General features: G+C 61.3%; 55 protein-coding genes (1 of these 55 running past the window's edge). 27 read left to right on the top strand and 28 right to left on the bottom strand.

The genetic code is table 11. The features are described 5' to 3' along the window. Window positions 1-10 precede the first annotated feature (10 nt). Window positions 11-868 carry a LysR substrate-binding domain-containing protein gene (locus HX898_RS13185; protein ID WP_011653844.1) on the top strand — a complete coding sequence of 286 codons (858 nt, stop codon included), beginning with the start codon at window positions 11-13 and terminating at the stop codon, window positions 866-868. Between the two features lie 92 nt (window positions 869-960). On the opposite strand, the gene HX898_RS13180 is transcribed toward HX898_RS13185, so the two are convergent. The 4 genes from HX898_RS13180 to HX898_RS13165 all read right to left on the bottom strand — a co-directional run bounded on the left by HX898_RS13180 (window position 961) and on the right by HX898_RS13165 (window position 5,071). Next, on the bottom strand, window positions 961-2,259 hold the full coding sequence (locus tag HX898_RS13180; protein WP_180194841.1) for an aminotransferase class III-fold pyridoxal phosphate-dependent enzyme: 1,299 nt from the start codon (window positions 2,257-2,259) through the stop codon (window positions 961-963). Further along, complete coding sequence (locus HX898_RS13175; RefSeq protein ID WP_138331798.1) at window positions 2,232-3,518, bottom strand: TRAP transporter large permease; 1,287 nt, start codon at window positions 3,516-3,518, stop codon at window positions 2,232-2,234. The genes HX898_RS13180 and HX898_RS13175 overlap by 28 nt, the downstream gene beginning before the upstream one ends. Then, the gene (locus HX898_RS13170; protein WP_062941283.1) at window positions 3,515-3,979 is read right to left on the bottom strand and encodes a TRAP transporter small permease; all 465 of its coding nucleotides are present in this window, start codon (window positions 3,977-3,979) and stop codon (window positions 3,515-3,517) included. The genes HX898_RS13175 and HX898_RS13170 overlap by 4 nt, the downstream gene beginning before the upstream one ends. Before the next feature lie 93 nt (window positions 3,980-4,072). Further along, window positions 4,073-5,071, bottom strand: coding sequence for a TRAP transporter substrate-binding protein (locus HX898_RS13165; RefSeq protein ID WP_180194840.1), 999 nt, complete (start codon window positions 5,069-5,071; stop codon window positions 4,073-4,075). 221 nt (window positions 5,072-5,292) lie between these two features. Between HX898_RS13165 and HX898_RS13160 the strand changes: the two genes are divergently transcribed. Next, window positions 5,293-5,550, top strand: a complete 258-nt coding sequence (locus HX898_RS13160; protein ID WP_180194839.1) for a CrpP-related protein — start codon at window positions 5,293-5,295, stop codon at window positions 5,548-5,550. 88 nt (window positions 5,551-5,638) lie between these two features. Here HX898_RS13160 and HX898_RS13155 read toward each other — a convergent pair whose 3' ends face one another. The 19 genes from HX898_RS13155 to speB all read right to left on the bottom strand — a co-directional run bounded on the left by HX898_RS13155 (window position 5,639) and on the right by speB (window position 26,925). Further along, the gene (locus HX898_RS13155; RefSeq protein ID WP_180194838.1) at window positions 5,639-7,441 is read right to left on the bottom strand and encodes an adenine deaminase C-terminal domain-containing protein; all 1,803 of its coding nucleotides are present in this window, start codon (window positions 7,439-7,441) and stop codon (window positions 5,639-5,641) included. A gap of 108 nt (window positions 7,442-7,549) precedes the next feature. Further along, window positions 7,550-8,740: an amino acid aminotransferase gene (locus tag HX898_RS13150; RefSeq protein WP_180194837.1), complete on the bottom strand. Its 1,191-nt coding sequence runs from the start codon at window positions 8,738-8,740 to the stop codon at window positions 7,550-7,552. A gap of 83 nt (window positions 8,741-8,823) precedes the next feature. Further along, window positions 8,824-10,437, bottom strand: a complete 1,614-nt coding sequence (gene hutH, locus HX898_RS13145) for a histidine ammonia-lyase (RefSeq protein ID WP_180194836.1) — start codon at window positions 10,435-10,437, stop codon at window positions 8,824-8,826. Next, window positions 10,434-10,619: a hypothetical protein gene (locus tag HX898_RS13140; protein ID WP_180194835.1), complete on the bottom strand. Its 186-nt coding sequence runs from the start codon at window positions 10,617-10,619 to the stop codon at window positions 10,434-10,436. Before HX898_RS13140 ends, hutH begins: the two co-directional genes overlap by 4 nt. Window positions 10,620-10,634: 15 nt before the next feature. Beyond that, window positions 10,635-11,213 (bottom strand): TIGR02444 family protein, encoded by a 579-nt coding sequence (locus HX898_RS13135; protein WP_180194834.1) that lies wholly within the window; start codon window positions 11,211-11,213, stop codon window positions 10,635-10,637. Continuing rightward, window positions 11,213-12,280, bottom strand: a complete 1,068-nt coding sequence (locus HX898_RS13130) for an ABC transporter ATP-binding protein (protein WP_180194833.1) — start codon at window positions 12,278-12,280, stop codon at window positions 11,213-11,215. The genes HX898_RS13135 and HX898_RS13130 overlap by 1 nt, the downstream gene beginning before the upstream one ends. Next, window positions 12,277-13,308, bottom strand: a complete 1,032-nt coding sequence (locus HX898_RS13125; RefSeq protein WP_180194832.1) for an ABC transporter ATP-binding protein — start codon at window positions 13,306-13,308, stop codon at window positions 12,277-12,279. Before HX898_RS13125 ends, HX898_RS13130 begins: the two co-directional genes overlap by 4 nt. 1 nt (window position 13,309) lies before the next feature. Beyond that, complete coding sequence (locus HX898_RS13120) at window positions 13,310-14,233, bottom strand: ABC transporter permease (protein WP_171600188.1); 924 nt, start codon at window positions 14,231-14,233, stop codon at window positions 13,310-13,312. Beyond that, on the bottom strand, window positions 14,230-15,225 hold the full coding sequence (locus HX898_RS13115; protein ID WP_138331788.1) for an ABC transporter permease: 996 nt from the start codon (window positions 15,223-15,225) through the stop codon (window positions 14,230-14,232). Before HX898_RS13115 ends, HX898_RS13120 begins: the two co-directional genes overlap by 4 nt. Before the next feature lie 67 nt (window positions 15,226-15,292). Next, on the bottom strand, window positions 15,293-16,231 hold the full coding sequence (locus tag HX898_RS13110) for an isocitrate lyase/PEP mutase family protein (RefSeq protein ID WP_180194831.1): 939 nt from the start codon (window positions 16,229-16,231) through the stop codon (window positions 15,293-15,295). A 144-nt stretch (window positions 16,232-16,375) separates the two neighbouring features. Further along, window positions 16,376-17,989, bottom strand: a complete 1,614-nt coding sequence (locus HX898_RS13105; protein WP_180194830.1) for an ABC transporter substrate-binding protein — start codon at window positions 17,987-17,989, stop codon at window positions 16,376-16,378. A 107-nt stretch (window positions 17,990-18,096) separates the two neighbouring features. Next, window positions 18,097-18,672 carry a UbiX family flavin prenyltransferase gene (locus HX898_RS13100; RefSeq protein ID WP_180194829.1) on the bottom strand — a complete coding sequence of 192 codons (576 nt, stop codon included), beginning with the start codon at window positions 18,670-18,672 and terminating at the stop codon, window positions 18,097-18,099. Then, window positions 18,669-20,111 (bottom strand): UbiD family decarboxylase, encoded by a 1,443-nt coding sequence (locus HX898_RS13095; RefSeq protein WP_180194828.1) that lies wholly within the window; start codon window positions 20,109-20,111, stop codon window positions 18,669-18,671. Before HX898_RS13095 ends, HX898_RS13100 begins: the two co-directional genes overlap by 4 nt. A 156-nt stretch (window positions 20,112-20,267) precedes the next feature. Then, window positions 20,268-22,118, bottom strand: coding sequence for a LysR family transcriptional regulator (locus tag HX898_RS13090; RefSeq protein ID WP_180194827.1), 1,851 nt, complete (start codon window positions 22,116-22,118; stop codon window positions 20,268-20,270). A gap of 278 nt (window positions 22,119-22,396) precedes the next feature. Beyond that, on the bottom strand, window positions 22,397-23,368 hold the full coding sequence (locus HX898_RS13085; protein ID WP_180194826.1) for an ornithine cyclodeaminase family protein: 972 nt from the start codon (window positions 23,366-23,368) through the stop codon (window positions 22,397-22,399). 157 nt (window positions 23,369-23,525) lie between these two features. Continuing rightward, on the bottom strand, window positions 23,526-24,173 hold the full coding sequence (locus tag HX898_RS13080) for an amino acid ABC transporter permease (protein ID WP_180194825.1): 648 nt from the start codon (window positions 24,171-24,173) through the stop codon (window positions 23,526-23,528). Next, window positions 24,170-24,838, bottom strand: a complete 669-nt coding sequence (locus HX898_RS13075) for an amino acid ABC transporter permease (protein WP_018243904.1) — start codon at window positions 24,836-24,838, stop codon at window positions 24,170-24,172. Before HX898_RS13075 ends, HX898_RS13080 begins: the two co-directional genes overlap by 4 nt. A gap of 143 nt (window positions 24,839-24,981) precedes the next feature. Continuing rightward, window positions 24,982-25,779: a transporter substrate-binding domain-containing protein gene (locus HX898_RS13070; protein WP_171600182.1), complete on the bottom strand. Its 798-nt coding sequence runs from the start codon at window positions 25,777-25,779 to the stop codon at window positions 24,982-24,984. Window positions 25,780-25,863: 84 nt separating this feature from the next. Further along, window positions 25,864-26,925, bottom strand: coding sequence for an agmatinase (speB, locus tag HX898_RS13065; protein WP_180194824.1), 1,062 nt, complete (start codon window positions 26,923-26,925; stop codon window positions 25,864-25,866). A 261-nt stretch (window positions 26,926-27,186) separates the two neighbouring features. Here speB and HX898_RS13060 point away from each other — a divergent pair, with 261 nt between their 5' ends. The 6 genes from HX898_RS13060 to HX898_RS13035 all read left to right on the top strand — a co-directional run bounded on the left by HX898_RS13060 (window position 27,187) and on the right by HX898_RS13035 (window position 32,636). Continuing rightward, window positions 27,187-28,263 (top strand): extracellular solute-binding protein, encoded by a 1,077-nt coding sequence (locus HX898_RS13060; RefSeq protein ID WP_180194823.1) that lies wholly within the window; start codon window positions 27,187-27,189, stop codon window positions 28,261-28,263. Window positions 28,264-28,356: 93 nt separating this feature from the next. Further along, complete coding sequence (locus HX898_RS13055; protein WP_180194822.1) at window positions 28,357-29,241, top strand: ABC transporter permease; 885 nt, start codon at window positions 28,357-28,359, stop codon at window positions 29,239-29,241. After that, window positions 29,238-30,077: an ABC transporter permease gene (locus HX898_RS13050; RefSeq protein WP_180194821.1), complete on the top strand. Its 840-nt coding sequence runs from the start codon at window positions 29,238-29,240 to the stop codon at window positions 30,075-30,077. The genes HX898_RS13055 and HX898_RS13050 overlap by 4 nt, the downstream gene beginning before the upstream one ends. A 10-nt stretch (window positions 30,078-30,087) precedes the next feature. Further along, window positions 30,088-31,152 (top strand): ABC transporter ATP-binding protein, encoded by a 1,065-nt coding sequence (locus tag HX898_RS13045; RefSeq protein ID WP_180194820.1) that lies wholly within the window; start codon window positions 30,088-30,090, stop codon window positions 31,150-31,152. 133 nt (window positions 31,153-31,285) lie between these two features. Further along, window positions 31,286-32,155, top strand: coding sequence for a LysR substrate-binding domain-containing protein (locus tag HX898_RS13040; RefSeq protein WP_027666886.1), 870 nt, complete (start codon window positions 31,286-31,288; stop codon window positions 32,153-32,155). A 127-nt stretch (window positions 32,156-32,282) separates the two neighbouring features. After that, entirely contained in the window at window positions 32,283-32,636 is a 354-nt protein-coding gene (locus HX898_RS13035) for a RidA family protein (protein WP_012759284.1), read from the top strand. Window positions 32,637-32,764: 128 nt separating this feature from the next. Here the strand turns inward: HX898_RS13035 and HX898_RS13030 are convergent, their stop codons facing one another. Next, on the bottom strand, window positions 32,765-33,256 hold the full coding sequence (locus HX898_RS13030) for a hypothetical protein (protein ID WP_180194819.1): 492 nt from the start codon (window positions 33,254-33,256) through the stop codon (window positions 32,765-32,767). 315 nt (window positions 33,257-33,571) lie between these two features. Between HX898_RS13030 and sdhC the strand changes: the two genes are divergently transcribed. The 17 genes from sdhC (at window position 33,572) to lpdA (ending at window position 51,336) form a co-directional block, all read left to right on the top strand. After that, window positions 33,572-33,967, top strand: a complete 396-nt coding sequence (gene sdhC, locus HX898_RS13025; RefSeq protein WP_138331774.1) for a succinate dehydrogenase, cytochrome b556 subunit — start codon at window positions 33,572-33,574, stop codon at window positions 33,965-33,967. A gap of 10 nt (window positions 33,968-33,977) precedes the next feature. Next, window positions 33,978-34,358 (top strand): succinate dehydrogenase, hydrophobic membrane anchor protein, encoded by a 381-nt coding sequence (gene sdhD, locus HX898_RS13020; protein ID WP_018448193.1) that lies wholly within the window; start codon window positions 33,978-33,980, stop codon window positions 34,356-34,358. Window positions 34,359-34,364: 6 nt separating this feature from the next. Then, entirely contained in the window at window positions 34,365-36,206 is a 1,842-nt protein-coding gene (sdhA, locus tag HX898_RS13015) for a succinate dehydrogenase flavoprotein subunit (RefSeq protein ID WP_028743656.1), read from the top strand. 18 nt (window positions 36,207-36,224) lie between these two features. After that, entirely contained in the window at window positions 36,225-37,004 is a 780-nt protein-coding gene (locus HX898_RS13010; protein ID WP_003567268.1) for a succinate dehydrogenase iron-sulfur subunit, read from the top strand. A gap of 382 nt (window positions 37,005-37,386) precedes the next feature. After that, complete coding sequence (locus tag HX898_RS13005; RefSeq protein ID WP_011653815.1) at window positions 37,387-37,902, top strand: protease inhibitor Inh/omp19 family protein; 516 nt, start codon at window positions 37,387-37,389, stop codon at window positions 37,900-37,902. 47 nt (window positions 37,903-37,949) lie between these two features. Further along, window positions 37,950-39,113 carry a cell division protein ZapE gene (zapE, locus tag HX898_RS13000; protein WP_138389499.1) on the top strand — a complete coding sequence of 388 codons (1,164 nt, stop codon included), beginning with the start codon at window positions 37,950-37,952 and terminating at the stop codon, window positions 39,111-39,113. Between the two features lie 177 nt (window positions 39,114-39,290). Beyond that, the gene (gene mdh / locus HX898_RS12995; RefSeq protein WP_003543522.1) at window positions 39,291-40,253 is read left to right on the top strand and encodes a malate dehydrogenase; all 963 of its coding nucleotides are present in this window, start codon (window positions 39,291-39,293) and stop codon (window positions 40,251-40,253) included. A 36-nt stretch (window positions 40,254-40,289) separates the two neighbouring features. Then, window positions 40,290-41,483: an ADP-forming succinate--CoA ligase subunit beta gene (gene sucC, locus HX898_RS12990; protein WP_138389500.1), complete on the top strand. Its 1,194-nt coding sequence runs from the start codon at window positions 40,290-40,292 to the stop codon at window positions 41,481-41,483. Window positions 41,484-41,502: 19 nt separating this feature from the next. After that, window positions 41,503-42,405: a succinate--CoA ligase subunit alpha gene (sucD, locus tag HX898_RS12985; RefSeq protein ID WP_020051980.1), complete on the top strand. Its 903-nt coding sequence runs from the start codon at window positions 41,503-41,505 to the stop codon at window positions 42,403-42,405. Window positions 42,406-42,578: 173 nt separating this feature from the next. Further along, window positions 42,579-45,563: a 2-oxoglutarate dehydrogenase E1 component gene (locus HX898_RS12980; RefSeq protein WP_138389501.1), complete on the top strand. Its 2,985-nt coding sequence runs from the start codon at window positions 42,579-42,581 to the stop codon at window positions 45,561-45,563. A gap of 15 nt (window positions 45,564-45,578) precedes the next feature. Next, on the top strand, window positions 45,579-45,887 hold the full coding sequence (locus tag HX898_RS12975; RefSeq protein ID WP_033181816.1) for a YciI family protein: 309 nt from the start codon (window positions 45,579-45,581) through the stop codon (window positions 45,885-45,887). 39 nt (window positions 45,888-45,926) lie between these two features. Further along, a complete protein-coding gene (gene odhB / locus HX898_RS12970) occupies window positions 45,927-47,204 on the top strand; it encodes a 2-oxoglutarate dehydrogenase complex dihydrolipoyllysine-residue succinyltransferase (RefSeq protein WP_138389502.1) in 1,278 nt (425 codons plus the stop codon). Window positions 47,205-47,217: 13 nt separating this feature from the next. Continuing rightward, window positions 47,218-47,967 carry a DUF4241 domain-containing protein gene (locus HX898_RS12965; RefSeq protein WP_171600177.1) on the top strand — a complete coding sequence of 250 codons (750 nt, stop codon included), beginning with the start codon at window positions 47,218-47,220 and terminating at the stop codon, window positions 47,965-47,967. Then, the gene (locus HX898_RS12960; protein WP_180194818.1) at window positions 47,964-48,494 is read left to right on the top strand and encodes a hypothetical protein; all 531 of its coding nucleotides are present in this window, start codon (window positions 47,964-47,966) and stop codon (window positions 48,492-48,494) included. Before HX898_RS12965 ends, HX898_RS12960 begins: the two co-directional genes overlap by 4 nt. Next, window positions 48,491-49,243 carry an SDR family oxidoreductase gene (locus tag HX898_RS12955; RefSeq protein ID WP_138389505.1) on the top strand — a complete coding sequence of 251 codons (753 nt, stop codon included), beginning with the start codon at window positions 48,491-48,493 and terminating at the stop codon, window positions 49,241-49,243. The genes HX898_RS12960 and HX898_RS12955 overlap by 4 nt, the downstream gene beginning before the upstream one ends. Window positions 49,244-49,263: 20 nt before the next feature. Next, window positions 49,264-49,902: a LysE family transporter gene (locus HX898_RS12950; RefSeq protein ID WP_138331765.1), complete on the top strand. Its 639-nt coding sequence runs from the start codon at window positions 49,264-49,266 to the stop codon at window positions 49,900-49,902. A 27-nt stretch (window positions 49,903-49,929) separates the two neighbouring features. Continuing rightward, window positions 49,930-51,336 (top strand): dihydrolipoyl dehydrogenase, encoded by a 1,407-nt coding sequence (gene lpdA, locus HX898_RS12945; RefSeq protein ID WP_180194817.1) that lies wholly within the window; start codon window positions 49,930-49,932, stop codon window positions 51,334-51,336. Between the two features lie 128 nt (window positions 51,337-51,464). On the opposite strand, the gene HX898_RS12940 is transcribed toward lpdA, so the two are convergent. Both HX898_RS12940 and HX898_RS12935 read right to left on the bottom strand, forming a co-directional pair. Then, window positions 51,465-52,541, bottom strand: a complete 1,077-nt coding sequence (locus tag HX898_RS12940; protein WP_180194816.1) for a TraB/GumN family protein — start codon at window positions 52,539-52,541, stop codon at window positions 51,465-51,467. A 189-nt stretch (window positions 52,542-52,730) separates the two neighbouring features. Beyond that, the gene (locus HX898_RS12935; protein WP_138389508.1) at window positions 52,731-53,666 is read right to left on the bottom strand and encodes a tyrosine recombinase XerC; all 936 of its coding nucleotides are present in this window, start codon (window positions 53,664-53,666) and stop codon (window positions 52,731-52,733) included. Between the two features lie 139 nt (window positions 53,667-53,805). Here HX898_RS12935 and HX898_RS12930 point away from each other — a divergent pair, with 139 nt between their 5' ends. After that, complete coding sequence (locus HX898_RS12930) at window positions 53,806-54,756, top strand: GNAT family N-acetyltransferase (RefSeq protein ID WP_138389509.1); 951 nt, start codon at window positions 53,806-53,808, stop codon at window positions 54,754-54,756. A gap of 14 nt (window positions 54,757-54,770) precedes the next feature. Next, window positions 54,771-55,268 carry a GNAT family N-acetyltransferase gene (locus HX898_RS12925; RefSeq protein ID WP_138389510.1) on the top strand — a complete coding sequence of 166 codons (498 nt, stop codon included), beginning with the start codon at window positions 54,771-54,773 and terminating at the stop codon, window positions 55,266-55,268. On the opposite strand, the gene HX898_RS12920 is transcribed toward HX898_RS12925, so the two are convergent. Continuing rightward, on the bottom strand, window positions 55,249-56,181 hold the full coding sequence (locus HX898_RS12920) for a dihydrodipicolinate synthase family protein (RefSeq protein ID WP_138389511.1): 933 nt from the start codon (window positions 56,179-56,181) through the stop codon (window positions 55,249-55,251). The two genes, HX898_RS12925 and HX898_RS12920, sit on opposite strands and share 20 nt — an antisense overlap. A 14-nt stretch (window positions 56,182-56,195) precedes the next feature. After that, on the bottom strand, window positions 56,196-56,446 hold the end of the coding sequence (locus HX898_RS12915) for an amidohydrolase family protein (protein ID WP_180194815.1). Its footprint extends 622 nt past the window's final position; only the last 251 of its 873 coding nucleotides appear in the window; the start codon falls outside the window, past its right edge; its stop codon occupies window positions 56,196-56,198.

Raw genomic sequence — 56,446 nt, 5'->3', positions numbered from 1 at the left:
AAGGTTCAAAATGCAGCACTTCGACACAGATGCGCTCGCGACCTTCGTGGCAGTGGCCGACGCCGGTGGCTTTACTGCAGCAGGGACGAGGATCGGCAAGTCACAAGCGGCCGTCAGTCTCATCATTGCCCGTTTTGAAGAACAGATCGGGCGGAAGCTATTTGACCGGACAAGACGCGGCGTGCACCTGACTGAAACAGGCGAGATCCTGATTGGCTATGCCCGCCGTATCATTGCGATCGAGGACGAGGCGCTGGCAGCGCTCGATCCAGGTGCCATGCGCGGCTATGTCCGTCTTGGAATGCCGGACGACTATATCGAGCTGTTTGGCAAGCCTTTGATTGAAGAGTTTTCGCGCGCCAATCCCCGTATCCAAGTCGAGATCCAGTGCGATTTCTCTCGCTCCCTCGAGGCGATGGTCGAACACGGCACTATCAATCTCGCTATCATCACTCGCGCCCCGGATTCAATCGTCGGCGAGTTGCTGCGTCGCGAGCCGCTGGTCTGGTGCGGACCTCCGGATGGGCAGATTGAGCGACAGCGGCCTCTCCCTCTTGCCCTGTTTCCGGAGAAGGATTGTCGAGCACGGCCCCATATCGTCCACGCTCTCACCCAGGCCGGCATTGGATGGCGAGCGGCATGGACATCCTCACATCTGCCGTCGATTCAGGCGGCGCTGGATGCGGGTGCCGCGGTTACAGCTTTGCCGGCCTCGGTTGTCGCTTCGCGACACCGCCGTCTGACCGCGGAAGACGACGGCCTGCCGTCGCTGAAACCGCTTGAGATCGCCCTTCTCGTTCCACATGGCGCGCGCGCCGCTGTTCGCACGGTCGCCAGCTTCGTCCGCTCGCATTTTCAGCAGCTTTGACACTATCTACTGTCGCCGTGATCAGGGTCGCGATCCGGCGAACGGCCAGTTGCAAGGCATATGGGTTTCAAGGTCCCAAAACAGCAAATTGGCTAAGCCGCCATGTCTCTTGCCGCGTCTTCAAAAATACCGATCATGTCGTCGATAACGCCATCGGTGTGGGCATCGGAAAGATAGAGACGACCGAAGGCAAACGGCATGATCAACAGCCCGCGGCGGCGTAGCGCCTCATGAAGTTTGAGGGTCATGACGGCATTTGCCCTGCTCAGTGTCTCTGTGTAGTTCGAGGGCGGGCTATCGGCAAACCAGATTGTAAATACAGAGCCTTCCCCCGAGGTCGTAACCGCCCTACCATAACTGGCAAAAGCTGAATTTATGCCATGCCTTAACCGCTCGCCGCGCGCCAGCAAGGCGGCGTAATTGAGGTCTCTCAGAACCTGAAACGTTGCGGTGACGGCGGCTGTGGCCACAGGATTGCCGCTGTAAGTCCCGGCGCGGTTGACTGTACCCTCTTCTGCAAGCGCCATGAGGTCGGGTCGACCGACGACTGCGGCCACTGCGACGCCACTGCCGATGGCTTTGCCCACGGTGGCCAGATCTGCTTCCACCTCCATGCTATGCCCCGTCAGCCCGAATCGCGTGCGAAATCCCATCAGCACTTCGTCGAGAATGACAAGCGCGCCATGGCGCCGCGCCGTCGCTTCCACATGAGCAAGATAGCCGGGCGCTGCCGGGATGCATCCCGCATTGGCCAGCATCGGTTCCAGGATGACGGCAGCGATGCCACTGTTTTCCGCGAACAGTTGATCGACGTCATCGAAGTCGTTGAAGCGCAGCAGCGTGGTTCGCTCGTGCACCGGCCTTGCGTTTGTGAGCATTGCCGCATCGGCGGATCCCGCCTGGCCTAGCGTGACGTCGTCATACCAGCCATCATAGCCCGCAGCCATTTTTGCGATATAGGAGCGGCCCGTGGCAGCGCGAGCGAGTCGGCAAGCGAGATGAACAGCCTCACTGCCGGTATTGGTAAAGATCGCCCGCGACAAATGCTGCGTCGCCGCGGTCAGCACGCTGGCAGCTTCCTCCTCTCCATCATGGGCAAAGGCCGGCATCGGCCCATTGCGCAGGGCGGCAGTGACTGCCTTGACAACCAGCGGATTCGCATGGCCGATCACCGTCGCCCCAAATCCGAGCGCCGTATCGATATACTGGCGCTGTCTGTCGTCCCAGATATAGGCACCTTGGGACCGTCGGGCGACAAAGGGTTTGCCGTCCATGGGTGGCAAGGCCCGCCCGGCGCTGGAGATTCCCCCAACCAGATGTGTCGTCATCGTATTTGTCCATTCGTTGCGGCCACGGACGGTTGCTAGAACCCGAAGTAGCGCGGCAGCCATTCCGTCGTCTCCGGAATGAAGGCGACGAGCAGGAGGCAGATGTTGCTGGTAATGAAGAAGGGGATAAGCCTGCGCGTAACCGCGTTCACCCCGACCTTGGCGACGTTGCAGACGACGAAGATGTTGGTGCCCACCGGTGGGGTGAACAATCCGATACCCAGCGCCATGGTGAAGATCAGACCAAGCTGATAGGGCTGTAATCCGGCTTCGATGCCGATCGGATGTAATATCGGTGCGAGGATAATCAGCGAAGGCCCAAGGTCCGCCCAGGTCCCGACGAAGGTCAAAAGCGCCAGAATCAGTAGGATCGTGATGGTCGGGCCGGCTCCCCAGGCATGGAGGAGCCCGGCGGTCCATTGGGGAATCTGCTCGACGGTCAATATCCAGGAAAATGGAACCGAGACAGCCATGATGATCATGATGGCGCCGGTCATGCGCACCGTCTCCACTCCGATCTTCCAAAGACCGACCAAGGTGATTTCGCGGTAGAGAACGCCTCCAACCAGAAGAGCCCAGACCACTGCGACGAATGCAGCTTCCGTCGTTGTCGCAAGCCCACTCAGCATGGAACTGAGAACCGCAATAGGCATCATTAACGCAGGAAGTGCCCGCAAAAGGTGCTTGCTGAAGCTTGTTACGGTCGGACGGGTCTCCGACTTTGGAAAGTTCTCCTTCACCCCGACCCACCAGGCCGTGAGCATGAATGTGACCGCCAACATAAGACCCGGAATGATGCCTGCTGCAAATAGCCCACCGATTGATGTATCCGTTATGACCCCGTACATGATCATCACAACGCTCGGCGGCAGGATGATGCCGAGCGTCCCGGCTGCGGCCGTAACTGCTGCAGCGAAGTCTCTTGGATAGCCCCGTTCGGCCATCGCCGGGATCATGATGGCGCCGACAGCACCCGTGTCGGCCGTGGCCGATCCGGTAATTCCGCCATAGATCATGCAGGTCGCGACATTGACGACACCCAATCCTCCTCGCACCCATCCGACCATGTCATTGGCAAGGTCGATGATCCGGCGTGTCAGGCCACCCTCGTTCATGATGCCGCCGGCGACGAGAAACAGCGGGATGGACGCCAATGAAATGGAATCGGCTCCCATATAGACCTGTTGCGCAAACCAGGAGGGTGGGAGCGGAACCAGACCGAAATAAATGACGACAAGAGTGGAAAACGCGATCGACCATGCGACCGGCACACCAGTGTAGAGCGTGATGGCGAAGACGCCGAAGAGAACCAGAAGCGTCATTGGCCACGCTCCCGGAATGCTGAAACGATGCGCGCAATCGCAATGACAGCCAGAGTGGCGCCCATGAAGACGATGATGCTCTGAACGGTCCAACTCGGCGCGCGCATGACGGGAGTGGGAACAAATCCCGTGCGCGCAAGCATGGCCTTGCCGCTCCACAGAAAGGCGGCGGCAACGGTGAGCAGGATGAGATTGTGATAGATGCGAAACCAGCGGTTCCGACCACTGGTGGACGTGTTGCCGTCGATGGAAACATTTTCGCCGGCGACCTCCGACAGAACAGCACCGATCGCGGTCGTCCACAAAAACAGGATGCCGACCATTTCAAATGACCAAGTGATTCCGGAGAGACCGAGATAGCGGCCCACGGCGCCAAGCCCGGTAGAAAGGATTAGGGCGACGACAACGAGGACACCAACGATCGTCATCACGAAGACCGCTGAAGAAGCCAGGCGTTTCATGGGGCTTTCCATCAAAGGAGGAAGTGGTGCACGAGCAACGAATGCGGCAAGGACACGTCGGAGGACCGATCGCATCCTCGCCGTAGGCATTGCCTATTTTCCGGCTGCTGCCGAGCGCACGGACGACACCAGATCGTCCCCCCATTCCGCCCCGAATTTCGCGTAAACAGGATCAACCATCGCACGGAAGGGTGTCGTGTCCACCGTCGTTACGGTGACGCCCTTCGACTTGAGGTCCTCGATGACCTGGGCATAGACCTCGTCAAGTTTTCCGCGGTACCACATCGTCGTCTCTTCGACTGCCTTGGTCACCGCAGCCTGGTTTTCCGGGCTCAGAGCGTCGAAGCGCTCCTTGTTCATGAACCAGTAATTCGGCGTCCAGATATAGTTCGAGACCGATAGGAACTTCGCGCTCTCATACCATTTCTGATCCGCGAAATCGCGTATTTCCGGCTCCACGCCGTCGACCACATGCGATTGCAGCGAGGTATAGACCTCCCCGAATGGAATCGATTGCGGCAGGGCGCCCAGCTGTTCGATGGTTGCAAGAATGACGGGGTTGGGCGGTGTCCGCAGCTTCAGACCCTTGATATCCTCCGGTGTGGCGATTGATTTGCTGACGGTTGCAAATTGACGGAAACCGGAATCAAGCGCTCCCAGCATCTTGAAGCCGTTGTCGGCACCCGTGTCGAAGACCTTCTTCCCGACTGGTCCGTCGAGAAAGGTGTGCGCCGCGTTTGCATCGGAAAACAAGAACGGCAAGGTGACGACGTTGAGCTTCGGATCGATCGCATCGGCAACGCCGCCTAGGCCGATATCGATGGAGCCGGAGCCGACACCATCGGCGATCGGTCCCTCATCGCCCAACTGACCATCTGGAAAAATCTGGACGGTGAGGCCGCCCTTGGTTTCGCCGGCGAGCTTGTCGGCGAACATGACGACAGCCTCCTGAATGAGGCTCTTCGAGCTTGACGCGTGGGCGAGCCGAAGAGTTTCGGCATTCGCTTGGCCGGTGCAAAGCAACAGGATGCCGGCGATGGTGGACATGGAAAGCCGACCGGCGTGAGCCCGCATGATATTGAATTCTAACATGTTACCCTCTTTGTCATTGTTATGACTAAGAGTATGTGCGGCCTTTCTCAGGGGTACAATCGGTAAAGCAACGTCTTCGATCAGGAAACGTTATGTTGCTATATCAGATCGTTATGCTGCGCAGCTTGTCACGCAACTGTCCCAAATTAACCCATTAATTAGCATTCACTTGCATGCGCGGACCACGATGCTACCGTCGCCGACATCGTGGGGGCGCGCGTATGACAATTGAAGAGCTGATCGATCTGCAGGAAGCAGGCTCAAGGGCGCGGGTGCTCGGCCTGAAGGCCCACGAAAACCCATACCTCGCCGCCCATAGGATGCCTACTGGTGATACCGGCGCCCTCGGAGATTGGCTTGCGCGTCACGACGCGTGGAAGTTCGGTTGGGAAGCGGAGGACGCTAGCCGCGAAGGTAGGATTGTTATGCACTTCAAGGAGTTGATCTCGACTGCCAAACAACGTGCGCTCGATACGTAACTGATGGCGATTTGCTAGCAACGAGTTCGGTTTTCTGCCCCGTCGCAGCGAAGGATCCGCACCTCTTTCACCATCAGATTGCCAGCGTTCAGGCCTTTTCGAAGAGCGGCGAGATCACCATTTCCGGCACTAGCACCAGGCCCTTGTCGGTTATCCGGATTTCCGGGATGACCGACAGCGGGATAAGGTTGAAGCCCATATAGGCGATGGTGCAGCCTGCCTTTTCCCATTCGAGCTTCAGGGCCTTTACCTCGTCCGCGACCTGGTGCACGCGCTTGTCGGACAAAAGCCCGGCGACCGGCAGCGGCACCATGGCCGTCACCTTGCCGTCCATGACGACACAGACGCCACCCTGCTTTTCTTCGATCGCGTCGAGCGCCACCTGCATGTCCGCGGCATTCGTGCCGGCGACGATGATGTTGTGGCTGTCGTGGCCGACCGAGGATGCGACCGCGCCTTGTCTGAGCCCGAAGCCGTTGAGCAGGCCGTGGGCGACATTGCCGGCAGACTTGCCGTGACGTTCCACCACCGTCACGAAGCAGAGGTCGTGCTTGTCGAAATGGGCTTGCCAGTCATTGGCCGGTTCCAGCGTGACGGTGACATGGCCGAGGGTAATGCCAGGCAGCTCCGTCTTGATCGTATGAGCGACGACCGTCTCCGTCGGCAGGTCCGGTGTCAGCTTGAGATTTTTTGGCAGTTTGACCGTGTGGTAGGCGGCATCCGGATAGCGATACGGTTTCGACAAGGCTTCGTCGAGGATCGGCGTGATCTTCTTACTGTCGACGACGAGCTCGCCGCCATACCAGGTGCTAACAGGCGTAAGGTCGTCGCTGAGAAGCACTAGGTCGGCGCGGCGCCCGCCGCCCAGACCGCCGATTTCGCCTTCCATGCCGAACCGCGTCGCGCCGTGCAGCGAACCCATCGCCCAGGCCTGTTCCGGTCTCATGCCGTATTTCACGGCTTCGCGCGTTACCCAATCCAGGCCGAAGGCGAGCAGATCTTCGGCATCACGGTCGTCGGTGCAGACGGCGACGCGCTTGTGGGAGGCGCCGAGCTCGGTGATCGTCTTGATCGCCTGCGGCAGCGAATGCCAGGGAGTCGTCGGCGGACCGCCGCGCAGGAAGAGCCACACGCCGGCTTCCAGCAAGTCGTCGGCAATGTCGCGGTCGATGGCTTCATGCGTGTCGGTAACGCCGGATGCGGCATAGGCGGCAACGAACTCTCGTCCGTAGACATGGCCCGACACCGGCCTGCCGCGCCCGAGTGCTGCAGCCAGGATCGCATGGCTGCGCTCGTCACCCATCGCAACGGGGACGAAATCCATCTTCTCGCCGAGAGCCACGGCTTCCGGCCACTTGTCGAACAGGGCGGCGATCTTATCCGGCGTCAGGTCGCCGCCGGCTGTTTCCAGATCCGGCGTCGTCGCCGGCACGGTGCTCGGCACGGTCAGGAAGATCGACAGCGGCGCCTGCCGTGCGTCCTCAAGCATGGCCTCGACGCCGGCGACGTCCATGACATTGCCTATCTCGTGGCTGTCGCAGAAGATCGTCGTCGTGCCGTTGAGGAGCGCCGCTTCGGCATAGGCGCAGGCCGTCACCATCGAGGATTCGATATGGATATGCGGATCGACCAGGCCCGGGGCGATGATGCCGCCCCTGGCGTCGTAGAGCTTGGCGCTCCCGCCTCTGTAGCTGCCGGCCGGCTTAACGGCTGCGATGCGGCCCCCCGAAATCCAGACTTCGCGTCCGTCGAGAAAGCGCTCCGAATAGGTGGACAAGACGCGTGCGCCCTGGATGACCAGGTCGGGTTCGCGACGAGCGGAGGCGACATCGGCAAGACGGCGGGTCATGGTCGAGAGCGGCTGAACGGAGAAGCGGGTAAGCGTGCTCATGAAAACCTCATTTCCAGGGCTCGGGGGAGGACTGGCGAGATTGTAAGGAACGCCGTCGGCGGAAGGAAGCACGAATAGTTCTTGTCTCTGGCCTCAAACAGATGCCAATCAGCGTTTCCCACGAACTGCCAGAACGGCTTCCGCAAAGGTGTCGATCTGGCTGGCCTGCAGCCCGGCGACATTGATGCGTCCGTCCTCGACGATGTAGATGGCGTGGCGCTCGCGCAGCATCACGGCTTCTCCGGGTGTCAGACCGATCAGCGAAAACATGCCTTTGTTCCTGGCGAGGAAATCGTAGTCGCTGCCATTGGTGAAACGCCGGAACGAGGCAGCAAGCCCCTGGCGCAGCGACAGAATGTTGGAGCGCATATCGTCCAGTTCGGCGCGCCAGTCGGCCGCGAGTGCAGGGTCTTCCAGGACGGCGCGAACGATAGCCGAGCCATGATCCGGCGGCATCGAATAGACGACACGGGCTCGCACCGTGAGCTGCGCCTTGGTTGCATCCGCCCGATCCGCGTTGGCGGCGAGAATGAATGCAGCACCTGTACGCTCGCGATAGATTCCGAAATTCTTCGAGCATGACGAGGAGACGAGCATTTCCGGAACCATGCCGGCGAGCAGCCGCACGACGAAGGCGTCGTCCTCGAGACCGTCGCCAAACCCCTGATAAGCGATATCGACCAGCGGAACGAGCCCGCGTACGGCGATGATCTCCGCCAGCGCCTGCCATTGCGAACGGCTCGGGTCGGCGCCCGTCGGATTGTGGCAGCAGCCGTGCAGCAACACGATGTCGCCCCGCTCCGACCGTGAGAAATGATCGAGCAGGGCGTCGAAATCCACCTCGCCTGTTCGGCTATCGAGGTACGGGTAAGTGACGACCCGAAGCCCGTTGTCTTCAAGGATCGACACATGGTTCACCCAGGTCGGGTCGGGCACATGCACCGCAGCACCCGGGCGCGCCAGGCAGATCAGGCCGGCGAGCACAGTCAAGGCGCCTGCCCCGCCCGGCGTCTGGATGCCGCGAATTCGCTCCCATGGTGCGGCCTCGCCGAAGACAAGCCTGCCGATGAGATCGCAGAAAACAGGATCCCCGGCCGGGCCGACATAGGTTTTGGTCGTCTGCGCGGTATGGATTCGTTTTTCTGCCTCTCTCACCGCCCGCGGGATCGGCGTCGTACCGGAGGCGTCCCGGTAGACTCCGACGCCGAGATCGATCTTGTTCGAACGACTGTCCTGCCGGAAAATCGGCATCAACGACAGGATCTTGTCGGCTGGCGGCATTATCAGATCATCGAACATGGTTGTCTCCGGTCAGGGAATTGCAGGCGGCGATGAAATGCCGGCGCCTCATGATGCGGCCGCAGCCGAAATCAGCCGACCGCCTATTTCAGCGCGCCGATCTTGTTCTCGATGGCCTCGAGAAATGCGCCGGACCGCACGATCTCGAGAGCCGGTGTGGTCTGCTTGGGCATGTAGCTGTCCTCCTGCTGGAACGGGATCGCGTCGCGAAGCGCGTCATAGAGCGCCTGGCTGCCGGCTCCGAGCTTGTAGCCGCCGAGCGCCTCTTCGGTCAGGAAGATGGCGCGGGCCGCAAGCAGGCATTCGACACCAAGGATCTTCGGCATGTTGTCGACCACCTGGCGTGTCTTGCGGCATGCCCATGTCGCCATCGAAACATGGTCTTCCTGGCTGCTCTTGGTTGGGATGGTATCGGCAACCGCGGGGAAAGCCAGCGTCTTGTTTTCCGATGCGACGGACGCCGCAGCCGTCGAGATGATGCCATAGCCGTAATTGAGGCCGATCGGCTTGCCGGCAAGGTTCGGCGGCAGACCGTAGTTCAATGTCGTGTCGCAAAGCGAGAACAGGCGGCGCTCGGAAATATTGCCGATTTCCACCAAAGCGATCGTCAACAAGTCCATGGCAAACGCGATGGGTTCGCAATGAAAGTTGCCGCCGGACAGGAATTCCAGCGCGCCGAGTTCGTTCCAGAAGACGAGCGGATTATCGGTCGCGGCGTTGAGCTCGCGCGTGATCAGCTCCTTGGCGTGCTCCAACTGGTCGCGGCAGCTTCCATGCACCTGCGGCAGGCAACGGAAGGAATACTGATCCTGGATCCGGGCGGTGTGTTTCGGATGCAGAATATCGTCCTCGAGGCACACTGCACGTGCTGCCTCGGTCGTGCGACGGCTACCCTCGATAATGCGACGGATATTTTCCGCAGTCGCGATCTGCCCGGGCTGCTTGCGCACGAGATGAATGCGGGGATCGAATGCTGCCTGCTCGCCGCGGATCGCCTCCAGACTGAGCGCACCGGCCGCATCGGCCGTCTTCATCAGCATCTCGGCGTCGTGGAGGTTGAGAACCGCCATGGCCGCGCAGAGGCTGTTGCCATTGATGAGGGCAAGGCAGTCCTTCGCCTTGAGATCGAAAGCAATTGGGAAGATGCCGGCTTTTTCCAACGCCTGCGGCGCTGGCATGCGTTCGCCCTGGTAATAGGCTTCCGCCTCCTCATAGCCGATCAGCACCGAAACCATGTGGGCGAGCGGCGCCAGATCGCCAGACGCGCCAACCGATCCCTGGATCGGCACCACAGGGTGAACGCCGCGGTTCAGCATCTCAACGAGACGATCGACCACCTCGATCCGCAGGCCGGAAACCCCGAGGCAGAAGGCGTTGATGCGGACGGCCATCATGGCGCGGACGATTTCTTCCGACGCCGGCTCTCCGATGCCGGAGCAATGAGAGAGCACGATATTGCGTTGGAAGCGGTCATTATCGGCCTGGTTGATGGCATAATCCTTGAGCTTGCCGACGCCGGTATTGAAGCCGTAGGTTGGCGGCGCGTTTTCGGTCAGCCAGTTTTCCTCGATATAGTTTCTCACCTTGATGATTTCGGCGCGCGCGGCATCGGCGAGCGCTACCTTGGCGCCCCGGCGCGCGATGCGAACGGTATCTTTGATCGTCAGGCTGTCACCGTCTAAAATTATGGCGTTCATCTCGATGTCCTTGAAGCTCGATAGGTGTGAGAAAGTAAGTGCCGAAATCGAACACGTCGCGCGCCGGGAGCGCAGCCTGTCTCGATCGCAGCGGCAATGCCATCAGTGACGGCGACGGAGTTTTCCGCGACACCTTCTTCGGTGACGATGGTTCCGGTCCTGACGGCGTCGAAATCGCTCATGATGTCTTCAGATCCTCAATGCGCATGATGGGGAAAGCCGTGGCACACGGCTTTGGTGGCGTCTCGAAGCCGCCCGATCAACGCCCCTGCCTTGGATTCCGGCATGGCAATCGTTTCGAGATAACGGGCCGCCAGCCCGCCCGGCCCTTCGAGCGGGAGAAAGTCGTCGGCCAGACGCCGGACTTGCAACCGTTCCGCCTCCAGCTCCGCTGCCTTGATCTGCTCGTAAAATTCAATCTCTGCCACCTTCCTGCGGCCTTGACGCAGGGTTAGCCGAAGATGCCGCAACGGCAGGACGAAAAGCGAGCGCCATTCGCCGGCACGTTCCAGAAGCCGCTGCATCTCGCCGTCATCCGCGCCGTGTCCGTCACTATCTGCAAGAGCGAAGAACAGCAGGGACGGCACGTCCACCGCGTGACTGTTCTGGGCTTCGAGGCACCAGGACGCGATGCCGGGCTCGCCGTAGAGCCGGACCATGACATCGAACACATTGGCACAGAAAGCAGCGCGCCTCGCAGCTCCGGTATCCTGTTCCGAGCGCGCGTTGCCGCTTGCCAGCCTCTTTTCTTCGAATGCATCAGGGGCTTTTTCCATCACGCTTGTTCCGCCGTCTTCATTCCGGGCGCCGGCTCGTCGTGAGGGAAATGACAGGCCGCGAATTGGCCGTAGGGCATCGCCGCAAGCTTCGGTTCCTGCGCTGCACAGACCGCCTGAGCGCGTGGGCAACGCAGGCGGAACCGGCATCCGGACGGCGGCGCGCTCCGCGACAAGGCCTGCGTCGGGGTTGCGCTCGGCACGATCTTCCGGCTGGCATCGGGAACCGGGACTGCTTCCAGCAGCATGCGGGTATAGGGATGCGCCGGACGCTGATAGATGGCATCGCCGGTTCCGATCTCGACGATCCTGCCCATGTAGAGGACGGCGACCCTGTCGCTGACATTGCGCACGACGGCGAGATCGTGGGAAATGAAGATCAGCGCCAGGTTACGCTTCTGGCGGATATCCTGCAGAAGATTGATCACATGCGCCTGCACCGACACATCAAGAGATGCAACCGGCTCGTCGCAGACGATCAGCTCCGGCCCAACGGCGAGCGCCCGCGCGATCGCAATGCGTTGGCACTGGCCGCCGGAAAACTGATGCGGCCTGCGGCCCTCCACCATCGTCCGGCTCATGCCGACATCGTTGAGCGCACGATCGACCCTTTCCAGTCTTTCCGCTTTGCGGATGCCCTGGATCTCGAGGCCTTCTCCGACGATATCCTGCACCTTGCGGCGGGGATTGAAAGAAGAAATCGGGTCCTGGAAGATCATCTGCAGTTTGCTGCGGATGGCGCGAAGATCGGAAGCAGACAGGTCGGCAAGATTTAGGCCGTCATATTCGACGTGGCCGTCGATACGCGTGTCCGCCTTCGGCAGAAGCTTCAGGAGGGCACGGCCGATGGTCGTCTTGCCGCTGCCCGACTCTCCGACGAGACCGAGCGTTTCCCCAGGAGCCACGTCGAAGGAGACGCCGTCGACCGCAACAAAGATCTTGCCGCCGCGCCGGTATCTGACCGAGAGATCGCGTACCTTCAAAAGCGCGTCGTCGCGCAGGAAAGCAGCGAAGGCATGCGTTGCGGCACTTGTATCGACGGCCTGGCCGGAAGCCTCGTCATTCATGACAATGCCCTCCTTTCGACCGCAGTGTCGGCTGCATCGCCGGTTTGAACAGGCACATAGCAGGCGAAGCGGTGCTTGCCGTCCGCACTGGTCGTCATCGGCGGCATCGAGACATGGCAGCGGGCCTCGGCGGCGGGACAGCGCGGTGCGAACGGGCATCCCGGCGCGGGGTTGGCAAGATCGGGCGGACGGCCCGGGATCGTGCGCAGTTTCGTATGAGCCGGCTGGTCCATGCGCGGCATCGCCGAAAGCAGAGCCTCGGTATAGCGATGGCGCGGATGGGAAAAGACGGTGTCCGTCGGACCGTATTCCACGACATGCCCGCCATAGAGCACGAGGATGTCGTCGGTGCGGCCTGCGACGACGCCCAGATTGTGCGTCACCAGGATCATCGACATCTGCCGCTGCTGCTGGATAACCTGCAGCAGATCGAGAATTTCCTTCTGAACCGTCACATCCAGCGCGGTCGTCGCCTCGTCGGCGATCAGCAGATCCGGCTGGCAGGCAAGTGCCGTGGCGATCATGATCCTCTGCTTCATGCCGCCCGAAAACTGATGCGGATAATGCCCGTAACATTCCGCGGCATCGGGAATGCCGACGCTTGCCAGCAGTTCGATCGCGAGCGCCTTCGCCTGCGCCTTTCCAAGCCGCAGATGGAAGCGGCTCGCCTCTTCGATCTGCCGCCCCACCCGCACGAACGGATTGAGGGATGTCATCGGGTTCTGGAAAACCATCCCGAACTTGCGGCCGAGAAAGGCGCGGCGTTTCGTCTCGTTAAGCGTCGACAGATCGGTCTCGTCGGCGAGGATGCGACCGCTGGTTTTCATGCCCTCCGGCGCAATGCCCATGATCGTCTTGACCAGCATGGATTTGCCCGCGCCGGATTCTCCGACGATGCCGAGCGTCGTGCGCGGCGGGATGCTGAAGCTCACGTCGTGCAGTACGCGGATCGGCCCGAACGGCGACCTGAAATGACAGGAGAGCTCGTGACAATCGAGGACCGGGGTGGTGTTCGCTGCCTCATTCATATCAGAGTTCCCTGCCGCGATGGTTCATGCGACGGGCCAGACAATCCCCGACCGTATTGAGCGAATAGACCGTCAGCACGATGGCGACGATCGGTCCGAAGATCAGCAGTGGAAAGCGGCTGAGCAGGTCGGTCGAGCTGGCGATCATCCCGCCCCAGCTCGGCGCCGGCGCCGGAATGCCGTAACCGAGAAAGCTCAGCGATCCCTCGGTGATGATCAGCCCCGCCATCAGCGGCGGAACGATGGCCGTCAGCGCCGGAACGAGATTGGGCAGGATCTCGCGCAGCAGAAGCCGCATGTCCGACGCGCCCATGGCGCGTGCTGCCAACACGTAATCACGGTCGTTCTGGGCAATCACGCCGCCTTTGGCGATGCGTGCATAGGTTCCGATGTCGAGCAGGCCAAGCGCCAGCATCATCGTGAAAACCGAATTTCCGGTCACCGATATTAGCGCCAGGATGACGAGGATCGGCGGAAGCGACGCCATGGAGTTGGCATAGAGATCGACGATCCGCTCGACCGGGCCGCGATAGAAGCCGGCCAGCATTCCGAGGATCATGCCGATCACCAGCGAGATCAGCGTCGCGACCGAGACGATGGCGAGCGTCGTTCGCGCACCGTAAAGCACGCGGGACAGGATGCTGCGCCCGAGCGCATCGGTTCCGAACAGGCCGTTCAGGCTCCATTCCGGGCCTTGCGAGAAATCGCCATAGGGGAAGCTTGCCCGAACGAGACCCGGAATGAACTCCACGAAAACCGAGGAGACGATCAGGGCCGCCAGGAACACGAAGGCGAACCATTCCATCGGATGGCCGCTCGGCATGCGGAAACGCGCGGTCTTCGGCATCGCGGCATTCAACGTCTCTGCCAATGCGACCGTTTCGCCGGGCACGAGGTCCGTTTGTGTTGGCTGGAGGCGGCTCATGACACGTCCACCCGCGGATCGATAAGCGCGTAACCGAGATCGACCAGGATGAAGATCACGACGAAGATCACCACTGTCAGCGACAGAATGGCTTGCATGACGGGCAGGTCGTGGCTGCTGACCGCATTGAGAACGGTCCAGCCGATGCCGGGCACCGCGAAATAGCTCTCGACGATGAAGGAACCGCCGAGCAGATAGGTCATGGACAGGCCCATCACCGTCAGCACCTGGGGAGAGGCCGGGCGCAGCACGTGGCGCATCAGGATGTAACGCGTCGGCAGGCCCTTGGCTCTGGCAACGAGGACATAGTCCTCCTGGAGGATCGCGACGAATTCGCTGCGGCTCACCCTGTAGAAATAGGCTGCCTGGTGCACGCTGAGGCACATGACCGGCAAGGCGACGTAATAGAGATTGCCGATCGGATCGTCGCTGAAGGTGACCCAGCCGGTCGCCGGCAGCCAGCGCAGCACGATTGCGAAGACGAAGCCGAGCAGAACCACGATGACGAAAGTCGGGATCGACAGCATGACCGAGGAGACCGCCCGCAGCACCGTATCGACGATGCCGCCCGACCGGCTGGCCGTATACATGGCGAGCGGCACGCCGATCAGGAGCGAGACGAACATCGCAAGCAGCGCAATCTCGAACGTCACCGCCGCCCGGTCGACCAGGAGTTTTGCCACGGACTGCTGGCTGAACATGGTCTGCCCGAGATCTCCCTGAAGAAGCCGCCCGAGCCAGCCGAGATAACGTTCCCAGACCGGCAGATCGTAACCGTAACGGCTGTTCAGCGCATCAATCTGCGCCTGCGTCGCGTTCTCTCCAAGGATGAGCTGCGCCGCCGACCCCGGCATCAGGCTCGACAGAGCCGTCGCCGAGAACGTCACCAGAAGGAAGACCGGAATGCCGGCCAGAAGCCGGACGCCAACCGCTTTCAGATAGGAGAGCTTGGCAATTCGCAACGATCGGACTCCGATTGTTAGGTGGAACATCCGATGCCGGACTGGACCGGCATCCGGATTTCGCAAAACGAGACGGCAGAGCGGCCGGTCTCCGGGATCAGAGCGCCTTCCATCTGTCCTCGGCATCGAGCCAGCCGCTGTCCCGCTCCAGCGAGGCTTTCTGCTCGGCAGGCGTCATGCCGCCCATGCTATGCTCGTCCGCATAGCGCGTGCTGCGGTCCTTGAAGACATGCCGACCGTAATCCATCATGCCATACATCGATCCCTTCTCGAGATAGTGCATGGTCACCAGGTTGAAGCCGAGCGCCTCGATTTCCTCAAGCCGGACGAAGGGCACGCCGTTGACGGTCGCGACATCGCCGAACATCTTCCAGCCGGGCAATTCCTTGGCCACCTTCCGGCATTCCTCCAGCGTGCGCAGGCCGTGCACATAGGTCATTTCAGCACCGAGTGCTGCGGCGCGCACGCAGCGTTCGATAGCATCGTCCAACCCCTTTTCGAGCTTGGATTCGGTGCGCGCTATCACCACGCAATCGCTGCCTTGACAGGCTTCGATCGAGGCCTTGATCTTGGCGAGCCAGAGCTCCTGCGAGACGACCTCATGCGGCACGTTGCCATCGACCTTGCCGGCCAGCGTCGCCGCCTCCATGGCGCGGCCGAACCGCGCATAGCCGCGTTCATTGGGCGTATCCTCGATCAGGATCGCTCCGGCGCCGGCTTTGGCGAGACGATAACAGGTGCGGAAGGTTTGGACGACATCGCCGAAGCCGTCATCGGCATCGATGACCAGCGGCAAAGGCGAGTAGTCGGCGATGCGGTCGGTCGCGTAGACCAGTTCCTCCTGATTGTGCAGGCCGAGATCCGGCACGCCGGACATGCTGAATCCCAGTGAGGCGCCGCTGAGCAGGATCGCCTCGAAGCCGGCCATTTCCGCCGCCTTGGCGGAGTAGCAATCCCAGACGCAGGGCGTGAACACCTGCTTGCGGGAAACCAGATCCCGAAACCTCACCTTCTCGCGATTGCCGATCATCGTCATCCACCTTTTCCGATCGCCCCGCGTCGCAGGGCTCATTCTGTCGTCTTCACGTCTCTGGCGTGTACGGTCGTCCAGCCCATCGCCCGGCCTTCGCCGCCCGCCCGGATCTTCCGAGCGAGCCTGCGCGTCTTGATCCGGGACCTGCTATTTCTGGCAGGCATCCGCGCAGACGTAGAGGAACTGCTTTTGCAGGATGCCGCCATTCGAGGGAACGACGCCGCCGGTATTGTTGCGCAGCAGCAGCGAGCGCGTCTGTTCCCCGAAGATGTAGACCGGCATTTCGGTTGCAACGAGCTTCTGAACCTTGACATAGGCGGCTTTGACAGCAGCAGGGTCGAGGGTGGAGCTGGCCTCCTTCAATGCAGCGTCCATCTCGGCGCTCTTGTACTGTCCCCAGTTGAAAGCTCCGCCGGAACTCAGCAGATTGGAAATGTTCGGCTCGGCACCGTTCGACACCAGCACCCCGCCTTCGACGCAGATGTCGAAGTCGAGCTGCGTCTTGCACCGCTGGATCAGCGAGGCCTGGTCGACCTCGACGATCTCGGCCGAGGCGCCTTCATAGCCGGTCAGCACCTGCTGGATGTAGGCGGCAAGACGCTTCAGGTCCGAGTTGGTATAGGTGACGATCTTGATCGAGAATGGCTTGCCGTCCGCCTTCAGAGCATCGAACAGTTCCTGCGCCTTCTTCGGATCATAGGCTGGAAGAGATGAAGCGCTGTCGAAATAGGGCGAATTCTCTCCAAAGTAATTGCTGGGTGCCTTGTATCCGGGCATCTGCGTGAAGGCCTGCATCAGCCGCGCGCGGTCGATGGCGGAATAGAAGGCCTCGCGGGCGCGAACATCCGTGAAGATACCCTTGGCCTGGTTGAGATAGGCGCGGTTGATGCCGCGGATCGGGATCTCGCGGGTCGCAACCCCCGGCGCCGTTGCGTTCGAGCCGAACTGATAGGGATAACCGGCCATCATCGTTGCGCCGCCCTGCACGACGGTGGCGATGCGGCTGTTGGTTTCGGGAATGATCGCAAACTTGATCGTATCCAGATAGGGGCGCGGCTGATCCCAATAACCGGGATTGCGGGCCATGGTCATCGATATGCCCTGGTTCCACTCGGTCAGCGTAAAGGCGCCGGCGCCCACCGGCTTGATGTCGGTCTTTTCCTTGGCGGCCTTCAATGCTGCCGGCGAGGCGATGAAGGGGCACAGCTCGGCGACCTGGGCTGCGAAATTGGCGTTCGGGGAGGACAGCTTGATCGTCAGCGTCTGTGGATCGACGACGGCGATCGCCTTGTTCCAGGAAGAGATGAACGGTTGCGCCGGCGAAAGCGTGGCCGGATCGGCGGCGCGGTCCCAATTGTATTTGACGGCTTCCGCGTCATAGGGCGCGCCGTCCGTGAACTTCATGTCCTTGCGAAGCTTCAGGGTCCAGGTCACGGCGTCGCTGCTGGTCAGGCGTTCGGCCATGCCGCCGGTCACGACGCCCTTGTCGTTGACGTAGACGATGAAGCCGTAGACGGCGTCGAGCACATCCATCGGACCGCCGGGATAGGTGCCGGCGGTGATCGCCGGATCCCAGCTCTTGATGTCCGAACCGTTGATGATGGTCATCGTGCCGCCGCTCACGGGTTTTTCCGTCTGCGCACTCGCGTGAGACGCGGCGAGCATCACGGGTGCGGCCGTCGTCAGCGACAACAGCAAGGCGGCGGCGCCGCCGCGCATGAACAGGCTCTGCAACCTTCTGGAACGATTGTCTGACAACATCACTCTATCTCCTTTTTTTGAGTTCCCCTGGGGGAGTGATTGTGCGTCGTTGTTTTGCATGCGGTTGACATGATGGCCCGGCAGCTTTCAGCGCTGCTCTTCATGGCTCAGTCGCTATAATCCTCCGTCCAGCGCCTGACCGTCGGATGATGAAGCCCGAATTGATCCAGCGCACGCCCCACGGTCTGGTCGACCATTTCGGCGATTGATTTCGGCAACGTGTAAAAGCTCGGCACCGGCGGCATGATGACGGCGCCGTTGCGTGTTGCTTGGTCCATCAGCGCGATATGGCCCGCATGCAACGGCGTTTCCCGCACCATCAGCACCAGCCGGCGGCGTTCCTTCAGGCAGACATCGGCGGCGCGCACGATCAGATCGTCAGCATAACAATGCGCGATCCCGCTCAGCGTCTTGATCGAGCATGGCGCAACCAACATGCCGTCGCACCGGAAGGAGCCGGAGGCGATCGAGGCGCCGATATCGCCGTGGCTGTAGACCCGGTCGGCGAGGCCACGGATTTCGTCCGCGGTCTTTCCCGTCCCTTCGGCCAGTGCCGTGCGGATCGCCGAGGGCGATATGACGAGATGCGTCTCGACATCGTCGAAATCCCGGAGCATCTCCAGTGCACGCAGTCCGTAGATTGCACCGGAAGCCCCTGATATGCCGATGATCAATCGTCTCAAATCAGTATCTCCGGCTTGACGCGCAACAGCAGCTGGCGCATCCGTTCGTAAGAATCCGGCGGCGGAAGCGCCTTGTCGAACCCTTCACTTCGATCGCCTGCCTTCATCGTGGCGTCGTAACCGACCTTGGCGATCACGCCGCCGTCTTCCTGAGGCTCGGACCGGTCTGCCGGAAGGTCCGTGACGATGAGAATGTCGCGCTCCGCGCGCATGCGCGTCATCTTCGCCAATTCGACGGCATCGAGATCCCACGGGTCGACATCGCTGTCGACGATCGTGATGTTCTTGACGATGCTGACCGCACCCCAGCAGATCGACATGATGCGGCGTGCCTGTCCCGGGCGGGGCGCATCGATCTGCACGACCACATTGTTCCGTCCGCTGCCTGACGCGGTGACGGCAACCTCGCCGACATTGAGAACGGACCGCCGGATGACGGCCTTGAGGCTGGCAGCGATCGGCACCGCGCCGAGATAGAGGTGCTCCATATGGTAACCGGGCTCGATCACCTGCAACATCGCGTCGGAGCGGCAAGTCATGCATTCAAATCTGACGCGCACCCCGGAACCGTAGTCCTCGTACATGCCGTGATATTCCGAGACCAACCCTTCAAGGATCGGCTCGTCGATATGAATATGACCTTCGAGCACGATCTCCGCCTCTGCAGGCACGGCAAGATCGATCGACTTGCAGCGGACAAGGCGCACCGGCTCTCCGAGCAGCGATCCGGCGCAGTGCATTTCGTCGTCACCGAGCCCCAGATAGAAGCAGGCGGCAAGCTGAATGGCTGGATGCGCGCCGAGGACGACGGCGAAGGGGAGCGGCTCGCCTTTGGCGCCCGCCTTGCGGGCCATGATGGCGAGATGATGGTTCGGTGCAATTCCGATCATCGCCTCGTTCGGACCAAGCACCTTGATGCGGGCATAGGACGCGTTGCCCAAGCCCGTTTCAGGGTCACGCGCGACGATCAGACCCGCGGTAATGTAGGGACCGGTCTCCTTGGAAAAGAACGTTGGGACTGGAAGCCGGGTCAGGACGTCGTCCTGGAAGAGCTGTTGCTGTACCGGTGCATCGTCCACGAATACCGGCGGCACCGGAGACGCGATCGAGGACAGCAGCTTTTCCTGGATATCGCTTTTCGCAACGTCAAGCGCCAGGGCGACACGATCGAGATCCGACAGGATGTTGCCGAAGATCGGCATGTCGTGACCTTTGATGCAGTCGAGCCGCACCGCCGCCTTTTCATCGACGATGGAAAGAATGGCCGATACGTCGTGGATCGGGTCGACTTCCTCCGAAATCACCAGCAGCCGACCGCGACGGTCGAGCTCCTGAAGAATGCCCCGACACGACTGATCGCTTTCGCTGCGTGGCATTGCAGCGCCGGCCGTCCTGGATGTCATGGCCGCGTTTTCAAGCGGATCAGGGTGATCATTCATCCGGCAATCCTGTGAAAGTCATTTTCGAGGGCTGTTTTGATGCGGCAAGTATCAGCCGCAGGCCGGAGGCTGGGTAGCTCGAAAATCATGAATTGGAGGATAGGAAAATCAGAATGCTCCGCGCATGAGCGCGATTCGACACGATATGTTTTTAGATCACACCTGTCGGCCGAAGACGGCAACGAGTGACTGGATCATCGTCCGTTCGGCCTCGGACAGCGTCCTTTCGCCGGAGAAAATCACCGAGAGGTTTCCGGCGATGACGTCTTCCGTAATTGGCGCCGCGGTGAGGCGCCCGCTGTCGATATCCTGCTGGACCGAGGACACCGGCAGGACCGTACAGACCGGCAAACGGCGGACCATGGCGATGGCCAATGGCAGAGAACCGACGTCCATGACCGGCTCGACACGCAGATGCCGCGCGCTGGCGGCTGCCATGAACGCCTGATGGATACTGAGATGCTTGATTCCGAGAACCAGCGGAAATCCGCAAACTTCGGCCAGTGGAATCTCCGTTCGACCAGCAAGGTCCAAGGCCGGATTGGCAATGACCGACAGGCGCTCGCTCGGCCCGAGATGGATCCGGGTCATCTGCGTCTGGACGGCACCGACAATGGCCAGATTGAGCTCTCCCGCACGTACCTGGTCGTGAAGCACAGCGTTGGAACCTTCGATGATTCTCAGCCGGTATTCGGGATGGCCAAGGCGGGTTGCCGTCAGTGCCTGCGCCACCTTGTCGGTCATGACGCTGTCATGCCCCGAACTCGGCAGCATGCCGATTGAGATGGTCGCCTGTGTGTGGGCGGCAATATCCAGACTAGCCCGAACGAGGCTATCGATGCGCTCTTCGATCTCCAGGGTGAAGGGAAGCAATGCCTTGCCGGCCTTCGTGCTCTCGGCACCGTTGCGCCGCCGTTCGAACAGGGGTTGCCCGACAACTGCCTCGATCTTCTGAATCTGAGTCGAAACGGAAGGTTGCGTAATATGCGCCGCGCGCGCCGCCGCCGAAATACCTCCGCTGAGATGCGCAAGGTTGAAGTAGTGCAATTGACGTGCCGTCAACTGCGGTCGAAAGACGATATTGGCCTCCGTTGCCTCCAGATTTTTCTTGAGGCTACAAAGCAGGGCGGACACGACCTCCTGGTCCGGCCCGTTTGCGCGCACGCCCAAGGTGCTCGACAAAGGCGGAACGAGGGGCTCCAGATGCAGGCGCGCCAGTCCGAGCCGGTCGGCGACCATGCTGCGGGGCATTAGGAACCGCATCTGCGGAAACTCGTTGAGCAGCCGATGAAGGTCTGCCGGCTCCTCATCCATCAGGATCATGCGATCGTGGATGCCATGCTCGTCCGCATATCGGATGACGGCATCGCGAAGTGCCTGACGCATTTTCAAAACGACAAATTTCTGATTGGGGGAGCGAAGATCAACCGCGGCCTCCGCCGTTCCGACGGAAAACCAGACCTCATCGTAAAAGGGCGTCATCGCAGGCAGGTTCGCAGATGGCACGCCGGTCATATAGCCGACTTCGATTTCCATCGAACCCGTGCTGCCCGGGATTTCCGCGGCCCTGTCATCAACAAGGGATTTTCCTCGCCCGTCTGCAAATATCACGTCGATCAGCAGGTCGGGCCGCTGGCGTTCCATATCTTCGACGGTACGTCCGATCGCCTTCGAAAATCGACCGATGGAGAAACTGAGATCGAGACGAATATCGATGCGAAGATGGTCCGTGTCCCCATTCCTCATCCGGCGCACGAACCTTTCGCGATGAAGGATGGCCGTTGCCTGCTGAAACAGCCAGAAGGCTGCCGGTAAAGGACTGAGGTGACCGCTTTTCCGGATGAAGAGCTTGAGTTGAAGTTCATTTTCCAAAGTACGCAGACTTGATGTCAGCGCCGAAGGAGCAATCCCAAGCTCGCGCGCGGTCTCTGCCAGCGTCGGGCTCTGACAGGCCAGCACGAAATGGGCCAGTTGCTGGATTTCGATGCGCGGCGGATTTGTATTCACTGCGGGTCTATATCGGATTGCACAAGGAGCTTACCCGACTATGGCACACAAAGCACTATACCGCACGAATATCAGCGCCGGCCCGTTGCTTCCCCTTCGCCCACCGAACCGACATAGGTCGGTTTCGGACTTTGGTCGGGCGCAGCACTGGCGATCGAATCCCTGGACATGCCAGGAGCGTCGAACCGGGAGCCCGTCTATTGAGGGTGCTCATTCCTCCTTAGAAAAATCGAGAATCTCCCGTCCCGATCATTCGCGATCGCCCGGATCAAAAGACGTCAACCTGCGCTCAAGACTGCCTCATACACCATTGTCGCGGCGGCAAGATCAGCCAACGCCGTTCCGACTGCCTTGTAGAGAGTGATCTCGTCATTGGACGTTCGCGCTGGAACATCCCGGCGGCACAACTCGTCAAGTGTCGCACGCACCGTATCTGCAGCAATGACGCCCGCCCTGATCGGCTGAACCAGATCGCCCGCTTCGTGAAGGGCTTCGTGCGTGTCGATATAGACCGAGGAGCGCCGAAGCGCCTCGTCATCGGCCTCGCGCATCGCCGGGGTGAAGCCGCCGATCAGATCGACATGGGTGCCCGGCCGCAGCCATTCGCCGCGGATAAGCGGTGCGGTCGCCAGCGTCGCTGCGCTGACGATATCGGCTTGCCGCGCCGCAGCTTCCAGATCGGTGACGGCAGTGGCCCGGAGCCCCCGTTGCCGGAGGCTCTGTGCCAGCCGTTCCGCACTGGCGGGATCGATATCCCAGATATCGACATCGGCGATCGGCCGGACGGCGCCGTAGGCATCAGGTATGAGGCTCGCGACGCGGCCTGCGCCGATCACCAGCAGACGGCGTGCGTCCTGTCGCGCAAGATAATCCGCGGCAAGGGCCGATGCCGCTACCGTGCGGCGCGTGGTGATCGTGTTTCCGTCAAGCAGCGCAAGCTGCATCCCGGTCCGGCCATCATAGAGCATGTAAGTCGAGGTCAAACCGGGAATGCCGCGCAGCGTGTTGCCGGGAAAGACGGTGACGATCTTGATGCCAAGGTAGCGCTCCGACCGGTGCGTTTCATGCCAGGCCGGCATCAGAAGCAGCGTCGCATCCGGCTCGCCGCTGTTGGCCATCGTGTGGTGATGTCGTACCGGCACGACACAGCCTTCGGCAAATGCTTGCCGCAGGGTCGCGACCAGCGCGCCGAAAGGGAGGAGCTCGCCCGTTGTCCGGGCATCGAGAATACGGATTTGTGTGTCGGTCATTGAAGCGATCTCCCGGTAAGTTCTGACTGCTGGATAAAGCGAGCTCTCTATGATTGAACGAGAGCCGCGTCGCCGCTGTGCGGCGTACCGGCTTTTCAACCGGCATCGGCCTTTGGACACTCCGTTGCGATCGGAATGCGGAGCAACTCGGCACCGCTCAGCCAAACGCCGCTTTCTTCTCCAGCATCCTGGCGTATTGCGTCAGCGGATAGCACAGGGCGAAGAAGATCAGCGCGACGAGACCGTAGACCTTGAAAGGTTCGAAGGTCGCGTTGTTGATGGCGTTCGCGGTTTTCAGCAGTTCGTCGAAGCCGAGGATCGAGGCCAGTGCGGTGCTCTTGATCAACTGGACCAAGAACCCGACAGTCGGCGCGCGCGTGATCCGGAAAGCCTGCGGCAGGATGACAAGGCGAAGTTCTAGGAGACGATGCAAGCCCAGGCTGGCTGCGGCGTCCCATTGGCCGCGGGGCACCGCCTCGACGCCGCTCCGCCAGATTTCCGCAAGATAAGCGCTGGCGTAGAACGTCAGGCCGCAGACGGCGGCGGTCCATGCCTCGATCCGGAAACCGAGCATCGGCAGGCCGAAGAACATCAAAAAGAGCTGCATGAGGAGCGGCGTTCCCTGAAACAGGGCTATGTAGCCGGACGCGAAACTGCGCGGCCAGCGCGTTTTCGATATCCGCGCAGACAGGATCGCCAGGCCAACGATGGCGCCGCCGGCAAAGGCTGCGAGCGAAAGCATAAGGGTCCAGCGTGTCGCGAAGACAAGATTGCGCAGAATGTCCCAGAAGGTGAACTCAATCATGCCAGACCGGCTCCCAGAAAACGGCGTTTCCCGGCGAAAAGCAGCCGGCGAAGTGCGGCGGACATCGAAAGGTAGATCAACGTCGCCACCAGATAGGTCTCGAAGGAGCGGAAGGTGCGCGACTGAAGCAGATCGGCCTCCTGCGCCAGCTCGCGGACGGATATTTGCGAAACCACCGCCGATTCCAGCATCATGATGATGACCTGGCTCGTCAGCGCCGGAAAGATGATGGCGATCGCCTGCGGCAGGATGATTTTGAAGAACACCAGCCGGGGCCTGAGGCCGAGTGCCTGCGCCGCCTCCTTCTGGCCTCTCGGTATGGCATCGAGCCCGGCCCCGACCACCTCGATCGTGTAGGCCGCCATGTTGAGGGTCATGGCAAGGACGGCGGCAGAGATCGGATCGAGGCGAATGCCGAGGCTAGGCAAGCCAAAGAAGATGAAGAACAGCTGCACCAGGAATGGCGTATTGCGCATGATTTCCACATACAGGCCGACGACCTTGCGCAACCATGGATAAGGTCCCCGGCGCGCGGCCGCGCCGAGAACGCTGAGAACGATCCCGAGGACCGATGTGGAGGCCGTCAGTGCAAGCGTCGTGCCTGCGCCATAAGCCAGAGCTCCCATTCCGTCCCAAAGCCAATTGAAATCGAGGCTGTATCTCATCGCTTGTCCTTTGGAGCCGGATGATCTGGGCCGGGTCGGCCCGAAATCTCGATCCGCCTCTCAACCAAAGAATTGGAGCATGATGCCACGGAAATCGCTTACAGTTTCGGCATCATGCTCTGGTGAGTGGGAGGCCGTCTTCATCAGTCCTTCAGGTTCTCAGGGTTGAGCGGCGCTTTCAGCCAGCTCTTCGAGCTTGCGTCGAGCGAACCATCGGCGATCATTGCGGCGACGCTGTCATTGACGACCTTCTTCAGGCCTTCCTCGCCCTTCCGGAGCGCGATGTGCGAGGGAGAGCTGAGGAGCTGGAATTTCTGCTCCGGCTTCAGCTCGTCCTGTCGTGCCAGAACCTGCGCGCCGACATCGTTGCCGACGACCATCAGCTGGGTCTGGCCGGATATGAAGGCCTGGATGACCGAATTATAGTTCTCGAAACGCTGGATCGCGGCCGAGCCGGGGGCGACGGCCGTCAGCGACGTGTCTTCGAGCGTCCCACGATTGACGGCAACGGTCTTGTCGGCGAGGTCTTCCTTGCCGCTCACCTTCAGCGCTGCCGGACCGATGACGGCGATGTAGTAGGGGGCGTAGGGGGCGGCATAATCGATAACCTCGGCGCGCTCCTTCGAATAGCCGACGCTCATCAGCAGGTCGACGCGGTCGTCGTTCAGGTAGGCGATCCTGTTCTGGCCGGTAACGCTCACCAGATTGAGTTTCACGCCGAGCCCGTCGGCGATCTTCTGGGCGACGTCGACGTCATAGCCCTTGATGCTCATATCGGCGCTTGCCGAAGAGAAGGGCGGGAAATCGGAGAAGATGCCGATGTTGATCTCGCCTGCGGCCTTGATATCGGCAAGTTCGTCGGCCTGCGCGGCCCCTGCCAGGATGCCGAACACAGCAATTGCCGCGGTGGCAGTGTAGCGCAATTTCATAAGAGCAGTCATGTCGTTCCCCTTTTTGAGACGTGTTGTGCGACAGGTGATGGATGGCAGCGGGCACGAGGCACGCTGCCGGTGTGAAGCTGGTTCTCAGGTGATCTTTGTCCTGACCGCGGGACTGAACATCGCGAGGCACAGGAGTTCGAACACGACCTGCGCGGCGATCTGCGCGGTGTTGGTGGTATTGTCGTATTGCGGCGCGATTTCCACGACGTCGCCGCCGATGAGGTTGATGCCCTTGAAGCCGCGCAGCAGGGTCAGGACCTCCCTCGGCTGAAGCCCGCCGACTTCTGGCGTGCCGGTTCCCGGAGCGAAGGCCGGATCGAGGCTGTCCACGTCGAAACTGAGATAGGTCGGACCGGCGCCGACCACCTCCAGAGCCTTTGCGATCACGGCCTTGAGGCCCATCTCCGCCACCTCTTCCGCATGAATGACGGTCATGCCGGAGGCAAAGGAGAACTCCCAGAGATACTCGCCGCCGCCACGGATGCCGATCTGGATCGTACGCTTCGGATCGAGCACGCCTGCCAGAACCGCCTCGCGGAAGGGCGCGCCGTGATGGAACTTCGAGCCCTCATAGGGACCAGCGGTGTCGCAATGAGCGTCGATGTGGATCATGCCTACCGGCTGGCCGGCCGCCAGGCCCTTGAGGATGGCGCCGGAGATCGAATGGTCGCCGCCGACCGACAGCGGGATGACCCCGGTTGCCGCGATCATCCGGTAGCAGGCCTCGATGTCGGCATGGCATTCGGCCAGGTCGAACCGGCTGCGCATCGGCACGTCGCCGACATCGGCGACCTTTAGCCCTCCCATTGGCGCGACACGCAGAACATGCTCGTAAGGGCCTATACGCTCGACAGCCCGGACGGCCCGCGGCCCCAGCCGCGCGCCTGCGCGATTGGTGACGCCGAGGTCCATCGGCACGCCGATCAAAGCCACGTCAAGCGCCTCAAGCACCTCGGGCTGCAAGCCGTTCTCGATGAAACGGGCATCCAGAAAGGTCGCAGGATCGGCGAAGGGCCATTTGCGGCTGTCGCCGTCCTTGAATACGCTCGCCGCCACGGCGCGGAAGTGCGGATCTTCCATCTCTCCGCCTGCAGCGCTGCCGAAGCGCTTTCTCAAGTCTTCCAGAAAATCCCGGTCAATGGTCAAGGCAGGCTCCCACGGTATTGATGCTGCCGTCATCATCAGCGCCGCCCGCTTCTCTTGGAACCGCGAAAATTCGAGAGGGGATATAACGATTCTTGATAGACCAGGTCTGCCGAGGCTCCGCGAAGCCGGTAGTGCGTTCATCCGGACGTTCAGAAAACTTTATAACCCGGCGAGAATTTTCCCACTACCGCGGTTGGTAACCTCCAAGCAGTCTCCGATGCGAACGGTCCGGCAGAGGGCCGACAACAAAGGGGACCTACCATGTTGCACGATATGACACGCCGCCGCTTCCTCGGATCCGCCGCTGCCGCGGGGATTGCCGGCACGATGACCGGGTTTGCGAGATCCGCCGCAGCCGGCAGCGGCAATCTGACCGTCGTCGAATGGGGCGGCGATGTCGTCGAAGCGATGAAACAGATTGCCGCCGACCAGAATGCGGCGACATTCAACTGGGTTCTTCATCAGGGCGGCGCGGGCGCGATCCTGCCAAAGATCAAGGCCGTCTGGCCGAATGTCGACTACGACTACGTCGCCGGCTGGGAAGGCTCGTTCAACAGCATGGTGAAGGAGGATTGGCTCGAGACCATCAATCCTGCCGATATTCCCAATCTTGCGAATATTCCCGAGAAAATCATCATTCGTGACGGCAAGGGCAACATCAAAGCGGTCCCGCGCGCAGTTGGCGGCATGTATTTCGGCGCCCGAACCGACACGGCTCCGATCGCCGTGAAGACCATCGATGATCTGCTGAGCCCCGATCTCAAGGGTGCGATCTGCTGGCCGGGCCCGACACAGAGCATGATGCTCCAGATTGTCGCGCTCGCCCTTCACGCCGGCGGCAGTGAAACGAATATGGAACCCGGGTGGAAGCTCATGACGGAATTGGCGAAATCCGGCAATATCGGCCGCGTCGCCATCACCGATATTGACTTCACCAATTCGCTAACGTCGGGCGAGACCTCCGTCGGCTTCTTCGCTGAGCCCGGCTGGGCGGCCGTGGCGAAGAACTTCCCAGTTACGCGTTTCACCAAGGACAGCAACTTCAAGGCCTTCCTCTACCAGAGCGGTTTCGGCGTGCTGAAGAATAGACCGAGCACCAAGGCAACGCTCGATTTCGTCAACTTCGCGATCAGCCCAGACATGAATTCGCTCTACGCCAAGGTGGCTGGCGAAGCGCCGTTGAACAGCAAGGCGGTCACGCCCGACAACCTCAAGCATCTGTCCTTCACGTCGGACGAGTTTTCGAGCTTCGTCTATGTGCCGGACTACAATGTCGTTCTCGAACAGCAGGATGCCTGGTCCAAGCGCTGGGAGCAGGACATCGCCCCGTTGCTCTAAAGCGTGTCGCGGCAGGTTGCCGAAGGCGCGGGCGCGGCTTCGGCAATCTCCCTTTCTCATGGCCCGCAAGGGCGAGGAAAAGGCTGTTCCACCATGACCAAGGTAAGGCGGCAACCCGTTGCCATTTCCATTCCGGATCGCCGAGATGCGGCCCTGACGCTGGGGCCAGCCCTCCTGGTGTTCGCATTCGGTTTTCTGTCACCGCTCATCAACCTGGCAATCGAAAGCTTGAAGGAGTTTACGCCGGGGCGCGTCGGCTCCGTTGAAAATGCCGCAGCAACGGTCCAGAACTATTACGAGCTTGCAAACCAGGCGTTTGCAAGTGTCCTGCTGACGACCTTCTGGATCGGTGGAGTTGCCGCGATCATCGGCCAGCTTGTGGCATTCCCGCTGGCCTATTTCATCGTGCGGCGCATTTCGCCGCGGATGCGCACGCTCACCCTCGGCTTTTTGATTACGCTTGTTCTTTCCAGCGTCCTGATCAAGACATATGCGATCGAACTGACCTTCGGGTCGGTCGGCATCTTCCGCCCCTTCCTCTTGACACTTGGCCTTTCTCCCAACAGCCGCGAATATATCAATATCGTCGTTATTGCGGGTCTGGTTCACTCGATCATACCGGTCGCAACGCTAACGCTGATTGGCGCGATGCAATCGATCGATCCGCGTCTGCTCGATGCGGCCCAGTCGCTGGGCGCGCCGGGATGGAAAGCCCATCTGTCGATTACGCTTCCCCTGAGCTTCCCGGCTCTGATCTCAAGCACGCTTGTGTCGCTGACTTTCGCGATCAGCGCCTTCGTCATTCCCATGGTGCTCGGGAGGGGCAGGGTGCTTTTCATGTCGAACGTCATTTACACCCGGTTCAGCGATATCGCCAACTATCCGAGCGGCGCGGCGATCTCGCTCGTCATGCTTGCCGCGGCCTTGGCGGTCGTCGCTATCATAACCTTTGCGCAGGCCTGGAAGGTTTCCCGATGAGCAGACAGTCTCTTGCAGCGCGAACCGGAGACCGGATCGCCGCTTCCCTTGCCTACGGTGTCATCGGCCTTGGATTGGCGTTCCTCGCCATCCCGTTGGTGATAACCTGCCTCATGGCTTTCGACGCCAGGACCTACCTCGGCCCGATGCCGCCGCCTGCCCTGTCGCTTCACTGGTTCGAACGGCTGGTCTCCCAGGCGGATATCCTTGCCAGCCTGCGCACCAGCCTCATCTTGGCGGTACTCACGACGGTTCTGTCCGTCACGATCGGAACTGCGGCGGCTGTCGGTCTTGCCCGGGGCAATTTTCCAGGAAAGGCAGCGCTGACTTCGGCCTTTCTCTCGCCACTCATCGTCCCGCCTGTTGTCATTGGATTCGGTCTGCTGCTTTTCCTTTCCAAGGCCGGCATCACAAATGGTATGGCGCGCCTGCTCCTCGGCCACGTGATCATCACGTTGCCCTATTGCATAAGGACCAGTCTCGCCAGCCTTCTCGGCAGCGACCAACGATTGACGGAAGCCGCAATGGTTCTCGGCGCCACCGAGCGCCAGGCCTTCTGGACCATTACCCTGCCGCTCATGCGGACGGGCGTCGTCACCGGCGCGATCTTCGCCTTCGCAATTTCGATGGATGACGTATCGATCAGTCTCTTTCTGAGCGATCCGTCCGCAACGACCTTGCCTGTTACGTTGGTCAGCAACATGCGCGCGGCTTTCGATCTGACGATCGCGGCAGCGGCCGTGGTCCTGATCGCCGTCACCGCGTTGCTGATCGTCGTGCTGGACCGTGTCGTCGGCTTCGACACCGTCGTCGGTCAGGGTTTGTTTCGTTCATGAGGACAATACGATGATTTCTGCCGTGGAATTTCAAGGGGTCAGCAAGCGCTTCGGCGAAACGGTCGCCCTCGCTAATATCTCCTTCTCGGTGAACCCAGGTGAAACAATCGCACTGCTTGGACCGAGCGGCTGCGGCAAGACCACCATTCTTCGGCTCATTGCCGGATTCGAGCGTCCCGACAAAGGCTCGATCTTGATCGACGGTGAGCCGATGGCCGGATTGAAACCCTATGAGCGCAATGTCGGGCTGCTGTTCCAGCACTACGCTCTTTTCCCGCATATGACCGTCGAACAGAACATCGGTTACGGACTTCGCCATCGCAACCATCCGCCGGGGCAAATGCCGCGCCGCATTGCCGAGATGCTGGAGCTCGTCCGGCTCACCGGTTTCGGACAGCGGCGGCCGCATCAGTTGAGCGGCGGCCAGCAGCAGCGTGTTGCGCTTGCGCGGGCGCTCGCCACCCACCCAAGCCTCCTTCTTCTGGATGAGCCCCTGTCGGCCCTCGACGCCAAGCTTCGCCATGAGCTGCGTACCGAATTGAAGGATGTGCTCGCGGCGGTCGGCTCGACCGCCATCGTGGTAACCCACGACCAGGAGGAGGCGATGAGCCTGGGAGAGCGCATATTCGTGATGAACCGTGGAGCAATCATGCAATCCGGCAGGCCGGATGATGTGTATTGGCGTCCAGACTCGCGTTTCGTCGCGGATTTCATGGGTCGGACGAATTGGATTCATGGCTCAATTTCGGCCGCAGGCGGAACGGCCGGCAAATTTCGCTCCGAATCCGGCTGGGAGTTTCCGGTCGCGTCCACGGGAAGTCTTTCAGGCGCCGCCGAGATTTGCGTGAGGCCGGAAAGCGTCGAGATATCGTCCGGCGCTCCGGCTGTCGGAGCCATGCCCGGACGCGTTGCCGACGTCGTGACACTCGGTGCCTTCAGACATGTCGTTCTGGACCTCGCCAGTGGCGACCGCATAATCTCGGCTTGCCCGAACCGCCCAGACATAGCCTTCGCTCGCGGGCAGGAGATCAGCGTTTCCATTGCCCCCGAGGCATGCGTCCTCTTCGCGCGATAAGCTGGCATTGACCGGGCGCAGCTTGCGCCGCGCCCGGGGGCTAAGGGTCACCAGTTGCCGGAAGGACATGGTTCGTCCAATATCCGCTCATAGGCGGAGAGGCCCTCGGCTCTCGAGCGCCACAAAGTATGGAATGCGGCCTCTGATGCTTGATCTTGATTCCTATCTGCTTCGTGCATTTCTGACCGTCGCGGAGATCGGCACCGTCAATGGAGCTGCCGTCAAGCTGAACAGAACGCAGGCGGCCGTGAGCATGCAGATCCGCAAGCTGGAGGAGCTTGTCGGCGTTACGCTGTTTTCGCGTTCGTCAAAGGGCCTCGAGCTCACGAGCCATGGGCAGATCATGCTGGCTTATGCCCGCGAAATGGTCGCCCTCAGCGACGAGGTCGGGAAAAGGCTGACAGGCAAGATGATCGAGGACCGCATTCGCCTCGGCGTCGTTGAGGACTTCGCAGCCGGCCACCTGATCGACATTCTTAGTGCCTTCAGAGCCCAGAACCCGAAGGTCGAGATCGACATCATTGTCGAGCCGAATCGCCGCCTCGCCAAACTGTTTGAAGACAGGAAGCTCGATCTCGTGGTTTGCGACATCACCTGCCTCTCGCGAAAACCGACCCTGATCTGGACCGAATATTTGATGTGGACGGTCAGATCCGACTTCGTGGCGGATACGGAAAAACCGCTTCCGATCATCATGTTCGAGGAGGAGTGTCCCTGGACGCTTCCGACGATTGCGGCGCTGTCCCAGCGGAACATCAAGTGGAAGACGGCGTGCGTCGCATCGACGCTGGTCGCCATGGCGACCGCGGTTCGCGTCGGTATCGGTATCGCGCCAATGATGCTCACGACGAAACCGGAGGGCTGCCGGACGCTTGACAGATCGGCGGATCTGCCCGGTCCGGTGCGCATCGAGATCGGTCTCTATGCTCAACCCGAAACGGCCGAAGGCGCGCGCTACCTTGTGGACTTTATTTCGCGGCATACCGCCATATTGTCCAGCTAGGAGCGTTCAGCTTCCATTATATCGGGTCAATTTAATTCCCTCTACCGGAGTGGCCAGCGAAGCCCCACAGTGATCCATGAAGGGTCGACGGCCCAATCTCAAGCATTGATGGAAGTCTGCGAATACGATGATGGGGCAAGCCAAAGTTGACGAAACTCTCCTCGCAGATGCCGCCTATCTGCCCGGCCAGGTCGCAAACCTGACGAGGGGAGCGAGCGTGACGGCGCAGACCAACGAAATACTGGAGCGCATCAATGACATGCTGCTGCGCGAAGGTACCGACAAGTCAGAGATCATTCTCGCCAATATCTGGCTCAGGGACCTTGCCTCATTCGAGGAAATGAACAGAGCCTGGGATGCTTGGATGCCGGATAGCGGGACGCCACGGCGGGCGACGTTTGAGGACAAGAATCTCCCGCCGATGTGTGCCATCCGTATCGACGTAGCCGCGTCGCGAAAGAGTGGGGCCGGGCAAATTTGAGCCGCTTGCGTTCGTCATCGTGCTCTAAAGTGCGTCGCGATCTTTCAGATTCGCTCCTCGCGCTTTAGGTCTTTGTTTTTACGCATGTCGTTGTCGCAAAACCGCAGCACACTTTTGCGCGACATGCTCTAAGGCCGGATGACGCAGACATTGGCCTCGTAGGCGCAGGGATCGTCCTGCACTGCAATATCGATGACCTTTGCCTTCGGGGCCAGCGGCTCAGGCCGCGCGGGAGGATAGAAGCCGTAGCGCTCGCCGCCGACATAGGTTCCGCCATCGGCCTGATAGACGTAAGACGTGCCGGCATAGGTGTCGCCGCCGCCGCCCTGCGCCTGGGGTACGACGACGATGATATTGTTGCGGGTGACGCGATTGGTCGCCGGCGATGAAAACTGTTTCAGGAACGGCATCCGTTCTTTGCGGTTCCCATATCGATAGGCATTGTCGAAACGGATGCCGCGATTGCGCCAGTTCACACGTTCGCCGAGAAGCAGTCCGCCATGAAAAGCGTGGCGGTGGTCGGAAAAGCGACGATCATGACGGCGGTCGCCGGCTTCGGCGGGAAGTGCAGCGAGTGCGGACAGGGCAAGCAGGGCGACTGCGGACAGACTGCGAAACATGGGTGGCCGGCCTCCGGAATTCCGATCCCTAACAAATCGTTAACGCCAGATTGCGCCAAAAGCCGGAGCTTGTCCATTCAGGTCGGGCAACCGGCACAAAATTTGAGCCGAAAAGACCAGTTTCTTTAGCCTGCAAACTTCCCGGTAACGCGAATCGATTAAATTAAAAGCAGACAGCGATTGTGCTTGTCGTCGGCGGTTCCGGTGATTAAACGTCGCAATTGATGCAACGCACACAGAGAATTTTGTCATTCGTGTGGTTGACTGAGCATGCTCCGAAATCCGGGAGCGCAGAGAAGCCGCCGCGAGGTTCTGATGGCGAACGTGACAAATAACCGGCCCCTATCGCCGCATCTGCAAATCTACAAACCTATTCCCACCATGGTCATGTCCATCGTCCACCGCATTACCGGTGGCGCGCTCTACGTCGGCACGCTGCTCGTCGCCTGGTGGCTGATCGCGGCGGCAAGCGGACAGGGCTCCTATGACTGGGCCAACTGGGTGCTCGGCAGCCTTCTCGGCAAGCTCGTGCTTCTAGGCTATACTTGGGCGCTGATGCACCACATGCTCGGCGGCTTCCGCCACTTCATGTGGGATCTCGGCTATGGCTTCGGGAAAGAGTTCTCGACCAAGCTCGCCATCGCCAACATCATCGGGTCGCTCTGTCTGACCGTGTTGGTCTGGGTGATCGGCTTCCTCATTCGCTTCTGAAGGTCCCCTCATGGATATGCGCACCCCCCTCGGCAAGGTTCGCGGGCTCGGCTCCGCCAAGGACGGCACGGATCATTTCTGGCGCCAGCGGCTGACGGCCGTCGCCAATGTTCCGCTCATCCTCTTCTTCGTCATCTTCATGCTCGCCTATGCCGGCGCGCCCTATGCGGATGTGGTTCGCGCGCTGTCGAACCCCTTCGTCGCGGTGGTCATGGGGCTGATGGTGATCTCGGGCGTCATCCACATGAAGCTCGGCATGCAGGTCATCATCGAGGATTACGTGCACGGCGAATTCGGCAAGATCGTTCTCCTGATGCTGAACACGTTCTTTGCGATCCTGATTGCCGGCCTCTGTCTCTTCGCCATTCTGAAAATCGCATTCGTAGGATAGACTGATATGGCACCGACTTCACCCGCCCAGAATGGCAAAGCCTACAAATATGTCGATCACTCCTACGACGTGATTGTCGTCGGCGCCGGCGGCGCCGGGCTGCGCGCCACGCTCGGCATGGCCGAGCAGGGTTTCCGCACGGCCTGCATCACCAAGGTATTCCCGACCCGCTCGCATACGGTCGCGGCCCAGGGCGGCATCGCCGCCTCGCTGCGCAACATGACGCCGGATAGCTGGCAGTGGCACCTCTACGACACCGTCAAGGGTTCCGACTGGCTCGGCGACGTCGACGCCATGCAGTATCTCACCATGGAAGCGCCGAAGGCGGTCTATGAGCTCGAGCATTACGGCGTGCCGTTCTCGCGCAACGAGGAAGGCAAGATCTATCAGCGCCCGTTCGGCGGCCACATGCAGAATTACGGCGAAGGCCCGCCGGTACAGCGCACCTGCGCCGTTGCCGACCGTACCGGCCACGCCATCCTGCATACGCTCTACGGCCAGTCGCTGCGCAACAATGCCGAGTTCTTCATCGAGTATTTTGCGCTCGACCTGATCATGTCGGAAGACGGCAGCCGCTGCACCGGCGTCATCGCCTGGTGCCTGGATGACGGCACGATCCATCGCTTCGCCGCCAAGATGGTGGTGCTGGCGACCGGTGGCTACGGCCGCGCCTATTTCTCGGCAACGTCAGCCCATACCTGCACCGGCGACGGCGGCGGCATGGTGGCGCGCGCCGGCCTGCCGCTGCAGGACATGGAATTCGTTCAGTTCCATCCGACCGGCATCTACGGTTCGGGCTGTCTGATCACCGAAGGCGCGCGCGGCGAAGGCGGTTACCTCGTCAACTCCGAGGGCGAGCGCTTCATGGAACGTTACGCCCCTTCGGCCAAGGACCTTGCCTCGCGTGACGTCGTTTCGCGCTGCATGACGCTTGAGATCCGCGAGGGCCGCGGTGTCGGCAAGGCGAAGGACCACATCTTCCTGCATCTCGACCACCTCGATCCGGCCGTTCTTCATGAACGCCTGCCGGGGATTTCCGAGAGCGCCAAGATCTTCGCAGGCGTCGACGTCACGCGCGAACCGATCCCGGTTCTGCCGACCGTTCACTACAATATGGGCGGCATTCCCACGAATTATTGGGGCGAAGTGCTGAACGCCGACGGTGCCAATCCGGAACGGATCATTCCCGGCCTGATGGCTGTGGGTGAAGCCGGCTGTGCCTCGGTGCACGGCGCCAACCGCCTCGGCTCCAATTCGCTGATCGACCTCGTGGTCTTCGGCCGGGCCGCTGCGATCCGCGCCGGCGAGGTGATCGACCGCGCAGCGCCGATCCCGCATCTCAACGTCGCAGCCTGCGACAAGATCATGGACCGTTTCGACGGTTTGCGTCACGCCAGCGGCGGCACGCCGACGGCGGAACTGCGCGAGAAGATGCAGCGCGCCATGCAGGAAGACGCCGCGGTGTTCCGGACGCAGGAATCGCTGGAATCCGGTTGCCGGCGCATCTCGGCAATCTGGGGCGAGATGAAGGACATCAAGGTCACCGACCGCTCGATGATCTGGAACTCGGATCTGGTCGAGACGCTGGAGCTGCAGAACCTGATGGCCAACGCCATCACGACGATCTACGGCGCCGAGGCCCGCAAGGAGAGCCGCGGTTCGCATGCCCGCGAAGATTATACCGAGGGTGCATTCGCTGGCCGCGACGACGTCAACTGGCGCAAGCACACACTCGCCTGGGTGAACGAGGCAGGCGATGTGAAACTCGACTATCGTCCTGTTCACACCGAGCTCATTGCCGAAGGTATCGATCCGCACAAGATCGAGCCGAAGGCTCGCGTGTACTGATCTCAAGAGGAACCGGACATGGTTGAACTCGCTCTCCCCAAGAATTCTCAGATGCGCGAAGGCAAGGTCTGGCCGAAGCCGGCGGGTGCCAAGAACACCCGCGAATTCCGCGTCTACCGCTGGAGCCCGGATGACGGTCAGAACCCGTCGATCGATACCTTCTATATCGATGTCGACGATTGCGGGCCGATGGTGCTCGACGGTCTTCTCTACATCAAGAACAAGATCGATCCGACGCTGACGCTGCGCCGCTCCTGTCGCGAGGGCATCTGCGGCTCCTGCGCGATGAATATCGACGGCACGAACACGCTCGCCTGCACCAAGGGCCTCGACGATATCAAGGGTGCGGTGAAGATCTATCCGCTGCCGCATCTGCCCGTCGTCAAGGATCTGGTTCCCGACCTCACCAACTTCTATGCCCAGCATCGTTCGATCGAGCCATGGCTGAAGACGGTGTCGCCGGCGCCGGCCAAGGAATGGAAGCAGAGCCACGAGGACCGGCAGAAGCTTGACGGCCTCTATGAATGCATCCTTTGCGCCTGTTGCTCGACCTCCTGTCCGAGCTACTGGTGGAACGGCGACCGCTATCTCGGTCCGGCCGTTCTGCTGCAGGCCTATCGCTGGCTGATCGATTCCCGAGACGAGGCGACCGGCGAGCGCCTCGACAATCTTGAGGATCCGTTCCGCCTCTATCGCTGCCACACGATCATGAACTGCGCGCAGACCTGCCCGAAGGGCCTCAACCCGGCCAAGGCGATCGCCGAAATCAAGAAGATGATGGTCGAGCGCCGGGTTTGATCGGCGTGCAGGCCGATGGCGGAATGACGGCTTCGATCCCGAAGCCGTCACCGAGATCTGCTCGCGGCTCCTCAGTGGTGCGCGGATAGACAGCCGATCGGTGCTGGTGAAATCCTCCTGCAGAACTCTCTGGAGCGGTATTCCGAGACATTGCGCGAGTTCGACAGGGATCCTGACAGAGATGAACGCGCGCAACACCTTGCTGACAAATTCTGTGTGCAGGAAGTTTTGCAGCGGGACAGTTGAACTGTATCGTTTTTCGGTTAGTTGTTGTCACGGGCAATTTATGCAGCACGACTTGATTAACCAAATCGAATTACGATAATCGGACTTGTCTCACGCCCGTTTCTCTACGGCGATAGCCGAATTCAGGAGTATGATGATGCAGTTGCGATATGCGATGACAGGTCTGGTGGTGGTTCTGTCGCTAGCCGGTTGTCAGCGTACGGCATATGATTACAGCTCCAACGCCAGTGCCGGCCCGGCGCCGTTGACGGCGCAGCCGGTGCCCTCGGTGCAGGGCGGGCAGCTTCCGCCGCCGACCGGCGGCTCGCAGTTTCCGGCCGCGCCGACGACAACGGCGCCGATGCCGGGCGCTGAGCCTGGTGCAATGGCCGCGAATGCGCTCGATATCACCAAGGAATCGATGGTCGGAAGCTGGCGCGTCAACGGTAGCTGCGACATGTTCCTGACGCTCACCAATCTCGGCAGCGGTTCGCGCGGCGGAACGCGTGGCTGTGTCGGCGAGCTGACGGCGATGGGCTCCTGGGAGGTCGCCGGCAAGCAGGTGCTGCTCAAGGACCGCTCGGGCAACCAGCTGGGCAGCGTCTACAAGACGGCCGACAACCGCTTCCAGGGACAGACGAGCACAGGCCAGTCGATCAGTCTCAGCCGGTAAATGTTCCGGCGGGTCTCCTGCGATGACTGACAGGCGGATATGCCCTCATGCAACCAATGCCGGATTATGCGCTCAGCGTCTGCGAACAGCTTAAAGCGCTGACCGCATCGGGCGCACTCCAGGTCGATTCCGCCCAGATGGACGTGGCAAAGAGCCTCGACCGGGTGCTTGCCGGCCTGAAGCAGCGGCGGCCGGCGGCAAAATCGAGCGCGCTCGGCTGGCTGTTTGCCGCCAAGAAGAAATCCGCCGACGGCATCAAGGGGCTTTACATCCACGGCAGCGTCGGGCGCGGCAAGACCATGCTGATGGACATGTTTTTCGCGATGGCGCCGTGCAGGAAGAAACGGCGGGCGCATTTCCACGAATTTATGGCGGATGTGCACAACCGCATTGCAGCGCACCGGCTGAAGCTCAAGAACGGCGAGACGAAGCAGGCCGATCCGATGCCGCCGGTCGCCGCAGCGCTTTACGACGAGGCAGAACTGCTCTGCTTCGACGAGTTCACGGTCACCGACATCGCCGACGCGATGATCCTGTCGCGGCTGTTCTCCGAGCTTTTTGCGCGCGGATGCGTGCTGGTCGCGACCTCGAACGTCGAGCCCGACAATCTCTACACGGATGGTCTCAATCGCGGCCTCTTCCTGCCCTTCGTCGCCTTGCTCAAGCAGCATGTCGATGTCGTCAGCCTGGATTCACCGACCGACTACCGGATGGAGAGGCTGAGCAGCCAGCCGGTCTATCTGGTGCCGATCAACGAGCATAACGACATGGCGATGGATGCGTCCTGGACGCAGGCGCTGCATGGGCGCAAGGCGCAGCCGCTGGATATCCCGATGAAGGGGCGCCACATCCATGTGCCGCTCGCCGTCGACCGCATGGCGCGGTTTTCTTTCGCCGATCTTTGCGACAAACCGCTCGGGGCGGTCGACTTTCTGGCCATCGCCGAGCGTTTCGATACGGTCTTCGTCGATCACATTCCCTTGCTCGGGCCGGAAAAGCGGAACCAGATCAAACGGTTCATCATTATGGTCGATACGTTCTACGATCATGCCGTGCGGCTTTACATTTCCGCAGCGGCGATGCCGGAGGAACTGCTGCTGCAACGTCGGGGCACCGAGGGCTTCGAATTCGACCGCACGGCGTCGCGCCTGTTCGAGATGCGCAGTGCGGAATATCTTGCGCTGCACCATGAGAAACGCGCCGCAGAGTAACAATTCGGTGACAGAATACCTTACGTTTACGTAAGAATTTTTGTATCTAAACGATTGAAAACGCTGCATCAAAAATAATGAATTGCCATTTTTTGGCTTTGGGTCTATGCGATTGCGTCATTGGGCGGTGCCTTGCGCGTCCGTTCGACGAATTTGATCGCAAAGGAAACAGCGAAAATGGCGCGTAACAAGATCGCACTCATTGGTTCTGGCATGATTGGTGGCACGCTGGCGCACCTCGCCGGCCTGAAGGAACTGGGCGACATCGTTCTCTTCGACATCGCGGACGGCATTCCCCAGGGCAAGGGTCTCGATATTTCCCAGTCGTCGCCGGTCGAAGGCTTCGACGTCAATCTGACAGGCGCCAGCGACTATTCCGCGATCGAAGGCGCTGACGTCTGCATCGTCACGGCGGGCGTCGCCCGCAAGCCCGGCATGAGCCGCGATGACCTTCTCGGCATCAACCTCAAGGTCATGGAGCAGGTCGGTGCCGGCATCAAGAAATATGCCCCCAACGCCTTCGTGATCTGCATCACCAATCCGCTCGACGCCATGGTCTGGGCGCTGCAGAAGTTTTCCGGCCTTCCTGCCAACAAGGTCGTCGGCATGGCCGGCGTTCTCGACTCCTCGCGCTTTCGCCTCTTCCTCGCCAAGGAATTCAACGTGTCCGTCCAGGACGTCACGGCCTTCGTTCTCGGCGGCCATGGCGACACGATGGTGCCGCTCGCCCGCTATTCGACGGTTGGCGGCATTCCGCTCACCGATCTCGTCACCATGGGCTGGGTCACCAAGGAGCGCCTCGAAGAGATCATCCAGCGCACCCGTGACGGCGGCGCCGAAATCGTTGGCCTGCTGAAGACCGGCTCGGCCTATTACGCCCCGGCCGCCTCGGCGATCGAGATGGCCGAATCCTACCTCAAGGACAAGAAGCGCGTTCTGCCCTGCGCGGCCCACCTCTCCGGTCAGTACGGCGTCAAGGACATGTATGTCGGCGTTCCCACCGTCATCGGCGCCGGCGGCGTCGAGCGCATCATCGAGATCGATCTCAACAAGACCGAGAAGGAAGCCTTCGACAAGTCCGTCGGCGCCGTCGCCGGTCTCTGCGAAGCCTGCATCAACATCGCGCCTGCGCTCAAGTAGTCGATGGGCTGAAGTAATCGAAACAGGGATACACCCATGAACATTCATGAATATCAGGCCAAGGCTCTGCTGAAGGGCTATGGCGCGCCGGTTGCCGAAGGTGTCGCTATTCTCAAGGTTGAAGAAGCAGAGGCTGCCGCCAAGTCGCTTCCCGGTCCGCTTTACGTGGTCAAGAGCCAGATCCATGCCGGCGGCCGCGGCAAGGGCAAGTTCAAGGAACTGTCGCCGGAAGCCAAGGGCGGCGTGCGTCTCGCCAAGTCGATCGACGAAGTGGTCGCCCATGCCAAGGAAATGCTGGGCAACACGCTGGTGACGGCGCAGACCGGCGAAGCCGGCAAGCAGGTCAACCGCCTTTACATCGAAGACGGCGCCGACATCGCTCGCGAACTCTATTGCTCGCTGCTGGTCGACCGCTCGGTCGGTCGCGTGGCTTTCGTGGTCTCCACTGAAGGCGGCATGGACATCGAAGCTGTCGCTCACGACACGCCTGAGAAGATCCAGACGATCGCCATCGATCCGGAAGCCGGCGTGACGGCTGCCGACGTTGCTGCGATCTCCAAGGCTTTTCAGCTCGAGGGTGCTGCCGCCGAAGACGCCAAGACGCTTTTCCCATTGCTCTACAAGGCCTTCGGCGAGAAGGACATGGCTCTGCTGGAGATCAATCCGCTGATCGTCATGAAGGATGGCCACCTGCGCGTCCTCGATGCCAAGATGTCTTTCGATGGCAATGCGCTCTTCCGTCACGACGACGTCAAGACGCTGCGCGACGAGACCGAAGAAGACGCCAAGGAAATCGAGGCCTCGAAGTGGGACCTCGCCTATGTCGCGCTCGACGGCAACATCGGCTGCATGGTCAACGGTGCAGGCCTTGCCATGGCGACGATGGACATCATCAAGCTCTACGGCAAGGAGCCGGCTAACTTCTGCGACGTCGGCGGCGGCGCCGGCAAGGAGAAGGTTGCTGCAGCTTTCAAGATCATCACCGCGGACCCCAAGGTCGAAGGCATTCTCGTCAACATCTTCGGCGGCATCATGAAGTGCGACGTCATTGCCGAGGGTGTCATTGCCGCGGTCAAGGAAGTCGGCCTCAAGGTTCCGCTCGTCGTGCGTCTTGAAGGCACCAATGTCGAGCTCGGCAAGAAGATCCTGAACGAGTCGGGTCTGGCGATCACGGCGGCCGACGACTTGGACGATGCGGCCAAGAAGATCGTCGCGGCGATCAACGGCTAATTTTGAAGGATCTGAAAGAATGTCTATTCTCGTCAATAAAGACACCAAGGTCCTCGTTCAGGGTCTGACCGGCAAGACCGGCACGTTCCACACCGAACAGGCGCTTGCTTACTACGGCACCCAGATGGTCGGCGGTATCCATCCGAAGAAGGGTGGCGAAACCTGGACCGGCGCAAAGGGCGAAAGCCTGCCGATCTTTGCAACCGTTGCCGAGGGCAAGGAAAAGACCGGCGCCAACGCGACCGTCATCTATGTTCCGCCGGCAGGAGCCGCCGATGCGATCATCGAGGCGATCGACGCCGAGATCCCGTTCATCACCTGCATCACCGAAGGCATCCCGGTCATGGACATGGTGCGGGTCAAGGCTCGCCTCGACCGCTCCACGTCGCGCCTGCTCGGTCCGAACTGCCCGGGTATCATGACGCCGGAAGAATGCAAGATCGGCATCATGCCGGGCTCGATCTTCCGCAAGGGTTCGGTCGGTATCGTTTCCCGCTCGGGCACGCTGACCTATGAAGCCGTGTTCCAGACCTCCAATGAAGGTCTCGGCCAGACGACGGCCGTCGGCATCGGCGGCGACCCGGTCAAGGGCACCGAGTTCATCGACGTCCTGGAAATGTTCCTGGCCGATGAAGCGACCCAGTCGATCATTATGATCGGCGAAATTGGTGGTGCGGCTGAAGAAGACGCAGCGCAGTTCCTCAAGGACGAAGCCAAGAAGGGCCGCAAGAAGCCGATGGCTGGCTTCATTGCCGGCCGTACGGCGCCGAAGGGCCGCACCATGGGCCATGCCGGCGCTGTGGTTTCCGGCGGCAAGGGCGATGCGGAATCGAAGATCGCGGCGATGGAATCGGCAGGCATCAAAGTATCGCCCTCTCCGGCCCGCCTCGGCAAGACGCTGGTTGAAGTCCTCAAGGGCTAAGCCACCTATATAGACCGGGCGGAGGAACGGCATCTGCGTCTTCCGCCCGGCCTCGACAACACGAGACTCAGCAGATGCGCCGCGGACAGGCGGCAATCGGAATGCGGCAGCCGGCCATCAAGCCGGCAAATTCATCAAAGTCAGGAGGCGGACGGAAGCGTCCGCATATCACCATGGCACGGCAAGAAGCCAACGAGCAGTTTCAGATCACCTCGTTTCTGGATGGCGCCAACGCTGCCTATATCGAGCAGCTCTACGCGCGGTACGAAGAAGATCCCGCATCGGTCGACGATCAGTGGCGGTCCTTCTTCAAGGCGCTGGAGGAGGATCCCAGCGATGTGAAAAGGGCGGCCAAGGGCGCTTCCTGGCGCAAGAAGAACTGGCCGCTTCAGGCAAGCGGCGATCTGGTATCGGCTCTCGATGGCGACTGGGGCATCGTCGAGAAGGTGATCGAGACCAAGGTCAAGGCCAAGGCCGAAGCTCAGGGCAAGCCTGCTGACAGCACCGAGGTGCTGCAGGCGACGCGCGATTCCGTGCGCGCCATCATGATGATCCGCGCCTACCGCATGCGCGGCCACTTGCACGCCAAGCTCGACCCGCTCGGCATCGCCGCTCCCGTTGACGACTATCACGAGCTCTCGGCGGAGAATTACGGCTTCACGGCTGCCGATTACGACCGTAAGATCTTCATCGACAACGTGCTCGGCCTGGAATACGCGACCATCCGCGAGATGATCGAAATCCTCGAGCGCACCTATTGCTCGACGCTCGGCGTCGAATTCATGCATATCTCCAATCCTGAAGAGAAGGCCTGGATCCAGGAGCGCATCGAAGGACCGGACAAGGGTGTGGCCTTCACGCCGGAAGGCAAGAAGGCGATCCTTGCCAAGCTCGTCGAAGCCGAAGGCTACGAGCAGTTCCTCGACGTCAAGTTCAAGGGCACGAAGCGTTTCGGCCTCGACGGCGGCGAATCGCTGATCCCGGCGCTGGAACAGATCCTCAAGCGTGGCAGCCAGCTCGGCCTCAAGGAGGCCCTGTTCGGCATGGCCCATCGCGGCCGCCTGAACGTGCTCTCCCAGGTCATGGGCAAGCCGCACCGGGCGATCTTCCACGAGTTCAAGGGCGGCTCGGCCGCTCCCGACGAGGTCGAGGGCTCGGGTGACGTCAAGTACCATCTCGGCGCTTCCTCAGACCGCGAATTCGACGGCAATAAGATCCACGTTTCGCTGACGGCGAACCCGTCGCATCTCGAAATCGTCGATCCTGTCGTCATGGGCAAGGCCCGCGCCAAGCAGGACATGAATGCCACGGTCTGGGACGGTGACATCATCCCGCTTTCCGAACGCGCCAAGGTTCTGCCGCTGCTGATCCACGGCGACGCGGCCTTTGCCGGCCAGGGTGTCATTGCCGAAATCCTCGGCCTTTCCGGTCTGCGCGGCCATCGTGTCGCCGGCACCATGCATGTGATCATCAACAACCAGATCGGCTTCACCACGAACCCGGCCTTCTCGCGCTCGTCGCCCTATCCGTCCGACGTCGCCAAGATGATCGAGGCGCCGATCCTGCACGTCAACGGCGACGATCCGGAAGCGGTGGTCTATGGGGCGAAGATCGCCACCGAATTCCGTATGAAGTTCCACAAGCCTGTGGTGCTCGACCTGTTCTGCTATCGCCGCTACGGCCACAATGAAGGCGACGAACCGTCCTTCACGCAGCCGAAGATGTACAAGGTGATCCGCGCCCACAAGACCGTGCTGCAGCTCTACGCGGCCCGTCTCGTCGCCGAGGGCCTGCTCACCGAAGGTGAGGTCGAGAAGATGAAGGCCGATTGGCGCCTCCACCTCGAGCAGGAGTTCGAAGCCGGCCAGCAGTACAAGCCGAACAAGGCCGATTGGCTGGACGGCGAGTGGTCGGGCCTGCGCACGGCCGACAATGCCGACGAGCAGCGCCGCGGCAAGACCGCTGTGCCGATGAAGACGCTGAAGGAGATCGGCCGCAAGCTGTCGGAGATCCCGGCGGGCTTCAATGCGCACCGGACGATCCAGCGCTTCATGGAAAACCGCGCCAATATGATCACCACCGGCGAGGGTATCGACTGGGCGATGGCCGAAGCGCTCTCCTTCGGCGCGCTCTGCGTCGAAGGCAGCAAGATCCGCCTCTCCGGCCAGGATTGCGAACGCGGCACCTTCTCGCAGCGCCACTCGGTTCTCTATGATCAGGAAACCGAAGAACGCTACATCCCGCTCGCCAATCTTTCGCCGACGCAGGGGCGCTACGAAGTCATCAATTCGATGCTTTCGGAAGAGGCCGTGCTCGGTTTCGAATACGGCTATTCGCTTGCCCGCCCGAATGCGCTGACGCTCTGGGAAGCGCAGTTCGGCGATTTCGCCAACGGCGCGCAGGTGGTCTTCGACCAGTTCATCTCGTCGGGCGAACGCAAGTGGCTGCGCATGTCGGGCCTCGTCTGCCTGCTGCCGCATGGCTATGAAGGTCAGGGTCCGGAACATTCCTCGGCCCGCCTCGAGCGTTTCCTGCAGCTTTGCGCCGAAGACAACATGCAGGTCGCCAACGTGACGACGCCGGCGAACTACTTCCACATCCTGCGCCGGCAGCTGAAGCGCGACTTCCGCAAGCCGCTGATCCTGATGACGCCGAAGTCGCTGCTGCGCCACAAGCGGGCGGTCTCGACGCTTGCCGAAATGGCCGGCGAATCCGCCTTCCATCGCCTTCTCTGGGACGATGCCGAGGTGATCAAGGACGGCCCGATCAAGCTGCAAAAGGACAACAAGATCCGCCGCGTCGTCATGTGCTCCGGCAAGGTCTATTACGATCTCCTCGAAGAGCGTGAAAAGCGCGGCATCGACGACATCTATCTCTTACGTGTCGAACAGCTCTATCCGTTCCCGGCAAAGGCGCTGATCAACGAGCTGTCGCGCTTCCGCAATGCCGAGATGGTCTGGTGCCAGGAAGAGCCGAAGAACATGGGCGCATGGTCGTTCATCGACCCCTTCCTCGAATGGGTGCTCGCCCATATCGACGCGAAGTACCAGCGCGTCCGTTATACCGGCCGTCCGGCCGCCGCCTCGCCGGCGACGGGCCTGATGTCCAAGCATCTGTCGCAGCTCGCCGCATTCCTCGAGGATGCATTGGGCGGTTAAAACAAGGGGGGCGCAATGGCTTATTTCTTTCTGAGACTGCAGCCGCCGCGCCCCACTTTCCCGCATGACGGGACCGGGGAGGAAATGGCGGCGATGAAACGCCATGCCGAATACTGGCATCGGAACGCTCTTGCGGGATCGGCGATCATCGTCGGCCCCGTCTTCGAGGGTGAAGGCGCCTGGGGCATGGCGATCGTCGAGGTCGAGGATCAGGCGGCGGCGCAGCTTCTTGCCGACGGCGATCCGATCATCGCTTCCGGTTTCGGTTTCCGCTTCGATATCCTGCCGATGCCCTCGATCATCTCGCGGCCGCCCGCCGTCTGAAACGCATAAACGAAAACACACGAAATCAGGATCTGAACAATGGCCACAGAAATCCGCGTTCCAACTCTCGGTGAATCCGTCAGCGAGGCAACCGTCGGCACCTGGTTCAAGAAGGTCGGCGACGCCATCAAGGCCGACGAGCCGATTCTCGAGCTTGAAACCGACAAGGTGACCATCGAAGTTCCAGCACCCGCCTCCGGCACGCTTTCGGAAATCGTCGTTGCCGCCGGCGAGACCGTCGGCCTCGGCGCGCTGCTCGGCCAGATCGCCGAAGGTGCCGCCGCTGCCGCCGCGCCGGCTGCCGCTGCACCGACCGCCGCTCCTGCTGCTCCGGTTCCCGCCCAACCGGCCGCTGCTGCTCCGGCCCAGCCGGCGGTTGCCGCCGCCGCTGCGTCGTCATCGAGCGCCTCCGTCTCCACCATGCCGCCGGCGCCTGCGGCTTCGAAGATGCTTGCCGAAAACAACCTTTCCGCCGATCAGGTCGACGGTAGCGGCAAGCGCGGCCAGGTGCTGAAGGGCGATGTCATCGCCGCCGTCGCCAAGGGCATTTCCGCTCCGGCGGCCGCACCTGCGGCGACGCCTGCCGCCGCGCGCGGCCCGTCGACGGTCGAGGATGCCTCGCGCGAAGAGCGCGTGAAGATGACGCGCCTGCGCCAGACGATCGCCAAGCGCCTCAAGGATGCGCAGAACACCGCCGCCATGCTGACCACCTACAACGAGGTGGACATGAAGGCGGTCATGGACCTGCGCAACAAGTACAAGGACATTTTCGAGAAGAAGCACGGCGTCAAGCTCGGCTTCATGGGCTTCTTCACCAAGGCGGTGACGCATGCGCTGAAGGAATTGCCGGCCGTCAACGCCGAAATTGACGGCACTGACGTCATCTACAAGAACTACTGCCATGTCGGCATGGCCGTCGGCACGGACAAAGGCCTCGTCGTTCCCGTCATCCGCGACGCCGACCAGATGTCGATCGCCGAAATTGAGAAGGAGCTCGGCCGTCTTGCCAAGGCAGCCCGTGATGGCTCGCTCTCTATGGCCGACATGCAGGGCGGCACTTTCACCATCACCAATGGCGGCGTCTACGGTTCGCTGATGTCTTCGCCGATCCTCAACGCACCGCAGTCCGGCATTCTCGGCATGCACAAGATCCAGGAGCGGCCGGTTGCGATCGGCGGTCAGGTCGTCATCCGCCCGATGATGTATCTGGCGCTGTCCTATGATCACCGCATGGTCGACGGCAAGGAAGCGGTCACCTTCCTCGTGCGCGTCAAGGAAAGCCTGGAAGATCCTGAACGTCTGGTTCTCGATCTCTAAGGGAGCGCTTTCGATGCGGAACCGGATCATGCGAGCGGCGCGTCTTCTTCTTTGCGCTGCCGCCGCGCATGTCCCGGTCGCCGCATCGGCTGCCGGCTGGGATATCGCCAAGGCAAGCAGCAATTTCGAGCTGGTGGCGCTTGGTGATGCCGAGCTTTCCGGCCGGTCGATCGGCGTGATCCATATGGGCAATGTCGAGCTGACATCGGGGCGCATCGTTGCAGCCGATCCCCTCGCTCAGCCCGACCGTCCGGCACTCGCAAGAACGGTTGCGCCTGGCGAGTATCCGGTGACGCTCTACCAGGCCTTCGGGCGCATCGCCGCTGCCAGCATGCGGTTTGCCGAGGGCAAGCCGGATCGTTGGGAGCTTGCGGTCCTGCCAGGGCAGGACCTGGCGACGCTGAAGGACGGCGAGATCTTCGGCTACCCCGTCGATGCCGGCCTCGGCTGCTACATGGATGCCGATACGCTTGATTTGATCGGAGAGCGTGAGGCCCAGGTGCAGGTGCAGAAACCGGATTCCGACGTCAACTATTACGACGACGTGCTGGCGTCGGACCTCGACGCCAACAAGGGCATCTATGCGCTGCACCGGCCGGTCGCCGGCAGACGAGGCAATGTCGCGGTGTTCTGGAGCGGCTGGGGCGACGGTTTCTATCCGGTCTTCTGGGGGCTCGACAGGGATGGCCGCGCGCTGGTGCTGCTGACGGATTTCAGCGTTGTCGAGAATGCCGACGGGCGGAAGGAGCCGAAGCTGCAATGAGCGGAAGGACCGGGATCACGACGAGACGGACAGGCGTGGCTGCAATCGCAGCCGCCGCGTTTTTTGTCGTTCCGGCGTCCACCTTCGGTGCCGCATGCAAGCAGGAACAGGCTGTCTACGCCGATCGCGACGGTGCCTATGAATTGCGCTTTTCACCGCTGAATTCTCCATCGGCTGCCGCCAGCAACCAGTTCAAGGTCAGCGCGCTGAAGACACCTGTCGTGATGGAAGGTTATGTCATGCCGTCGGAAGATCCGGTGCGCGCCATCGGCATCCTGATGTTCAACTGTCCCGAGGGTGATGCGACCGGCGCCGATCTCAATGCCTGCACGGTCTGGCAGGGCGCCGTCTATGGCATGGATGCCGAGGGCGAGATGGACAATCTGCAGCCCGAAGGTGCGGCGGCGGCTGAAAAACTCGTGCTTCCCGGCCTTGGTCCTGCCATCCGCGAATCCAGCGCCTGGGGCGAGGGCAAGGCTACGGTGGCACCCTGGGACGTGCTGACATTTAAGGAGTGTGCGACATGAGCGATGCACCTGTTGTTCTCATTACCGGCGGAAGCCGGGGTATCGGCGCCGCGGCTTCACGGCTCGCCGCGCGCCAGGGCTGGCGTGTCGCGGTGAACTACGCCGCCAACCGCCAAGCCGCGGATGCCGTCGTTGCGGCGGTCGTTGGGGATGGCGGCGAGGCCGTGGCGATCCAGGGCGATGTCGGCAAGGCTGCGGATATTGTCTCGATGTTTACGGCAGTCGACCGGCATTTCGGCCGGCTCGACGGGCTCGTCAACAATGCCGGCATCGTCGACTATCCCCAGCGCGTCGACGAGATGTCGGCAGAGCGGATCGAGCGCATGCTGCGCGTCAATGTGACAGGCTCGATACTCTGCGCCGCGGAGGCCATACGCCGCATGTCGAGCCGGCATGGCGGGAAGGGCGGGGCGATCGTCAACATCTCGTCGATGGCGGCGATTCTTGGTTCGGCGACGCAGTATGTCGATTATGCCGCTTCGAAGGCAGCGATCGACACCTTCACCGTCGGGCTGGCACGCGAGGTCGCTGCCGAGGGCATCCGCGTGAATGCGATAAGGCCAGGCGTCATCGAAACCGACCTCCATGCCTCCGGTGGCCTGCCGGATCGGCCGCGCGAGCTGGCGCCGTCGATCCCGATGCAGCGCGCGGGCACGCCCGAGGAGGTGGCGGATGCGATCCTCTATCTTCTTTCACCTTCGGCTTCCTATATAACCGGCGCGATCCTCAATGTGAGCGGCGGCCGCTAGAACGACGGGCGAAAAACAGCATGCAGTATATTCTCGAATTCCTCGGCCTGATGGCCGTCTTTTCGATCTTCATCGTCGTGCCGGGCGCCGATTTCGCCGTTATCCTGCGCCAGAGCATCGTGCATGGGCGACGCGCCGCCATCATGACCGGGCTCGGCATGGGCTTCTCCCTGCTTTTCCATATCAGCTACACCATTCTCGGCCTCGGCCTGATCGTATCGAAATCACTGATGCTGTTTGCCGCCATCAAATGGGCGGGCGTCGCCTATCTGGTCTATCTCGGCATCAAGTCGTTCCGCGAACCGGGATTCAAGGTGCAGGACATCGAGGTGACGGCCGAAGACCGCAAGCCAGTCTCGATGCTGAAGTGCCTGGGCATGGGTTTCATCACCAATGCGCTGAACCCGAAGCCGGTGCTGTTCTTCCTGTCGCTGTTTTCGACGCTCGTCCATCACGACACGCCGGCGCTGATCCAGTTCTCCTATGGCATCGGCATGGCGACGGCGTTGGTCGCCTGGTTTGCCGGCGTCTCCTATTTCTTCACGGTCAAGGCGATCCGTGACCGCTTCATCGCCAGCGGCAAATGGTTCAACCGCATCACCGGAGCGGCACTTGTCGGCTTCGGCTTCCGCCTCGCTTTGTCGCGCGCGGCCGATTAAACGAAAAAATCCAAAGGGAAAGAAGCAATGTCCTACGATGTGATCATTATCGGAACCGGCCCGGGCGGCTATGTCTGCGCCGTCAAGGCGGCCCAGCTTGGCCTCAAGGTCGCCGTCGTCGAAAGGCGGGCGACCTATGGCGGCACCTGCCTGAACGTCGGCTGCATTCCGTCGAAGGCGCTGCTGCATGCCTCCGAAATGTTCCATCAGGCCGGCCACGGGATGAGCGCGCTCGGCATCGACGTCTCGGCGCCGACGCTCAATCTCGGCAATATGATGGCCCACAAGGATGCGACGGTGAAGTCGAATGTCGACGGCGTCGCTTTCCTCTTCAAGAAGAACAAGATCGATGCCTTCCAGGGCACCGGCAAGATCGTCTCGGCCGGCAAGGTTTCCGTCACCGCCGATGACGGCAAGGTGCAGGAGATCGAAGGCAAGAACATTGTCATCGCCACCGGCTCCGACGTCGCCGGCATTCCCGGCGTGCAGGTCGAGATCGATGAAAAGACCATCATCTCGTCCACCGGCGGCATTGCGCTGGAGAAGGTGCCGGAAACGCTGATCGTCGTCGGCGGCGGCGTCATTGGCCTCGAGCTCGGTTCCGTCTGGTCGCGCCTCGGCGCCAAAGTCACCGTCGTCGAATATCTCGACACCATCCTTGGCGGCATGGACGGCGAAGTCTCCAAGCAATTCCAGCGTATGCTCGCCAAGCAGGGCATCGATTTCAATCTCAGCGCCAAGGTCACCGGCGTCGAAAAGGTCGACAAGGGCGCCAAGGTCACTTTCGAGCCCGTCAAGGGCGGCGACAAGGTGACGCTCGACGCCGAGGTCGTGCTGATCGCCACCGGCCGCAAGCCCTACACGGCGGGCCTAGGCCTCGAAGAGGCCGGTGTTACGCTCGACAATCGCGGCCGTGTCGAGATCGACGGTCACTTCAAGACCAATGTCGCCGGCATCTATGCGATCGGCGATGTGGTCAAGGGTCCGATGCTGGCGCACAAGGCGGAAGACGAGGGCGTGGCGCTTGCCGAAATCCTCGCCGGGCAGCATGGCCATGTGAACTACGAGGTCATTCCGAGCGTCGTCTACACCCAGCCGGAAATCGCTTCCGTCGGCAAGACCGAGGAAGAGCTGAAGGCGGCGGGCGTCGCCTACAAGGTCGGCAAGTTCCCATTCACGGCGAACGGCCGGGCGCGTGCGATGCTGGCAACGGACGGCTTCGTCAAGATCCTTGCCGACAAGGAAACCGACCGGGTGCTCGGCGGCCATATCGTCGGCTTCGGCGCCGGCGAGATGATCCACGAGATCGCCGTGCTGATGGAGTTCGGCGGTTCGTCGGAAGATCTCGGCCGTACCTGCCACGCGCATCCGACCATGTCGGAAGCGGTGAAAGAGGCTGCGCTCGCAACCTTCTTCAAGCCGATCCATATGTGATCTTACCTATTCGCAACAACGCATGCAGCCGCTTGCCGTGAGGCAGGCGGCTGTTTTATTGGGTGTGTATCGGCGCTGTTGGAAAGCAGCGTGCTCAGTCGAATGACGACCAGCTGGCCGCCGCGGCCTCAGTTCACCGCCGTCACGGTGAAGCCCTGCTGGCGCAGCAGTTCGATGACGCCTTCCTTGCCGGGCAGATGCAGGGCGCCGACGGCCATGAAGACGTTGCCACCGTCGAGGATCGGCGCGGCGCGCTCGGCCATCACCTTGTTACGGTCAAGGATGACGCGCTGCTCGAAAGCGGCATAATCGCTGTTTTCGCCTTCTTCCTCCGGTGTCACGGTTTTCAACATCGGCATGGTCATGCCGATATCACCGGAGAGGTAGAGGTCGGTCATCGTCTCGACGACATCGCTCATCTTGTCGCCGAGTTCCAGCGTCTCGATCAGCGACTTCAGATGGAATTCGACCGGCAGATCGGCCATGGCCTGGATCTGTTCGGCAAGGGTTTCCAGCCCCTTGACCTGTTTGCCCTGAGCAATGGCATCGGTGGCGATCTTCTGGTCGAGGAACTGCGCGCCTTTTGCCTTGCGGGCGATTTCGCAGGCCGGCAGGGCGACGGCGCTCGAAATCATCCAGGGCCGCATCCGGGAAACGGCGCTGATCGGGATACCGCGCTGCTTGAGGCCGGTTTCGAGACGCTTGTAATCCTCGGGGGAAAGCAGCTTGTCGATCGTCGTGCCGTCGGTGAACATCGTCAGCTCCGGCTTTGCGAGCAGGGCGGCGGTCGCCTTCCGCTCATCGAGGATCTCGTCGGATTCGATGATGATCGTGTCGGCGGCGTCGTGGGCTGCTTGGGCGCGCGGCGGCAAGGCCAGCACGCGCGGATCGGTGACATGCATGCTGCCGAGCAGCCACGAGGGTGCCAATCCCGGCTTCTCGATCTTCCAGAAGATACCCTTGCCGTTCGGCGTGGCGTCGGCTTCCTTCAGCGCCTCTGCGTAGCGGGCAGGGTCGTTCTGCTGCAGCTCGACCATCAGATTGCGGCCGGTGCAGGCGACGTCTTCGGCCGCTGCCGGCCTTGCAGTCAGGAAGGCGGCAAACAGGGCGGCAAGAAGCAGAATGTGAAAGGCTGCGATCAGCCAGAGCAACAGATTGGCCGGCACTGCGAGGTAAGACGTCCGGCGGCCGATTGATGTCGTCATGATGGGTGTTCCGATCACATGCTATAGGCTTCATGCTCTACGCCTGGCTTGCGCATATTCCTTTAAGAGAATGCCTTAACGAGAGCTTAAAGCGCCTCACATTCAATCGCATCCATGCGATGCGCTTTAAGCCTATCGTTTATGCAAGTCGTTGCCCCATAACCGCTGCGCACTTTTGGGCGACATCCATTACGCTCGCGGATGCGCCCGATCATACACCTCGAGCAGCCGCGATGCATCGACGCCGGTATAGACCTGCGTTGTGGAAAGGCTGGCATGGCCGAGCAATTCCTGGATGGTGCGCAGATCACCGCCACCGGCAAGCAGGTGGGTGGCGAAGGAGTGGCGCAGTGCATGCGGTGTCGCCGTCTCAGGCAGACCGAAGGCGCTGCGCATCTTCTGCATCGTGCGCTGGATGATCGCCGCTTGCAGCTTGCCGCCGCGAGCGCCGCGAAACAGCGGTTCTCCGCTTTCGAGATGATATGGGCAGAGCGCTCGGTATCTCTCGACCGCGTCGAAAACCACAGAGAGCAACGGCACCAGCCGCGTCTTGTTGCCCTTGCCGGTGACGCGGAGAGCCGTTGCGCCCTTCTGCAGGTCGGCGGGAGTCAGATCCAGCGCTTCGGAGATGCGCAGGCCGCAGCCGTAGAGCAGCGTCATGACAGCGGCGTCGCGCGCAGCAATCCAGGGCTCGTCATGGAGCTGGGCGTCGTCGCTGACGACGGTGATCGCCTGGGTGTCCGACAGCGGCTTGGGCAGTGATTTCGGTTGTTTCGGGGAGCGCACCGCGCCGGCGCCGGCGGCGTTGACCAAGCCCTTCTTTTCGAGATGGCGCAGCAGCGAGCGAAGACCGGCGAGATTGCGGCCGAGCGATCGGGCGCCGGTGCCCTGTTTGCGCCGGGCCGCCAGGAAGGCGCGGAAATCGGCGGAGCGCAACTCCCTGATATCGCCAAGCGTCACCGGGCCGGCGAGATGGCCGGTCAGAAAGGTCAGGAACTGGCGGGTATCACGCTCGTAAGCGTCGAGCGTGTGCTCGGAAAGACGGCGCTCACTGGCGAGGTTTTCGAGCCACGCGGCCCGTTCCGTCATCAGGCGCTGATCGGCGATAACAAGCAGTTCGTTCACGTTGCGGGCCTTGATTTTGCCTTCAAGTCCGCCAATTTGGAGCAGGAACAGTTATGGAATTGATAATGCCGGCCAAGCCTTTGTCATCCTTCGATCATATTCAACTGCGATAGCTTATACCCCATAGACAGGATCTTTCATGGCACGGCGCGATTCCATGACGGCTTTCGGACAGCTCGCGGAAGCGATCGCTCTCGTTTCACAGGGAAAGCCCGGTCATATCGTCGATACGCTGATTGCTGAACGCGGCCAGAGGATCGTGAAAAATCCGCTTTGGCCGGTCATGCGGCCGTTCCTCTACACGCTGCTGCGCTATAACAAGGCGCTCGAATTCGCCAATGCGGTCGCCAAAATGCCGGGCTTCCAGTCGTTCGAATATCTGAGCGATGTGCTGAAGCTTGACATCGGCATCACCAATGGCGAACGCATTCCTGATACCGGCGGCTTCCTCCTCGTCAGCAACCATCCGACCGGCATCGCCGACGGCGTTGCCGTCTTCGATCTTTTGAAAGCACGACGGCCGGACATGATGTTCTTTGCCAATCGCGATGCCATCCGCGTCAATCCGCGCTTTGCCGAGATGATCATTCCCGTCGAATGGCGGGAGGAGCATAAGAGCAAGCTGAAAGCGCGCGAAACGCTGCAGCTAACCAACCATGCGGTGAAGGAAGGCAAGGCGACAGTGCTCTTTCCCTCAGGCCGCATCGCCTATTGGGCGAACGGCCGGCTGAATGAGCGTCCATGGAAAACCTCGGCTGTCGGCCTGGCGCGCAAATACAATCTGCCGATCCTTCCCGTCCATATGACGGCACGCAATTCCGGCCTGTTCTACTGGCTGGCGAAATGGTCGACGGAGCTTCGCGACATGACCGTGTTCCACGAACTGTTGAACAAGCGCGGCGACCGCTTCGATTTCGTCATCGGCAATCTTATTCCGGCCGAACAGTTGGACGGCGACCTCAACGAGGTGACCAAGGCGCTGGAGAAACATACGGTGCAGGACATGGCTAGAGATGGAGACGCGAGTTTCGTTCCGGTCGGCCTGCCGGCTGCGGCGCCGCGCCGCGAGATTCCGGTTCCTGCAATCTAACCGCCAGGATTGCCATGACGATCGATATCCGCAGGCTCCGCGATCGATTGCCACAGGAGATCGCAGATCTCGAAAGCGAAGCCCGGCGGGAAGGCTATCTCCATCTCACCCGTCTTGTCGACGAATGGTCGACCGGCGACAACAGGTTCGATCGTGACGGCGAAAGGCTGCTTGGCGCCTATGCCGATGAGGTGCTCGCCGGCATCGGCGGCATGACTGTCGAAACGACCATGTCAGGGGTGCTGCGGATGCGGCGTTTCTACATTCGTCCCGCAATGCGCGGACGTGGCATCGGCCGGATGCTTGCTATGGCTCTGCTCGACCATGCGCGTTCCTTCTGCACCGTCGTCTCCGTTCATGCGGGAAACGAGGGTGCGGCGAGGTTCTGGGAGTCGCTCGGGTTTCAGCCTCACGGACGAGATGGACATACCCATCTGCTCGCGCTGCAGCGCCATAGCGATGATCCAGCGGCTTCGGATTTGCGCCAGTGTGTTACGCCCCGATCTCCTTGATGCGGATGGCCTGGCGCGCCAGCAAGCGCTCGACATCGGCAATATCCAGTGTCGAGAGCTTGGCGCCCGGCTTGCGCAGGGTGGCGGACTTGATCACACCGCGCTTGGCAAGCACATATTTGCGCGAGGCAAGGCCGATGCCCTGTTGCTGTTCATAGCGGGCGAGCGGCAGATAGGCATCGAAGATCGCATGGGCGCGATCGGGATTTCCGGCTGCATAGGCCTCGACGACACCAACCATCATCTCGGGATAACAAAAGCCGGTCATGGCGCCATCGGCGCCGCGGCCCATCTCTTCGGGCAGGAAAAGCCCGCCATTGCCGCAGAGGATCGAGATACGCCGCATGGCGCCCTTGTCGCTGGCGGCGCGAAGTGCTGAGATTTTCGACAGCCCCGGCCAATCTTCATGTTTGAGCATGACGCAGTTCGGCACCTCGTTGACGATGCGCTCGATGACTTTGGGCGCGATCGTCACATTGGTGGTGAGCGGATAATCCTGCAGCACGAAGGGCGTATCGCCGAGGGCCTCGCCGACCGACTGGTAGAAGGCGAAAGCCTGATCGTCGGTCTTGACGGTCCAGGGTGGCGCGACCATGACGCCGGCGGCACCCCCGCCCATGACGGCTTCGGCGAGTTCGCTCATCGGCGCAAGCCCAGGCGCCGACACGCCGACGACGACGGGAAGGCGCCCGTCGAGGCGCTTCAGCACGCGCTCGACCACGATTCGCGATTCTTCGGCCGTCAGCTTCGGCGCCTCGCCCAGTTGGCCGAGCACGGTCAGGCCGGTAACGCCGGCGCCTTCATAGAAATCGACCATGCTGTCGATGCTGGCGAGATCGAGCGCGCCGTCATCGGTGAACGGGGTTACGGCGATCACATAGACGCCCTTGGCATCTTCAGTCAGTCTGGCCATTGGTGCTCTCCAATTCAGCGGCCGAAGAACAGCGCTTCGGCATTTCGAACAAAAATTTTTTCAGCAATCGCGGGTTCGCCGATGGCGGCCTGCATGGTCTCTACCAGCTCAGCGTCATCGGGCATGCCGTCCCACAATTCGGTGTGCGGCCAATCGCTGCCCCAGAGCAGCCTTTCCGCATGGCCGGCGGCAAGGGCGCTGCCGACCTCGGTGAAACCGTCGTAATTCACATCCTTCGTCAGACGATAGGGCGCGGTTACTTTGA

Origin of the sequence: Rhizobium sp. WYCCWR 11128, assembly GCF_013416305.1 — a bacterium.
Classification (GTDB): domain Bacteria; phylum Pseudomonadota; class Alphaproteobacteria; order Rhizobiales; family Rhizobiaceae; genus Rhizobium; species Rhizobium indicum.
The sequence above is the reverse complement of the archived record's forward strand: the minus strand, read 5'-3'. Positions and strand labels throughout refer to the sequence as shown.

Excerpts from the sequence above, each read along its gene's own strand:
- HX898_RS13140 (WP_180194835.1), bottom strand. The coding sequence starts at position 10,619 with ATGAGCGATTTCGACGCCGTCAGGACCGGAACCATCGTCACCGAAGAA.
- HX898_RS13170 (WP_062941283.1), bottom strand. The coding sequence starts at position 3,979 with ATGAAACGCCTGGCTTCTTCAGCGGTCTTCGTGATGACGATCGTTGGT.
- HX898_RS13045 (WP_180194820.1), top strand. The coding sequence starts at position 30,088 with ATGATTTCTGCCGTGGAATTTCAAGGGGTCAGCAAGCGCTTCGGCGAA.
- HX898_RS13180 (WP_180194841.1), bottom strand. The coding sequence starts at position 2,259 with ATGGCTGCCGCGCTACTTCGGGTTCTAGCAACCGTCCGTGGCCGCAAC.
- HX898_RS13120 (WP_171600188.1), bottom strand. The coding sequence starts at position 14,233 with ATGAGCCGCCTCCAGCCAACACAAACGGACCTCGTGCCCGGCGAAACG.
- HX898_RS13085 (WP_180194826.1), bottom strand. The coding sequence starts at position 23,368 with ATGACCGACACACAAATCCGTATTCTCGATGCCCGGACAACGGGCGAG.
- sdhA (WP_028743656.1), top strand. The coding sequence starts at position 34,365 with ATGGCACCGACTTCACCCGCCCAGAATGGCAAAGCCTACAAATATGTC.
- sdhC (WP_138331774.1), top strand. The coding sequence starts at position 33,572 with ATGGCGAACGTGACAAATAACCGGCCCCTATCGCCGCATCTGCAAATC.
- HX898_RS13115 (WP_138331788.1), bottom strand. The coding sequence starts at position 15,225 with ATGTTCCACCTAACAATCGGAGTCCGATCGTTGCGAATTGCCAAGCTC.
- HX898_RS13055 (WP_180194822.1), top strand. The coding sequence starts at position 28,357 with ATGACCAAGGTAAGGCGGCAACCCGTTGCCATTTCCATTCCGGATCGC.
- HX898_RS12955 (WP_138389505.1), top strand. The coding sequence starts at position 48,491 with ATGAGCGATGCACCTGTTGTTCTCATTACCGGCGGAAGCCGGGGTATC.
- sucC (WP_138389500.1), top strand. The coding sequence starts at position 40,290 with ATGAACATTCATGAATATCAGGCCAAGGCTCTGCTGAAGGGCTATGGC.
- HX898_RS13125 (WP_180194832.1), bottom strand. The coding sequence starts at position 13,308 with ATGAATGAGGCAGCGAACACCACCCCGGTCCTCGATTGTCACGAGCTC.
- HX898_RS12960 (WP_180194818.1), top strand. The coding sequence starts at position 47,964 with ATGAGCGGAAGGACCGGGATCACGACGAGACGGACAGGCGTGGCTGCA.
- HX898_RS12940 (WP_180194816.1), bottom strand. The coding sequence starts at position 52,541 with ATGACGACATCAATCGGCCGCCGGACGTCTTACCTCGCAGTGCCGGCC.
- mdh (WP_003543522.1), top strand. The coding sequence starts at position 39,291 with ATGGCGCGTAACAAGATCGCACTCATTGGTTCTGGCATGATTGGTGGC.
- HX898_RS13050 (WP_180194821.1), top strand. The coding sequence starts at position 29,238 with ATGAGCAGACAGTCTCTTGCAGCGCGAACCGGAGACCGGATCGCCGCT.
- HX898_RS12920 (WP_138389511.1), bottom strand. The coding sequence starts at position 56,181 with ATGGCCAGACTGACTGAAGATGCCAAGGGCGTCTATGTGATCGCCGTA.
- HX898_RS13105 (WP_180194830.1), bottom strand. The coding sequence starts at position 17,989 with ATGTTGTCAGACAATCGTTCCAGAAGGTTGCAGAGCCTGTTCATGCGC.
- zapE (WP_138389499.1), top strand. The coding sequence starts at position 37,950 with ATGCAACCAATGCCGGATTATGCGCTCAGCGTCTGCGAACAGCTTAAA.
- HX898_RS13005 (WP_011653815.1), top strand. The coding sequence starts at position 37,387 with ATGCAGTTGCGATATGCGATGACAGGTCTGGTGGTGGTTCTGTCGCTA.
- lpdA (WP_180194817.1), top strand. The coding sequence starts at position 49,930 with ATGTCCTACGATGTGATCATTATCGGAACCGGCCCGGGCGGCTATGTC.
- HX898_RS13030 (WP_180194819.1), bottom strand. The coding sequence starts at position 33,256 with ATGTTTCGCAGTCTGTCCGCAGTCGCCCTGCTTGCCCTGTCCGCACTC.
- HX898_RS13135 (WP_180194834.1), bottom strand. The coding sequence starts at position 11,213 with ATGGAAAAAGCCCCTGATGCATTCGAAGAAAAGAGGCTGGCAAGCGGC.
- HX898_RS12925 (WP_138389510.1), top strand. The coding sequence starts at position 54,771 with ATGACGATCGATATCCGCAGGCTCCGCGATCGATTGCCACAGGAGATC.
- HX898_RS13185 (WP_011653844.1), top strand. The coding sequence starts at position 11 with ATGCAGCACTTCGACACAGATGCGCTCGCGACCTTCGTGGCAGTGGCC.
- HX898_RS13070 (WP_171600182.1), bottom strand. The coding sequence starts at position 25,779 with ATGACTGCTCTTATGAAATTGCGCTACACTGCCACCGCGGCAATTGCT.
- HX898_RS13080 (WP_180194825.1), bottom strand. The coding sequence starts at position 24,173 with ATGATTGAGTTCACCTTCTGGGACATTCTGCGCAATCTTGTCTTCGCG.
- HX898_RS12950 (WP_138331765.1), top strand. The coding sequence starts at position 49,264 with ATGCAGTATATTCTCGAATTCCTCGGCCTGATGGCCGTCTTTTCGATC.
- HX898_RS13155 (WP_180194838.1), bottom strand. The coding sequence starts at position 7,441 with ATGAGCACGCTTACCCGCTTCTCCGTTCAGCCGCTCTCGACCATGACC.
- HX898_RS13060 (WP_180194823.1), top strand. The coding sequence starts at position 27,187 with ATGTTGCACGATATGACACGCCGCCGCTTCCTCGGATCCGCCGCTGCC.
- HX898_RS13175 (WP_138331798.1), bottom strand. The coding sequence starts at position 3,518 with ATGACGCTTCTGGTTCTCTTCGGCGTCTTCGCCATCACGCTCTACACT.
- HX898_RS13130 (WP_180194833.1), bottom strand. The coding sequence starts at position 12,280 with ATGAATGACGAGGCTTCCGGCCAGGCCGTCGATACAAGTGCCGCAACG.
- HX898_RS13075 (WP_018243904.1), bottom strand. The coding sequence starts at position 24,838 with ATGAGATACAGCCTCGATTTCAATTGGCTTTGGGACGGAATGGGAGCT.
- hutH (WP_180194836.1), bottom strand. The coding sequence starts at position 10,437 with ATGAACGCCATAATTTTAGACGGTGACAGCCTGACGATCAAAGATACC.
- HX898_RS13165 (WP_180194840.1), bottom strand. The coding sequence starts at position 5,071 with ATGTTAGAATTCAATATCATGCGGGCTCACGCCGGTCGGCTTTCCATG.
- odhB (WP_138389502.1), top strand. The coding sequence starts at position 45,927 with ATGGCCACAGAAATCCGCGTTCCAACTCTCGGTGAATCCGTCAGCGAG.
- HX898_RS12965 (WP_171600177.1), top strand. The coding sequence starts at position 47,218 with ATGCGGAACCGGATCATGCGAGCGGCGCGTCTTCTTCTTTGCGCTGCC.
- HX898_RS13040 (WP_027666886.1), top strand. The coding sequence starts at position 31,286 with ATGCGGCCTCTGATGCTTGATCTTGATTCCTATCTGCTTCGTGCATTT.
- HX898_RS12980 (WP_138389501.1), top strand. The coding sequence starts at position 42,579 with ATGGCACGGCAAGAAGCCAACGAGCAGTTTCAGATCACCTCGTTTCTG.
- HX898_RS12930 (WP_138389509.1), top strand. The coding sequence starts at position 53,806 with ATGGCACGGCGCGATTCCATGACGGCTTTCGGACAGCTCGCGGAAGCG.
- HX898_RS13095 (WP_180194828.1), bottom strand. The coding sequence starts at position 20,111 with ATGAATGATCACCCTGATCCGCTTGAAAACGCGGCCATGACATCCAGG.
- HX898_RS13110 (WP_180194831.1), bottom strand. The coding sequence starts at position 16,231 with ATGACGATGATCGGCAATCGCGAGAAGGTGAGGTTTCGGGATCTGGTT.
- HX898_RS13160 (WP_180194839.1), top strand. The coding sequence starts at position 5,293 with ATGACAATTGAAGAGCTGATCGATCTGCAGGAAGCAGGCTCAAGGGCG.
- sdhD (WP_018448193.1), top strand. The coding sequence starts at position 33,978 with ATGGATATGCGCACCCCCCTCGGCAAGGTTCGCGGGCTCGGCTCCGCC.
- HX898_RS13150 (WP_180194837.1), bottom strand. The coding sequence starts at position 8,740 with ATGTTCGATGATCTGATAATGCCGCCAGCCGACAAGATCCTGTCGTTG.
- HX898_RS13035 (WP_012759284.1), top strand. The coding sequence starts at position 32,283 with ATGATGGGGCAAGCCAAAGTTGACGAAACTCTCCTCGCAGATGCCGCC.
- sucD (WP_020051980.1), top strand. The coding sequence starts at position 41,503 with ATGTCTATTCTCGTCAATAAAGACACCAAGGTCCTCGTTCAGGGTCTG.
- HX898_RS12975 (WP_033181816.1), top strand. The coding sequence starts at position 45,579 with ATGGCTTATTTCTTTCTGAGACTGCAGCCGCCGCGCCCCACTTTCCCG.
- HX898_RS13010 (WP_003567268.1), top strand. The coding sequence starts at position 36,225 with ATGGTTGAACTCGCTCTCCCCAAGAATTCTCAGATGCGCGAAGGCAAG.